The organism is Streptococcus infantis (assembly GCF_019929575.1).
Taxonomy (GTDB): Bacteria; Bacillota; Bacilli; order Lactobacillales; family Streptococcaceae; genus Streptococcus; species Streptococcus infantis_L.
In genome coordinates, this window is record NZ_JAHZPU010000001.1 from 170197 (window position 1) to 211841 (window position 41645).

At 41.7% G+C, this 41645-nt stretch carries 42 protein-coding genes (1 of these 42 running past the window's edge); 17 read left to right on the top strand and 25 right to left on the bottom strand.

All coding sequences use genetic code 11. The annotated features are described in order from the left end of the window. Positions 1-323, bottom strand: the beginning of a protein-coding gene (leuS, locus tag K1I67_RS00945; RefSeq protein WP_223338403.1) for a leucine--tRNA ligase. Its footprint begins 2179 nt before the window's first position; 323 of the gene's 2502 nt are visible here — the first part of the coding sequence; the start codon lies at positions 321-323; its stop codon lies off the left edge, out of view. A gap of 240 nt (positions 324-563) precedes the next feature. Here leuS and K1I67_RS00950 point away from each other — a divergent pair, with 240 nt between their 5' ends. From K1I67_RS00950 to K1I67_RS00985, 8 genes are all read left to right on the top strand, one after another. Continuing rightward, positions 564-1580 carry an NAD(P)H-dependent glycerol-3-phosphate dehydrogenase gene (locus K1I67_RS00950; protein ID WP_223338404.1) on the top strand — a complete coding sequence of 339 codons (1017 nt, stop codon included), beginning with the start codon at positions 564-566 and terminating at the stop codon, positions 1578-1580. A gap of 21 nt (positions 1581-1601) precedes the next feature. After that, complete coding sequence (gene galU, locus K1I67_RS00955) at positions 1602-2501, top strand: UTP--glucose-1-phosphate uridylyltransferase GalU (protein ID WP_075227072.1); 900 nt, start codon at positions 1602-1604, stop codon at positions 2499-2501. A 149-nt stretch (positions 2502-2650) separates the two neighbouring features. Continuing rightward, positions 2651-5206, top strand: coding sequence for a penicillin-binding protein PBP1B (pbp1b, locus tag K1I67_RS00960; protein WP_223338405.1), 2556 nt, complete (start codon positions 2651-2653; stop codon positions 5204-5206). 79 nt (positions 5207-5285) lie between these two features. Beyond that, positions 5286-6218 (top strand): DMT family transporter, encoded by a 933-nt coding sequence (locus tag K1I67_RS00965; protein WP_223338406.1) that lies wholly within the window; start codon positions 5286-5288, stop codon positions 6216-6218. Between the two features lie 63 nt (positions 6219-6281). After that, the gene (dapD, locus tag K1I67_RS00970) at positions 6282-6980 is read left to right on the top strand and encodes a 2,3,4,5-tetrahydropyridine-2,6-dicarboxylate N-acetyltransferase (protein ID WP_049496951.1); all 699 of its coding nucleotides are present in this window, start codon (positions 6282-6284) and stop codon (positions 6978-6980) included. 61 nt (positions 6981-7041) lie between these two features. Continuing rightward, positions 7042-8172, top strand: coding sequence for an N-acetyldiaminopimelate deacetylase (locus K1I67_RS00975; protein WP_223338407.1), 1131 nt, complete (start codon positions 7042-7044; stop codon positions 8170-8172). A 3-nt stretch (positions 8173-8175) separates the two neighbouring features. Continuing rightward, the gene (locus K1I67_RS00980; protein WP_223338408.1) at positions 8176-8715 is read left to right on the top strand and encodes a 5-formyltetrahydrofolate cyclo-ligase; all 540 of its coding nucleotides are present in this window, start codon (positions 8176-8178) and stop codon (positions 8713-8715) included. After that, the gene (locus K1I67_RS00985) at positions 8699-9373 is read left to right on the top strand and encodes a rhomboid family intramembrane serine protease (protein ID WP_223338409.1); all 675 of its coding nucleotides are present in this window, start codon (positions 8699-8701) and stop codon (positions 9371-9373) included. Before K1I67_RS00980 ends, K1I67_RS00985 begins: the two co-directional genes overlap by 17 nt. A 174-nt stretch (positions 9374-9547) precedes the next feature. Here the strand turns inward: K1I67_RS00985 and K1I67_RS00990 are convergent, their stop codons facing one another. From K1I67_RS00990 to K1I67_RS01015, 6 genes are all read right to left on the bottom strand, one after another. Continuing rightward, positions 9548-10600, bottom strand: a complete 1053-nt coding sequence (locus K1I67_RS00990) for an LLM class flavin-dependent oxidoreductase (RefSeq protein WP_223338410.1) — start codon at positions 10598-10600, stop codon at positions 9548-9550. A gap of 258 nt (positions 10601-10858) precedes the next feature. After that, a complete protein-coding gene (locus K1I67_RS00995; RefSeq protein ID WP_223338411.1) occupies positions 10859-12238 on the bottom strand; it encodes a glycoside hydrolase family 1 protein in 1380 nt (459 codons plus the stop codon). A gap of 260 nt (positions 12239-12498) precedes the next feature. Then, positions 12499-14352, bottom strand: a complete 1854-nt coding sequence (locus K1I67_RS01000; protein WP_223338412.1) for a proline--tRNA ligase — start codon at positions 14350-14352, stop codon at positions 12499-12501. 17 nt (positions 14353-14369) lie between these two features. After that, on the bottom strand, positions 14370-15626 hold the full coding sequence (rseP, locus tag K1I67_RS01005; RefSeq protein ID WP_223338413.1) for an RIP metalloprotease RseP: 1257 nt from the start codon (positions 15624-15626) through the stop codon (positions 14370-14372). Between the two features lie 21 nt (positions 15627-15647). Continuing rightward, positions 15648-16451 carry a phosphatidate cytidylyltransferase gene (locus K1I67_RS01010; protein ID WP_223338414.1) on the bottom strand — a complete coding sequence of 268 codons (804 nt, stop codon included), beginning with the start codon at positions 16449-16451 and terminating at the stop codon, positions 15648-15650. Positions 16452-16459: 8 nt separating this feature from the next. Continuing rightward, positions 16460-17212, bottom strand: coding sequence for an isoprenyl transferase (locus K1I67_RS01015; RefSeq protein ID WP_223338415.1), 753 nt, complete (start codon positions 17210-17212; stop codon positions 16460-16462). A 215-nt stretch (positions 17213-17427) separates the two neighbouring features. On the opposite strand from K1I67_RS01015, the gene K1I67_RS01020 reads away from it, so the two are divergent. From K1I67_RS01020 to K1I67_RS01050, 7 genes are all read left to right on the top strand, one after another. Beyond that, positions 17428-17823: a helix-hairpin-helix domain-containing protein gene (locus K1I67_RS01020; RefSeq protein WP_049509840.1), complete on the top strand. Its 396-nt coding sequence runs from the start codon at positions 17428-17430 to the stop codon at positions 17821-17823. A gap of 370 nt (positions 17824-18193) precedes the next feature. Continuing rightward, a complete protein-coding gene (locus tag K1I67_RS01025; RefSeq protein ID WP_223338416.1) occupies positions 18194-18772 on the top strand; it encodes a flavin reductase family protein in 579 nt (192 codons plus the stop codon). Continuing rightward, positions 18759-19316: a GNAT family N-acetyltransferase gene (locus K1I67_RS01030; protein ID WP_223338417.1), complete on the top strand. Its 558-nt coding sequence runs from the start codon at positions 18759-18761 to the stop codon at positions 19314-19316. Before K1I67_RS01025 ends, K1I67_RS01030 begins: the two co-directional genes overlap by 14 nt. A gap of 127 nt (positions 19317-19443) precedes the next feature. After that, complete coding sequence (locus tag K1I67_RS01035) at positions 19444-20499, top strand: hypothetical protein (RefSeq protein WP_223338418.1); 1056 nt, start codon at positions 19444-19446, stop codon at positions 20497-20499. Between the two features lie 68 nt (positions 20500-20567). Then, positions 20568-23216, top strand: a complete 2649-nt coding sequence (locus K1I67_RS01040; protein ID WP_223338419.1) for a valine--tRNA ligase — start codon at positions 20568-20570, stop codon at positions 23214-23216. A 78-nt stretch (positions 23217-23294) separates the two neighbouring features. Further along, the gene (locus tag K1I67_RS01045) at positions 23295-23879 is read left to right on the top strand and encodes a DarT ssDNA thymidine ADP-ribosyltransferase family protein (RefSeq protein WP_223338420.1); all 585 of its coding nucleotides are present in this window, start codon (positions 23295-23297) and stop codon (positions 23877-23879) included. Beyond that, positions 23869-24792, top strand: a complete 924-nt coding sequence (locus K1I67_RS01050; protein WP_223338421.1) for a macro domain-containing protein — start codon at positions 23869-23871, stop codon at positions 24790-24792. Before K1I67_RS01045 ends, K1I67_RS01050 begins: the two co-directional genes overlap by 11 nt. A gap of 252 nt (positions 24793-25044) precedes the next feature. On the opposite strand, the gene K1I67_RS01055 is transcribed toward K1I67_RS01050, so the two are convergent. The 16 genes from K1I67_RS01055 to K1I67_RS01130 form a co-directional block, all read right to left on the bottom strand. After that, positions 25045-25644, bottom strand: a complete 600-nt coding sequence (locus K1I67_RS01055) for a response regulator transcription factor (protein ID WP_223338422.1) — start codon at positions 25642-25644, stop codon at positions 25045-25047. After that, positions 25645-26742 carry a sensor histidine kinase gene (locus tag K1I67_RS01060; protein WP_223338423.1) on the bottom strand — a complete coding sequence of 366 codons (1098 nt, stop codon included), beginning with the start codon at positions 26740-26742 and terminating at the stop codon, positions 25645-25647. It abuts the gene before it with no gap. Beyond that, a complete protein-coding gene (locus K1I67_RS01065; protein ID WP_223338424.1) occupies positions 26742-27479 on the bottom strand; it encodes an ABC transporter permease in 738 nt (245 codons plus the stop codon). The genes K1I67_RS01060 and K1I67_RS01065 overlap by 1 nt, the downstream gene beginning before the upstream one ends. A gap of 1 nt (position 27480) precedes the next feature. Next, a complete protein-coding gene (locus K1I67_RS01070; RefSeq protein WP_223338425.1) occupies positions 27481-28365 on the bottom strand; it encodes an ABC transporter ATP-binding protein in 885 nt (294 codons plus the stop codon). Next, complete coding sequence (locus tag K1I67_RS01075; protein WP_223338426.1) at positions 28352-28546, bottom strand: hypothetical protein; 195 nt, start codon at positions 28544-28546, stop codon at positions 28352-28354. Before K1I67_RS01075 ends, K1I67_RS01070 begins: the two co-directional genes overlap by 14 nt. Next, entirely contained in the window at positions 28543-28749 is a 207-nt protein-coding gene (locus K1I67_RS01080; protein ID WP_025171227.1) for a hypothetical protein, read from the bottom strand. The genes K1I67_RS01075 and K1I67_RS01080 overlap by 4 nt, the downstream gene beginning before the upstream one ends. Before the next feature lie 164 nt (positions 28750-28913). After that, the gene (locus tag K1I67_RS01085) at positions 28914-30578 is read right to left on the bottom strand and encodes a DAK2 domain-containing protein (RefSeq protein ID WP_223338427.1); all 1665 of its coding nucleotides are present in this window, start codon (positions 30576-30578) and stop codon (positions 28914-28916) included. Positions 30579-30580: 2 nt separating this feature from the next. Further along, positions 30581-30946 (bottom strand): Asp23/Gls24 family envelope stress response protein, encoded by a 366-nt coding sequence (locus K1I67_RS01090; RefSeq protein ID WP_000216431.1) that lies wholly within the window; start codon positions 30944-30946, stop codon positions 30581-30583. 150 nt (positions 30947-31096) lie between these two features. Next, positions 31097-31285 carry a 50S ribosomal protein L28 gene (gene rpmB, locus K1I67_RS01095; RefSeq protein WP_001140948.1) on the bottom strand — a complete coding sequence of 63 codons (189 nt, stop codon included), beginning with the start codon at positions 31283-31285 and terminating at the stop codon, positions 31097-31099. Between the two features lie 106 nt (positions 31286-31391). Then, positions 31392-32066 (bottom strand): LiaF transmembrane domain-containing protein, encoded by a 675-nt coding sequence (locus K1I67_RS01100; RefSeq protein ID WP_223338428.1) that lies wholly within the window; start codon positions 32064-32066, stop codon positions 31392-31394. A gap of 4 nt (positions 32067-32070) precedes the next feature. Next, positions 32071-32517, bottom strand: coding sequence for a LytTR family DNA-binding domain-containing protein (locus K1I67_RS01105; RefSeq protein ID WP_223338429.1), 447 nt, complete (start codon positions 32515-32517; stop codon positions 32071-32073). Between the two features lie 118 nt (positions 32518-32635). Next, on the bottom strand, positions 32636-33139 hold the full coding sequence (locus K1I67_RS01110; protein WP_223338430.1) for a phosphatase PAP2 family protein: 504 nt from the start codon (positions 33137-33139) through the stop codon (positions 32636-32638). A 2-nt stretch (positions 33140-33141) separates the two neighbouring features. Beyond that, complete coding sequence (locus tag K1I67_RS01115) at positions 33142-33498, bottom strand: DUF2200 domain-containing protein (RefSeq protein WP_223338431.1); 357 nt, start codon at positions 33496-33498, stop codon at positions 33142-33144. Between the two features lie 64 nt (positions 33499-33562). Beyond that, positions 33563-35323: an ABC transporter ATP-binding protein gene (locus K1I67_RS01120; protein ID WP_223338432.1), complete on the bottom strand. Its 1761-nt coding sequence runs from the start codon at positions 35321-35323 to the stop codon at positions 33563-33565. After that, entirely contained in the window at positions 35313-37082 is a 1770-nt protein-coding gene (locus K1I67_RS01125) for an ABC transporter ATP-binding protein (RefSeq protein ID WP_223338433.1), read from the bottom strand. Before K1I67_RS01125 ends, K1I67_RS01120 begins: the two co-directional genes overlap by 11 nt. Then, a complete protein-coding gene (locus K1I67_RS01130; protein WP_000360549.1) occupies positions 37066-37527 on the bottom strand; it encodes a MarR family winged helix-turn-helix transcriptional regulator in 462 nt (153 codons plus the stop codon). The genes K1I67_RS01125 and K1I67_RS01130 overlap by 17 nt, the downstream gene beginning before the upstream one ends. Before the next feature lie 207 nt (positions 37528-37734). On the opposite strand from K1I67_RS01130, the gene K1I67_RS01135 reads away from it, so the two are divergent. Beyond that, positions 37735-38409, top strand: a complete 675-nt coding sequence (locus K1I67_RS01135) for a hypothetical protein (protein WP_223338434.1) — start codon at positions 37735-37737, stop codon at positions 38407-38409. A gap of 222 nt (positions 38410-38631) precedes the next feature. On the opposite strand, the gene K1I67_RS01140 is transcribed toward K1I67_RS01135, so the two are convergent. After that, a complete protein-coding gene (locus tag K1I67_RS01140) occupies positions 38632-39348 on the bottom strand; it encodes a YebC/PmpR family DNA-binding transcriptional regulator (protein WP_223338435.1) in 717 nt (238 codons plus the stop codon). A 96-nt stretch (positions 39349-39444) separates the two neighbouring features. Further along, the gene (locus K1I67_RS01145; protein ID WP_223338436.1) at positions 39445-40815 is read right to left on the bottom strand and encodes an MATE family efflux transporter; all 1371 of its coding nucleotides are present in this window, start codon (positions 40813-40815) and stop codon (positions 39445-39447) included. Positions 40816-40923: 108 nt separating this feature from the next. On the opposite strand from K1I67_RS01145, the gene K1I67_RS01150 reads away from it, so the two are divergent. Beyond that, positions 40924-41478: a GNAT family N-acetyltransferase gene (locus K1I67_RS01150; RefSeq protein ID WP_223338437.1), complete on the top strand. Its 555-nt coding sequence runs from the start codon at positions 40924-40926 to the stop codon at positions 41476-41478. The last annotated feature ends 167 nt before the right edge of the window (positions 41479-41645 follow it).

The following is a 41645-nucleotide window of genomic DNA, read 5'->3' on the forward strand; positions in this document are numbered from 1 at the left end:
AAGTTGGCAATGTTTTCCGCTGTAAAGTCAGCTGGATCATTACCAGTATCCATAGCGTATTGCTCTGCTGGCAAACCAAAAGCATCCCATCCCATTGGGTGAAGGACATTATAGCCTTGCGCACGTTTGAAACGGCTAAGGATATCTGTCGCAGTATAACCTTCTGGGTGTCCTACGTGAAGACCCGCTCCAGATGGGTAAGGAAACATGTCAAGCGCATAAAACTTCGGTTTTGAAGCATCTGTTCCTGTCTTAAATGTGTGATGGTCAGCCCAGTATTTTTGCCACTTAGGCTCAATTTCTTTATGATTGTAAAAACTCATAGTGTCTCTCCAATTTTCGTGATGCTCCTATTATACCATTTTTAGGGGAAATATTGTTCTCCTTTTCGTGTTTTTTATCGTTTCGCACTTTGAACACGAGGCTATTCTACAAAACAATTTCTAAAAATTCTCCAGTATCTATCATTTACCATTCAATTAATTCTTCATAAATAATATAGATGCATGATAGTGCTTTTTATGGTAAAATATAGGAAAGTGCTTTCTCAGAAGGAGGAAAACATGAACAAACAAACCATCGCTGTTTTAGGGCCTGGTTCTTGGGGTACTGCTCTGTCACAAGTTTTAAATGACAATGGACACGAAGTTCGTATCTGGGGAAATATTCCTGACCAAATTGACGAAATCAATACACAACATACTAACAAACGCTATTTTAAGGATACTGTATTAGACGAAAAGATTGTTGCCTACCATGATTTAGCAGAAGTCTTGAAGGGCGTTGACGCTGTTTTGTTCGTAGTTCCAACTAAGGTGACAAGATTGGTAGCTCAACAAGTAGCTGCTGTTTTGGACCATAAAGTCGTCATTATGCATGCTTCAAAAGGTCTCGAGCCAAATAGTCACAAACGTCTTTCGACCATTCTTGAAGAAGAAATCCCTCAAGAGTTCCGCAGTGAAATTGTGGTTGTATCTGGTCCTAGTCACGCAGAAGAAACAATTGTACGCGACATCACCTTGATTACTGCTGCTTCTAAAGATTTACAAACAGCTCAATATGTTCAAAAACTCTTTAGCAACCACTACTTCCGCCTTTATACCAATACAGATGTCATCGGAGTAGAAACGGCTGGTGCTCTTAAAAATATCATTGCTGTTGGTGCAGGTGCCCTGCATGGACTTGGCTTTGGAGACAATGCAAAAGCTGCCATTATCACGCGCGGGCTTGCAGAAATTACTCGATTGGGTGTTCAACTTGGAGCAAATCCACTGACTTATAGCGGACTTTCAGGGGTTGGGGATTTAATCGTTACCGGAACTTCTGTCCACTCACGCAACTGGCGAGCTGGAGATGCTCTTGGACGTGGAGAAGCCTTAGCTGATATCGAAGCCAATATGGGAATGGTCATCGAAGGAATTTCAACAACCAAAGCAGCCTACGAGTTGGCACAAGAGCTAGGAGTTTATATGCCTATCACCCAGGCTATCTACCAAGTTATTTATGAAAATGTTAATATCAAAGATGCTGTTTCTGAACTCATGAGTAACGAGTTCAAGGCAGAGAACGAGTGGTCTTAATCACCGTTAGAAAGGAAGCTCATGAAGCAAAAAGTTAGAAAAGCCGTTATCCCTGCTGCAGGTCTTGGAACTCGTTTCCTACCTGCTACTAAAGCTTTGGCCAAAGAAATGTTGCCAATCGTCGATAAACCAACTATTCAATTCATCGTTGAAGAAGCTCTCAAGTCTGGAATTGAGGATATTCTTGTTGTCACAGGGAAATCAAAACGTTCGATCGAAGACCACTTTGACTCAAACTTTGAGCTAGAATACAACCTCAAGGAAAAAGGAAAAACAGATCTCTTGAAACTAGTTGATGAAACGACTGGTATGCGCCTTCACTTCATCCGTCAAACACACCCACGTGGACTCGGAGATGCTGTCTTACAAGCCAAAGCTTTCGTCGGAAACGAACCTTTTGTGGTCATGCTTGGAGATGACCTCATGGATATCACTGATGACAAAGCTATTCCATTGACCAAGCAACTCATGAACGATTATGAGAAAACTCATGCTTCTACTATCGCCGTAATGCCTGTCCCACATGAAGAAGTTTCTTCATACGGTGTCATCGCTCCTCAAGGTGAAGGAAATGACGGTCTTTACAGTGTTGAAACCTTTGTTGAAAAACCAGCACCTGAAGACGCACCAAGTGATCTAGCCATTATTGGCCGTTATCTCCTCACACCAGAGATTTTCGGCATCCTCGAAAGTCAAAAACCTGGTGCAGGAAATGAAATCCAGCTAACAGATGCTATCGATACACTCAACAAAACTCAACGTGTATTCGCCCGTGAATTTAAAGGTTCACGTTATGACGTTGGAGATAAGTTTGGATTTATGAAGACTTCCATCGAATACGCTCTTAAACATCCACAAGTCAAAGACCACTTGAAGGACTACTTGATTGATCTTGGGAAAGAACTCTCAGGAGAAAAATAAACAATTTGTCAAACAGTCAGATTTAGCTTAAATCTGGCTGTTTTCAATGTCTGAATTTCAAGATCCAATCCCTATCTAAAGCCCTGTTCTAAGCCTAATTTCTTGCAAGAGACGCTTTTATGGTATAATAATAAAGAGTGAGGAATTCTATGAACAAACATGTAACAAGAATAAAACAAAAAGGACTGGCCTTACTTCGGTCTCTAAAATTAACAGCTTCTAAAATGAAGGCAAAGAAAAAGAGTGGAAAAAACTCTAAGAAGAAAAAGAAAACTCAAACACCCTTCGATATCTGGACTGTATTTGCCAAGATTTTACTTGGTATAAAAGCAACTTTTAACACACTTTTCATCCTAGCTTTTATTGGTGGTCTCCTTGGAACAGGGATTGCCTTTGGTTATGCTGTTTCTCTCTTTGATCAGGTTAGTGTCCCTCAAACAGAGGATTTGATCAAGCAGGTCAATAATATTTCATCCATCTCTGAAATCCGCTATGCAGATGGTTCCATGATTAGCGCTATCGAAAGCGACCTCCTTCGGACATCTGTATCATCAGATGCCATTTCAGATAACCTCAAGCAAGCTATCATTGCAACCGAGGATGAACACTTTGCAGAGCACAATGGTATCGTTCCTAAAGCGGTTATTCGTGCCAGCCTAGGAAAGTTCATCGGACTTGGTTCTTCCAGTGGGGGATCTACCCTAACACAACAGCTCATCAAACAACAAGTAGTTGGTGATGCTCCTACGCTTGCTCGTAAGGCCAGTGAAATCGTGGATGCCTTAGCCTTGGAAAGAGCCATGAGCAAGGACGAAATTTTAACCACTTATCTCAACGTTGCTCCTTTTGGGCGCAATAACAAGGGACAAAATATTGCAGGTGCTCAACAAGCTGCCAAAGGGATTTTTGGAGTGGATGCCAATCAGCTAACGATTCCCCAAGCAGCATTCTTAGCAGGCTTGCCACAAAGTCCTATTTCCTACTCACCTTATGAGTCTACGGGTGAGATGAAGAGTGAAGAAGATATTGAACTTGGTATCAAGCGCTCAAAAGATGTTCTCTACAATATGTATCGAACAGGGGTCCTCAGCCAGGAAGACTATGAAACCTACAAGGCTTATGACATTAAGCAAGATTTCTTGCCAGCAGAAAATGCCAGCGTTACCTCTAAAGGCTTCCTCTACTTCACTGCACTCGATGAAGCTACCAAGATTATGTATGATTATCTGGTGCAAAAGGACAATGTTTCTGACCAAGAACTACAGAACGAATCTATCCGAAAATCTTATCAAGAATTAGCTGAAAAAGCAATCCAAAACGGTGGTTACCGAATTACAACTACCATCGATAAAACGATTCATACTGCTATGCAAAATGCCGTAACAAACTACGGATACCTTCTAAATGATAGCTCGGGTCAACCTGAAGTTGGGAATGTCTTGATGGACAATCAAACTGGGGCAATTTTAGGTTTTGTAGGTGGACGAGATTATCAGACCAATCAAAACAATCACGCCTTCGATACCAAACGTTCCCCGGCCTCCACTACCAAGCCACTCTTGGCCTACGGTATTGCTATCGACCAAGGGCTTATGGGAAGTGCTAGCATCCTCTCAAACTATCCAACAAACTTCTCTAACGGAACTCCGATCATGCATGTCAACAGTCCTGGAACAGCCATGATAGACCTTAAAGAAGCTCTCAACTATTCTTGGAACATCCCAGCCTACTGGACCTACAGAATGCTCCGTGAAAAAGGGGTTGACGTCCGTTCTTATATGGAAAAAATGGGATATGAAATCCCAGAATATGGCATTGAAAGTCTTCCAATGGGAGGAGGAATTGAAGTTACTGTAGCCCAGCACACCAATGGCTACCAAACGCTAGCTAACAATGGTACCTATCATAAGAAATACATGATCTCAAAAATTGAGAAAACGAGTGGTGAGGTTCTCTATGAACATCAGGCTAAACCCATCCAAGTTTACTCTAAAGCTACTGCAACCATTATGCAGAGTTTGCTAAGAGATGTGCTTTCATCTCGAGTCACTACAAGTTTCCAAACGGATCTGACTTCTATCAATTCCAATCTAGCAGGTGCTGACTGGATCGGAAAAACTGGTACAACCAATGAAGAAGGGGATATGTGGCTAATGGTCTCTACTCCAAGATTAACCCTTGGAGGCTGGGTTGGACATGACGATAACAGTTCTCTAGCCCAGGGAGCATACTACCGCAATGCAAAATACATGGCTCATCTGGTAAATGCCATCCAGCAAGCATCTCCCTCTGCTTGGGGTTCAGAACGCTTTAGCCTTGATTCAAGTGTCACTTCTTCTCAAGTCCTTAAGTCGACTGGGCAGAAGCCTGGTAAGGTCACTATCAACGGTAAAGAGATTGAAGTAACTGGAGAAACTGTAACCAGTTATTGGGCGAAGCAAGCTAGCGCTCCAACTACTAGTTATAAATTTGCTATTGGCGGAAGTGATGCTGATTACCAAAGTGCTTGGAATACTATTTTGGGAAGTTTACCAAAATCATCTAATTCCAACAATAACAACTCAAACAACAATAATCGAAACAATAATAGCAACAACAATAATAGTAATAACGGTAATAGTAACAATAATAACGGTAATAGTAACAACAATAACAATAATAACAACAATAACGGTAATAATAATAGCACTAACCAACATCGATAAGTTTCTTACCGATAGGAGAGCGAGAAATGATGATTCTCGCTCTCTTTTTTCTTTTTCTCATTCATGGTACAATAGTTTCATGAATCACTATCAAAAGAATATATTTAAAGGAACCATTTATTCTCTCCTATCTGGATTAATTTGGGGTATTTGTGGTATTTTAGGAGAATTCTTCTTTACCCATTATCAAGTCTCCTCTGGTTGGATTACTTCCATGCGTCTACTCATCGCAGGTAGTTTCGTAATCGTCTTATCTAGCCTTAAACTCCGGTCCCAGCTCTTCGATATCTGGAAAAATCGAAGCAATTACCTTCCTTTCCTTGCCTATGCTATCTTAGGAATCTTCTCCGTCCAGTTTTTCTTTTATCTCTGTGTGGAGTATTCAAACGCTACAACTGCAACCATCCTCCAATTTATCAGCCCCATCTTTATACTTCTATATAATCGCATCATCTACAAGAAAAAAGCTTCTAAAAGTGCCATTTTATATGTCTTGATCGCTATGGTTGGTGTCTTTTTGATGGCTACCAAAGGCGATTTGTCTAAGTTATCCATCACTCCTCTGGCCTTGTTGACGGGACTTCTCAGTGCCCTAGGTGTTATGTTCAATGTCATCTTACCCCAACCCTTTGCTAAAAAATACGGTTTCGTTCCAACTGTTGGCTGGGGAATGATTATCGCTGGGATTTTTAGTAATTTTCTCTACCCCGTTTATAAGATTAGCTTCCAGGTTGATGCCATCAGTATCTGCATCTGTTTGGCCATTGCCTTTTTAGGAACTGCCTTTGCCTTCTTCCTATCCATGAAGGCTGTCTCGCTCGTCTCTCCCTTGGTGGTGTCAGTCGTCAGCGCTAGCGAACCTTTATCATCTGCCATTCTAAGCGTTCTCTTTCTAGGTTTAGTCTTGGATGGCTATCTACTACTAGCTATGATTTTGATAATCATCCCAATGATTTTTCTATCCATTGAAGAATCAAAAAACAAACTGAAAGAATCTTCTTTTAACACTTAAGGCTTCAATTTTGGAGCCTTTTTTGGTAGAATAGTAAGCATTATAAAGAATGAGGAGACACCTATGACTGCTACGAAAATGAATGCACAAGAAATTATCCAATTTATCGCAAATGCCGAGAAAAAGACAAGTGTAAAAGTGACCTTTGAAGGACAACTTGCTGGAGCTATCCCTGCTTCTGTTACCAAGCTTGGAAATGTTCTCTTTGGAGACTGGAAAGATATCGCTCCACTTCTTGAGGGCCTTACAGAAAACAAGGACTATGTTGTTGAACAAGACGCTCGCAACTCTGCTGTACCTCTCCTTGATAAACGTGACATCAATGCTCGTATCGAGCCAGGCGCTATCATCCGTGACCAGGTTGAGATTGGCGACAACGCTGTTATCATGATGGGGGCTGTTATCAATATCGGTGCTGAAATCGGTGCTGGCACTATGATTGATATGGGAGCTATTCTGGGTGGACGTGCTATTGTCGGTAAAAATAGTCACGTAGGTGCCGGCGCTGTTCTTGCAGGTGTGATTGAACCAGCCAGCGCTGAACCTGTTCGTGTCGGTGACAATGTACTCATCGGTGCTAACGCTGTGGTCATCGAAGGTGTTCAAATCGGTAGCGGTTCTGTTGTTGCGGCAGGTGCCATTGTCACTCAAGATGTTCCAGAAAACGTTGTGGTGGCTGGTGTTCCAGCTCGTGTTATCAAAGAAATCGACAGCCAAACCCAACAAAAAACAGCGCTAGAAGATGCGCTTCGCACCTTGTAATGAGTAACAGAGGCGGAAACCTTTCCAGCCTCTTTATCGTATCAATAGAAGGAAATTAGATATGTTAGATTTGATTCAAACTCGACGCGATCTTCACCAAATTCCTGAGATCGGTTTAGAAGAATTCAAGACTCACGCTTATTTGCTCAATGTCATTGAGAAATTAACAGCTGGTAAGGATTTTGTTCAGATTCGCACTTGGCGAACAGGTATTTTAGTGTATTTACAGGGAAGTCAACCGAAACGAACGATCGGTTGGCGGACAGATATCGATGGACTCCCAATCGTTGAACAAACAGGCCTACCCTTTGCCTCTCAGCACCCAGACCGTATGCATGCTTGTGGGCACGATTTTCATATGACTATTGCCCTCGGGAGTCTAGAACGTGCATTGGAAAAGCAGCCAAAAAACAACCTCCTCCTTCTCTTTCAACCTGCAGAAGAAAATGAAGCAGGGGGTATGCTCATGTATGAAGATGATGCTTTTGGAGACTGGTTGCCTGACCAATTCTATGGACTTCATGTTCGTCCGGACTTAAAAGTTGGACAGATTGCGACCAATACCCATACACTTTTTGCTGGAACATGTGAAGTTAAGATTCGCTTTAAGGGTAAAGGCGGTCATGCTGCCTTTCCACACCAAGCCAACGACGCTCTGGTTGCAGCTAGCTATTTTGTGACACAAGTTCAGTCGGTCGTCAGCCGCAATGTCGATCCTATCGAGGGGGCTGTCGTTACTTTCGGTGTCTTTCAAGCTGGAACAACCAACAATGTCATCGCTGATACAGCCTTCTTGCATGGAACCATCCGAGCTCTTACACACAGTATGAGTCTCTTGGTTCAGAAACGTGTCAAAGCCATCGCTGAGGGCGTAGCAGCTGCTTTTGATATGGATGTGGAGATTGAACTCAAGCAGGGAGGTTATTTGCCAGTCGAAAACAACCCTGAACTAGCCCGTGAATTGATGAATTTCTTTGATGAAAAAGAGGAAATTGAACTCATCGATATCGAACCTGCCATGACAGGGGAGGACTTTGGTTATCTTCTCTCTAAGGTTCCTGGCGTCATGTTCTGGCTAGGTATTGATAGTCCCTATGCCCTTCATCATCCAAAGATGAGTCCTAAGGAAGAAGCTCTAGCTGTCGGTGTCGATGCTGTATCAAGCTTCTTGGCCAAGAAAGCTGCGGAGTAAACTATGAAAAAAATCCTACGCAAGCAGGTCTTGCAAGAACTCAAATCTCTATCAGTCGAAGAAAAGCGGAGCATGGACGATTGGCTCACCAATCAGCTCCTTCAGCATCCCTTCTATAAGGAAGCAAAGACTATCGCCACTTATCTGTCTTTTCCTCATGAATTTCAGACGGCTAGACTCATCGAACAGGCTCAAAAAGATGGGAAGACCATTTTGATTCCCAAAACTTATCCACATGGGAAAATGGACTTTGTTCTATATGAACCAGAGAAGCTTGAACAAAATTCTTTTGGACTTCTTGAACCTCAAGGAGAGTTCACAATCCTTGAGCCTTCTCAGATTGACCTGATTCATGTTCCTGGTTTGGCCTTCAATCCTTCTAGTTATCGAATTGGCTATGGTGGTGGCTACTATGACAGATATTTGAGCCATTATTCTGGCAACTCCATTAGCACACTTTATCCATGTCAGATTCAGGACTTCCATCCTGAACCACACGATATTGCCGTTAAGGAGGTAATTATCTATGAAAGAGATTTTTGATCGTCGTTATCCCGTCACGAGCTTCTTTCTTCTCGTGACAACCCTGGTTTTTGTCATCATGTTTCTAACCAGTGGTTTCAACTACACAAGCGCAGCTACCTTGTATCGATTTGGAGCTGTTTATCCCCCAGCAATCAAGGCCATGCCTGAACAAATCTGGCGCTTGTTCTCCGCAACCTTTGTCCACATTGGCTTGGAGCACTTTTTAGTCAATATGCTATCCCTTTACTTTTTGGGGCGTCAGATGGAGGACATCTTTGGTTCCAAACAGTTTTTCTTTATCTACCTCTTATCAGGTATGATGGGAAATCTCTTTGTCCTAGTTTTTAGCCCCAATGCCATTACTGCAGGTGCTTCAACTGCCCTCTACGGAATGTTCGCATCTATTGTCGTTCTTCGGTATGCTACACGCAATCCCTATCTCCAGCAACTTGGTCAATCCTATCTCTCCCTCTTAGTCATCAACCTAGTAGGTAGCGTTTTAATGCCTGGCATCAGCCTTGCTGGACACGTTGGGGGAGCTGTCGGAGGTGCATTACTAGCTATCGTCTTCCCAGTTCGAGGAGAACGAAAGATATACAGCCCAGGCCAACGTGGTCTAGCAACCCTAGCCTTTATTGCTTTGTCAGCCTTGTTGCTTTTTGTGGGCTTGTCCTAAGATAGTCTCATATAGGGAGTATCTTTATTTTCAACAAAGATTAATTCACTAATCTCATATATAAAAGAAACTCTGAAAAGCTTGTTTTTATTAGCTTTCCAGAGTTTCTTTTATTTCTAGTTTTTTAAAGATCAGACGGGTATATAGATTTTTTATCAATTTGATTGAATTTTTTTATAACCCTTCTTTCATGGCAAAGTAAGCACGCACTTTTGGTGCCACTTGCGTTCCAAAGAGTTCAATGGCTTTGAGAACTTGATCATGCGGCATAGAACCAAGTGGTAGGTGCAACATAAAGCGATTCAAGTCTAAATCCTCAATCATACGAATCAACTTTTCTGCTATCTGATCTGGATTTCCCACAAACATAGCGCCATTTGGGCCCACCTGCTCAAGATATTGCTCATAACGCAATTCCTGCCAGTGTGGTCGGTCTTTGGAAATCGCATCTACCACTTGCTTGGTCGGATGGAAATAATCTTTCACTGCCTGCTCGCCATCTTCAGCAATCCATCCCCAAGAATGTGCTCCCACTTTCAAGTCTTTGTCAGCATGACCAGATTCACTTCCAATCTCACGATAAGCCTGAATCAACTTTTTAAAATAGTGAGGATTGCCACCGATAATCGCATAGACAATCGGCAAACCAGCATGAGCAATCTTGACTGTTGACTCTACATGACCACCTGTCGCCACCCACAATGGCAATTTGTCCTGAACAGGACGAGGATAAACTTCTTTTCCAGCAATACTTTGGGTCAATTCTCCACGCCAGTTCACCTTGGTGTTTTCATTTGCTAGCTGGAGCAGGTCCAATTTTTCATCAAAGAGGGCTTCATAGTCTTTCAAGTCATATCCAAACAGTGGAAAGGACTCGGTGAATGAACCACGCCCAGCCATAATCTCTGCACGACCGTTTGAAAGGGCGTCGATGGTCGCATATTGTTGGAACAAACGGATGGGATCCATACTAGAGAGAATACTGACAGCACTGGTCAAACGAATCTTCTTGGTATTCACCGCACCAGCTGCAAGGACAATCTCTGGCGCCGATACCGCAAAGTCCTCCCGATGATGCTCCCCAATGCCGTACACCTCCAATCCAACCTTGTCAGCCAACTCAATCTCTGCTACCAACTGACGGATTCGTTCGTCATGACTATATACTTGTCCAGTCCCCTCTAAGGCTGTTGTTTCACCAAAGGTTGAAATTCCTAGTTCTACCATACTGATTTCCTCGTTTTAGTATTAGTTATCTGGGTATTTTATCACTAGTCAGTTATAGTTGCAACGAATTTGCTCATTAGAAAAGTCCTTGATTAAGTAGACACTTTTAGTTCCTTGTGTGGCGGTGAGAGGTGAGGGTAAATCGTTGTAAGGACGATACCATCTATATCCCTTGCAACATTCTCTTCTGTGATGGTGAGAGCTTGGTGATGATTCTATAAGAAAAATGAGATGAAAATCATCTCACTCTTCATATTCTTAAAATCCATTGTTATTGCTGAGTTCTTTGAACCAGTGGCCTGATTTTTTCAGGCGACGCTCTTGTGTTTTTAAGTCTAGCTCGACTAAACCATAACGGTTTTTATAGCTATTGAGCCATGACCAGCAATCGATAAAGGTCCAGATCAAGTAGCCTTTACAGTTGGCACCGTCTTCGATAGCACGATGAAGTTCACGAAGGTGACCTTTGACAAAGTCAATACGGTAATCATCCTGAATCATACCATTCTCACGGAATTTATCCTCACCTTCAACACCCATCCCATTCTCAGTCAGCATCCACTCAATATTACCGTAGTTTTCCTTGATGTTTTGGGCAATGTCATAAATCCCTTGCTCGTAGATTTCCCAACCACGGTGCGGATTGATCTTACGACCAGGCATGACATAAGGCTCATAGAAATGCTCAGGCAAGAGTGGGCTATCAGGATGCTTAGCAAAACGCGGCGCCATAACACGCAAAGGTTGGTAGTAGTTGACTCCTAGGAAGTCAACCGTATGATCGCGAATGAGTTCTAACTCTTCGGCTGTGTATTCTGGTAACAAGTCATGCTCAGACAAAATTTCCACTAACTCTTCTGGATAAGCTCCTAAAACAGACGGATCTAGGAAAGATTGTGCCTGGAAGAGGTCAGCAATACGAGCAGCCTTGACATCGGCAGGATGCTGGCTACGTGGATAGGCTGGTGTCAAGTTGAGGACGATCCCAATCTTAGAACCAGGCAAGACCTCATGGCAGGCTTTGACCGCAAGAGTGCTAGCTAGCTGGGTATGATAGGCAACCTTAACCGCTGCTTTGGTATCTACCTTATGAGGGTAATGGGCATCATAGAAATAGCCGAACTCTACAGGAACGATAGGCTCATTGAAGGTAATCCACTGGTCAACCAAGTCTCCATAAGTTTCAAAACAGAAACGAGCATAGTCTTCATAGGCCTTGATGGTTGCCTTATTTTCCCAACCATCCCCATCTTCTTGAAGGGCAAAAGGCAGATCAAAGTGATAAAGATTGACTAAGAGGCGAATACCCTTGGCCTTGATGGCTTCAAATACCTGACGGTAGAAAGTCACCCCTTGAGGGTTGACTTCTCCACGGCCCTGTGGGAAAATACGAGACCACTGGATAGAAGTTCGAAAGGCTGTGTGGCCAGTTTCTAACAAAAGTTCGATATCTTTTTCCCAGTTTTCATAGAAGGTCGATGTTTTATCAGGTCCAATGCCATTGAAGTAACGGTTTGGCTCTACTTGGTACCAATAATCCCAGAGATTATCTCCCTTGCCGTCACCAGGCGCTCGCCCCTCTGTCTGTGGTCCAGAAGTTGAGGAACCCCAGACAAAATCCTTTGGAAATTTTAGCATAGTACTACCTCTTTTTACGCTTTTAATGTTTATACTCTTCGAAAATCAAATTCAAACCGTGTCAACGTCGCCTTGCCGTATATGTGTTACTGACTTCGTCAGTTCTATCCACAACCTCAAAACGGTGTTTTGAGCAACCTGCGGCTAGTTTCCTAGTTTGCTCTTTGATTTTCATTGAGTCTTACTTTCTCTCATTATACAGAAAAAACAAGGCAAAAACTAGTTACATTTTTGTCTTGTTTTTCTTCTGATTATAGATTTTATTTATTTGTTAGGATTTCAAGGGTTTCAAGCAAGTTATCTGCGTGAACTTCAATCGTATCTCCTGTCGCCTTAATCTTCACTTCTACGATACCATCCGCTGCTTTCTTCCCAACAGTGATACGAATTGGAAGACCGATCAAGTCACTATCGCTGAATTTAACTCCGACACGTTCATTACGGTCATCTGTCAAGACTTCATAGCCTTTGTTGACTAAGGCTTCTTCGATGCGATTAGTCAATTCAAGACTTGCTTCGTCCTTGACATTGACTGGAATCAAGTGAACATCAAATGGCGCCAATTCTTTAGGGAAGTTGATTCCCCAAGCATAACGGTATTCACCTTTTGGAGTCTTGTTAACAAAGAGGCGAGCGTGTTGCTCCATAACTGCTGAAAGGAGACGGCTGACACCGATACCGTAGCATCCCATGATGATTGGCACAGCACGACCATTTTCATCCAAGACATCTGCTCCCATACTTGCTGAGTAACGAGTCCCAAGTTTAAAAATGTGACCAATCTCAATACCACGTGCAAAGTTGAGCACACCTTGTCCATCTGGAGAGATTTCACCCTCACGAACTTCACGGATATCGACATACTCAGCAGTGAAATCACGACCTGGGTTGATACCAGTCAAGTGGTAGCCATCTTCGTTGGCACCAACAACAGCATTGCGGCTATCTTGTACCTTGCGGTCTGCGATAATCTTGACATTTTCTGGAAGATTTACTGGGCCAAGGGAACCAAAGTCAGCTCCCAACAATTCTTTCACTTCTGCCTCAGTTGCAGGTTCCAAGAAATCTGCTCCAAGGTAGTTTTTCAATTTGACTTCGTTGAGCTGGTCATTACCAACAAGTAAGGCCACAACTGGCTCCTCATCTGCGATATAAACCAAGGTCTTGATTGTTTGCTCTTCAGAGACATTCAAGAAGGCTGCGACTTCATCAATCGATTTGACACCTGGTGTTTCCACGCGAGCCACTTGATCTTCAGTCACAACACGATTGCTTGGTTTGTACTCATTGGTTGCCATTTCCAAGTTAGCTGCATAGCTTGATTCACTTGAGTAGGCAATGGTATCCTCACCCGAAACCATCCATTTGAGCAATTCTGCCTTGATTTCTTCTTGCACTTGATCAGGAATCTCGTCAAATGATGCGACAGACTTATCTAAAACTACCCAACGGTCAAGATCTGTACGAGCAGGTGTTATGGCCATAAATTCTTGGCTATCCTTACCACCCATAGCTCCACCGTCACCGATGATGGCTTTAAAGTCCAAACCACTACGAGTGAAGATACGCTCATAGGCTGCCTTGTACTCATCATAAGTTACATCCAAGCTATCGTAGTTAGCGTGGAAGCTATAACCATCTTTCATGATGAATTCACGCGTACGAAGAAGTCCATTACGTGGACGTTTTTCATCACGATACTTAGGCTGGATTTGATACAAGTTCAAAGGTAATTGCTTGTAAGACTTAACAGAATCACGGACAATAGCCGTAAAAGTTTCTTCGTGAGTTGGCCCCAAGATAAAGTCTGACTTCTCACGGTTTTTCAATTTGTACAAGTCCTCACCGTAAGTTTCATAACGACCAGATTCACGCCAAAGGTCAGCACTGAGAAGGGCTGGAGCCAACATCTCAACCGCACCAATCTTGTCAAACTCTTGACGCATGATGTTCTTGGCTTTTTCGATAACACGGTTAGCAAGTGGTAGGTATGAGTAAACACCTGCTGATACTTGACGAACATAACCAGCACGCAACATAAGGGCGTGACTGATAACTTGAGCATCGCTTGGCATTTCGCGAAGCGTTGGGATAAGCATTTTACTTTGTTTCATAATGACTCCTCTATTTCTTAAAAGAAGGTACGCATGATGTCGTTCCATGTCACGGCGAGCATCAAAACGACCATAATGACAACTCCGACCAGAGTGACATAGGTTTCAATTTCTTGTTTTAGTGGTTTGCGACGAATAGCTTCGATGATGTTGAGCACGATTTTACCACCGTCTAGTGCCGGGATAGGAATCAAGTTGAAAATCCCGATATTGATGGAAATTATAGCCAAGAAGAATAAAACATTCTCAAGACCATTTTTAGCAGCATCACTACTTGCCTTAAAGATAGCAACAGGACCACCAAGTTTATTTAAGTCTGGTTGGAAAATGAGACTTTTAAGAGCATTCAAGATTCGTAAAGCTGAATCAGCAGCACTGGTAAATCCACCCATAAACATAGACCAGATATCAGACTTGAGACCAGACTGAACACCTAGAATATAGCGTCCTTGATTCTCCTCCGGTGTCACAGTTATTTGCTTTTCAGTCCCATTTTCAGAAATGGTCACATCCAGTACAGGTGTTGTCTTATCCTTGGTCTCTGCATCAACAGCCTGGATCAGATCTGACCAGTTTGAAATCTCATAACTTCCGACCTTAGTAATTCGGGCCGTATTTTCAACTCCAACCTTAGCCAAAGCGCTATCTGGGATAATACTGAAATTGTTCGTTTGCGTATCACGAACGCCACCTTGCATGAAAATCAAAATCCAGAAGACGATAACTCCTAGGATAAAGTTATTCATAGGACCAGCAAAGTTGGTAATCAATTTCCCCCAGACAGTCGCATTTTGATATTGGACGTCTAAGGGAGCAATACGAACTTCCGTTCCATCAGCTTCCACAATGGTCGCATCATGGTCTACTGAGAAAGTCTTTTCCTCTTCCAAGACCAAGCCTCTAATAAAGAGTTTATCCTCAAAATCAAACTGAGTGACCTGCATGGGTAAAGCAGTCTGGTCAACCTTTTTCCCAGAGAGATTGATACGCTTAACCTTACCATCCGCTGCCAATGTTAGACTTGCAGGGGTTCCAGTCTTAATCTCTGTCGTATCTTCACCCCAACCTGCCATACGAACGTAACCACCCAGTGGCAGGAGACGAATAGTATAAGCAGTCCCATCTTTTCCGATATGGGCAAAGATTTTGGGACCCATCCCGATGGCAAATTCACGAACTAAAATCCCGGACTTCTTAGCAAAGTAAAAATGTCCGAACTCGTGAACTACCACGATAATCCCGAAAACTAGGATAAATGTTAGTAATCCTATCATTTAATTTCTATTTACCTTTCCTTAAAATAAGCCAAAGAGGTGCATAATCGGGAAAACAGCTAGCATGCAATCAAAACGATCCAGTACCCCACCATGACCCGGGATAAACTTGCCTGAGTCTTTGACACCAAAGTGACGTTTCATAGCACTTTCGATCAAATCCCCCAACTGACCAGCTATACTAAAGAAAATAGCAAAGACCATCATTTTGTAAATCCCATAAGGTAAAGCAACGGTACTATCAACTAGCATAAAGATTAAGGTTACGAGCATAGCAGCCAAGATACCTCCCATAGCACCCTCTATGGTCTTGTTAGGAGAAACTCTCGGAGCTAGCTTTCTCTTACCAAACTTCATCCCTACTAGATAGGCGCCACTATCGGTTGCCCAGACCATACAATGTCCCAAAAGCGCCTTATCCAAACCTGCAATACGAGCATCGACCAAAGCATTAAAACCAAAGCCAACATAAAAACTCACGGCAATCGGAAAAACAGCATCCTCAATGGTATAGTTCTTGCTAAAAACCGTTGCTCCTAGCAAAATGAGAATCACGACACTATAAGCAACAACGTTCCCATCCACGGGCAAAAACTTCAGGTAGTTTTCCAAAGGAATAGTCAGAAAAAAGGTTGCTAGTAAAGTCAAGAGCCCTTCAGGCGTCATGGTATTTAACCCCTTCATACGAAGCAACTCATGTACTCCCAACATAGCCACAATCCCCATGGCAATCTGGAGCCATAAGCCACCAATCGCCAAGATTGGGATAAAGATAGCCAAAGCCAAGATAGCAAAAAGGGTTCTTTTTTGTAAATCCTGTATCATAATATCTCCTACACTCCTCCAAAACGACGGTTGCGACGATTGTACTCGATGATAGCTTCTTTCAAGGCTTCCTCATCAAAGTCAGGCCACAAGACATCCGTGAAATAGAGCTCGCTATAAGCAGCCTGCCATGGCAAGAAATTACTCAAACGAAGTTCACCGCTGGTCCGAATAATCAAGTCAGGATCACGCAAAACTTTTGGCAAATGACCCGTAAAGAGGTATTCCCCAATCAACTCCTCTGTGATATCACCAGGATTGATCTTAGCATCTAAAACATCCTGTGCAATCAACTTGACCGCTTGTGTAATCTCAGCTCGTCCACCATAATTAAGGGCAAAATTGAGAATCAAACCTGTATTTAACTTAGTCAGCTCTTCTGCCTTTTTCAAGGCATCAAAAGTCTGCTTCGGCAAACGATCAGTCTCCCCAATCATTTGAATTTTCATGTTCTTCTGATGCAATTCAGGAACAAACTTATCATAGAATTCAACTGGCAGGTTCATGATAAATTTGACTTCCTGATCTGGACGGGTCCAGTTTTCAGTTGAAAAGGCATAGACTGTCAAGGCTTTGACGCCCATATCACTAGCAGCAATAGCTACCTTTCTCAAAGCATCCATCCCAGCCTTATGGCCAAAGACTCGTGGCTGCATCCGTTTTTTAGCCCAACGGCCATTCCCATCCATGATCACACCGATGTGGTCTGGCACCATTGTGGGGGTTTCTGTTGCTTTATCTTTTTTTAAAAATCCAAACATGATTGTATTCCTATTCAAAAATCTATCGTTTCATTATACCATATTTTTCACTTTTCTTCTATTATCGCCTATCATTCTACGGCGAAATTTCCCATATATCTCCTATATTTCCAGTATATCAAGCCTTGCAATTCCTAAAGAAAGTTGATACAATAAAACCATAGAGATTCGATCCTTGTTCAGCCACAGGGATTTTTTATTGAAAGGATTTTATCATGTCAAAGACACTCCAACGTAAAAAACAATTAAGAAACAGCCTCCGTCGCTCAGGTGCATTTTCAAACACTGTAAACAAGGTTGTCGAAGAAACAAAAAAAGTTGTAAAACATGCTGAAAAAGCAGCAAGCGATGCAGGTAAAGCTGTCTCTAAAAAGGTTGAAAAAACTGTAGAAGCAACTAAAGAACAAGCACAAAAAGTTGCTACTTCTGTAGAAGATTTCGCAGCAAACCTAGGTGGACTTTCAGTTGACCGCGCTAAGACTTTCTACGATGAAGGGATCAAGTCTGCTGCTGACTTCAAAAACTGGACAGAAAAAGAACTCCTTGCTTTGAAAGGAATTGGTCCAGCTACTATCAAGAAATTAAAAGAGAACGGCATCAAGTTCAAGTAATCTTTCTTGTTCCTTGCTTTTCCGTCAAAAACTTGTTAAAATATAGCCATTAGAGGTGTTTTGAGTCCCACATTTTACAGAAAGTGGCGGTGCTGAGAAGTCCACAAATGTGTCAAAACTGGTTGCTAATGGATGAAATAAAAATTGAAATATAAATCTTTTTGTTTCCCTTTAGGACTAGACAGCGAGTTGCAGGCTGTACTCAAGTACGGCAAGACGAGTTAACGACGTCATATAAGAGAAACAAGAAGACAAAAAGTTGCGGGCATCTGCCCGAAATTGGGTGGTACCGCGGATAAACATATTCGTCCCTGTCATATTGATGACAGGGGCGATTTTTCTTTTACACCCCTAGCCAAAGGAGGTTGTCATGAAACAATCTTTTAACACCAGTAAGCTCTACTATGGTTTTCCTATCTTCATTTTGGGCTATCAGGACCAGAACTTTGGGCACAATATCACGACCTGCAGTTCCTCTTATAGTCTGGGAGATTGGTTGGTCATAGGTGTTGGTGCTGAGGAAAATGCAGCTGACCAGATTAAGCATTACCAACAGTTCACTGTCAACATCCCTGACGAAAACCTCATGATCCAGATGGAGCAGGCTGGCTTTATCAGCCATCGGGAGAAATTGAAACACCTAGGGCTTGACTACGAGATTTCTGAACGAACTCAGGCTCCGATTTTGGAGTCCTGTCCAGTCGTTTTGGTTTGCCAGGTTGATCGGATTATCGAGGAAGATGGCATCTGTCATATCTTTGCCAAAATTCTCGAGCGATTGGCTGACCAAGAGCTTTTAGATGACAAGGGCCATTTTAAAAATGACCGCTTTGCGCCGACTTACTTTATGGGGGATGGCCATCAGCGCGTTTATCGTTATCTAGATGACCGAGTCGATCCTATGGGGAGCTTCATCAAGAAAGCGAGGAAGAAGAATGACAAGAACTGAACTGCCAGAACAAATCGAAACGGAGCGACTGGTCTTGCGAGTACGTACAGTGGTGGATGCTGAGGATATCTTTGGCTATGCCAGTCGTCCAGAAGTCTCTTACCCAGCAGGGTTTCCACCTGTCAAAACCTTGGAAGATGAGATTTATTACCTAGAACATATCCTTCCCGAGCGTAATCAAAAGGACAATCTCCCAGCAGGCTATGGAATTGTGATTAAAGGGACCGATACAATCATTGGTTCTGTCGATTTCCCCCATCGCCACGAAGATGATGTGCTGGAGATTGGCTATACCTTGCACCCAGACTATTGGGGCCGAGGCTATGTGCCCGAAGCAGCACGTGTCTTGATTGACCTAGGTTTTAAAGAATTGGGACTTCACAAGATTGAACTAACCTGCTTTGGCTACAATATCCAAAGTCAACGAGTCGCTGAGAAGCTTGGCTTTACCCTTGAAGCTCGCATAAGAGACCGCAAGGATGCCCAAGGGAGTCGTTGTGATGATTTGAGATATGGCTTGCTGAAGAGTGAGTGGGAGGCGTAGGAAAGGTTATCATGTCAAAAAAAATAGTAATAAATCAAAAAAATCCTACCTGTGTAACCTTAGAAGGAAACATAGAAAATTTATCAATGAGATTGATTTAGAAGAATTCTCTTTTAAAAAAGATTTTTTGGATCAGGTTGTTAATCCCGAAGAACTATCTTTATTGATCTCTAGAAAAATTTTTGGTGGTGCTACACTATACAACAGTTTACAATTTGATTCTGATACAAATAAGGTATGTTTTCCAAAATTTAAATCAAATAATGAAATCGCTAGATATGTTCAGAGTTGTTTGTTTTTAAAAGATTCTAATAAAATGAAACAGTTACAAAGTGAATTGGAATATCTTCTAAAGAAAGAAACGGATGCTAAATTAGAACAATTAACAGAAATAGTTAAAAAAATAATATATATAGATAAATACGGTTCTTTCTTAAGATCTAATCCAAGATTCATGGTAAAAAAAGACTCATATGTATATCGAGCGATAAAGTTATATGATGGTGATAATCTTAAAGAAGATTTTGATCCAATTGAGTGGAGATTCATTAATAAACGTCAAGCCTTAATGCGATTAAATAAAGGGGGAGGAGAACAACCTGTTCTTTATGTCTCTCCAGATTTTAATTCAGTTTTTTACGAAGTTGATGCGGAAGATACACATGAAAAAATGGCAGTTTTTGTATATAGAGTAAAGGAAGATATTCAACTTCTCCCTATAGATGGAAAAATGTTTACCAATCCAGAGTACGATGATAGTTTTAAAAGATACGGTGAATATATTGGACAAATCCTTGAGCCCCTATTTTCAAAAAAAATCTCTCCCGAACTGAATGAAAGTTTAGTGTATGAGTTGTCTAATTTTATAAAAGATGAATTCTATAATATTGAGAATGAAAACAATAAAACTGATAATCAAGTAGTAGGATGGACTTATATTTCAACAAAGACAATGAAACCTATTAGCCAAATCATTAATTCAGATTCATTAAAGATAGAACATAGATGTTTTGCATTCCCAGAAAACTATTATGAAAAAGCTCTGGATTTAGATAATGTAAGTTGTTGTATGGTAAATTGTAGTGATTATGAAAAGGAACATCTTAAATTTTGTAACGATTCCTATGTTCAAAACAAAATTGAGTTGAGTTGGGATGGTGAGATAATTCGAAATAGTTATTGAATCTTATGAAACGTAATATTTTAAAAATATCAAAATACTTATCTTGAAAACAGTAAAGGAGCACACACATGTCTAAAGAACTTTCACCTAAATACAATCCAGCCGAGGTTGAGGCTGGTCGTTACCAAAAATGGCTTGATGCGGATGTTTTCAAGCCTTCAGGCGATCAAAAGGCTAAGCCTTATTCAATCGTGATTCCACCACCAAACGTAACTGGGAAACTCCACCTTGGTCACGCTTGGGATACTACTTTGCAGGACATTATCATCCGTCAAAAACGTATGCAAGGTTTTGATACTCTTTGGCTTCCAGGGATGGACCACGCTGGGATCGCGACTCAGGCTAAGGTTGAGGAGCGCTTGCGTGGTGAGGGCATTACGCGTTACGACCTGGGTCGTGAAAAATTCCTAGATAAAGTCTGGGAATGGAAAGACGAATATGCCACTACTATCAAGGAACAATGGGGCAAGATGGGGCTTTCTGTAGACTACTCTCGCGAACGTTTCACTCTTGACGAAGGTTTGTCAAAAGCGGTTCGTAAGGTCTTTGTGGACCTTTACAAAAAAGGTTGGATCTACCGTGGTGAGTTCATCATCAACTGGGACCCAGCAGCTCGCACAGCCCTTTCTGATATCGAAGTTATCCACAAGGATGTCGAAGGCGCCTTCTACCACATGAACTACATGCTGGAAGACGGCTCACGCGCCCTTGAAGTGGCGACAACTCGTCCTGAGACTATGTTTGGAGACGTTGCGGTTGCGGTCAATCCAGAAGACCCACGCTACAAGGATTTGATCGGTAAAAACGTCGTCCTTCCAATCGCTAATAAACTCATCCCAATTGTTGGAGATGAGCACGCGGATCCTGAGTTTGGTACTGGTGTCGTGAAAATCACGCCTGCCCACGATCCAAACGACTTCTTGGTTGGTCAACGCCACAACTTGCCACAAGTCAACGTCATGAACGATGACGGAACTATGAATGACTTGGCCTTCGAATTTGCAGGTATGGACCGTTTTGAAGCTCGTAAGGCAGTCGTTGCTAAGTTGGAAGAAATCGGAGTCCTCGTCAAAATCGAAAAACGTGTCCACAGTGTTGGTCACTCAGAACGTACAGGTGTCGTGGTTGAACCACGCTTGTCTACGCAATGGTTCGTTAAGATGGACCAATTGGCCAAGAATGCCATTGCAAACCAAGATACAGAAGACAAGGTCGAATTCTACCCTCCTCGTTTCAACGATACCTTCCTTCAATGGATGGAAAATGTTCACGACTGGGTAATCTCTCGTCAGCTCTGGTGGGGTCACCAAATCCCTGCTTGGTACAATGCTGAGGGTGAAATGTACGTCGGTGAAGAAGCTCCAGAAGGTGACGGATGGACTCAGGACGAAGACGTTTTGGATACGTGGTTCAGTTCTGCTCTTTGGCCATTCTCAACCATGGGTTGGCCGGATGTCGACTCAGAAGACTTCAAACGTTACTTCCCAACTTCAACCTTGGTAACAGGTTACGACATCATCTTCTTCTGGGTGTCTCGTATGATCTTCCAATCATTGGAATTCACTAGCCGTCAGCCATTTAAGAATGTTCTTATCCACGGCCTTATCCGTGATGAACAAGGACGCAAGATGTCTAAGTCACTTGGTAACGGGATCGACCCAATGGATGTCATTGAGAAATATGGTGCCGATGCCCTTCGTTGGTTCCTTTCAAACGGTTCTGCACCAGGGCAAGACGTGCGCTTCTCTTACGAGAAAATGGATGCTTCATGGAACTTTATTAACAAGATCTGGAACATCTCTCGCTACATCCTCATGAACAATGAAGGTTTGACCCTTGAGCAAGCAACTGCCAATGTCGAAAAAGTTGTTAACAAGGAAGCCGGAAATGTCACAGACCGCTGGATTCTCCACAACCTCAATGAAACCATCGGAAAAGTCACTGAAAACTTTGACAAGTTTGAGTTTGGTGTAGCTGGCCACATCCTCTACAACTTCATCTGGGACGAGTTTGCGGACTGGTACGTCGAGTTGACCAAGGAAGTCCTTTATAGCGATAACGAAGAAGAGAAAGTCATCACACGTTCTGTTCTCCTTTACACTTTGGACAAGATCCTTCGTCTCCTTCACCCAATCATGCCATTTGTGACAGAAGAAATCTTTGGTCAAATCTCAGAAGGTTCTATCGTTACAGCGGAATACCCAACTGTCAACCCAGCCTTTGAAGACCTCGCAGCCCACACTGGTGTAGAAAGCCTCAAAGACTTGATCCGTGCCGTTCGTAATGCGCGTGCGGAAGTAAACGTTGCACCAAGCAAGCCAATCACGATTCTTGTTAAGACAAGCGATAGCGACTTGGAAGCCTTCTTTAACAGTAATGTCAACTACATCAAACGCTTCACAAATCCAGAGCACTTGGAAATCGCATCAACCATCCCTGCACCTGAACTCGCAATGTCAAGCGTCATCACAGGAGCAGAAATCTACTTGCCACTGGCAGACCTCCTCAATGTCGAAGAAGAACTCGCTCGTCTCGACAAGGAACTCGCTAAATGGCAAAAAGAACTGGATATGGTCGGTAAGAAACTCTCTAACGAGCGCTTCGTAGCCAATGCCAAACCAGAAGTCGTCCAAAAAGAACGCGACAAACAAGCCGACTACCAAGCTAAATACGACGCAACAGTGGTGCGTATTGATGAGATGAAGAAGTTGGTTTGATGTAAAAATAATATTTAAAGCACAGCAAAACTGCTGTGTTTTTGGTATAATAATAGAAAAATACTTGAGGTAAAACTTATGAAAATAAAAGACGGAAAATTATTATATCATCTAACTCATATTGACAATTTAGACAGTATTATTGAAAATGGATTACTATCTAGAAATCAAGTGATTCAGAGAGGGATGTTAAATCAGGATATAGCCAATCCAGATATCCTAGAAAGTCGTCAACTCAATCACTTGGATGATTACGTATTATTTCATTTTTATCCTAATACAGCATTCGATAATGCTGTTCGATATAAATATGGTGCAGAAAATTTTGTATATATAGCTGTCTATAGATCTTATGCTGAATACAGCAACTTTAAAATAATTCCTCGACATCCTTTGAATGGTGAGTTTGAGCTTTGTGATTATAACGAAGGAATGAACAGAATTGATTGGGAAACGATGGAGAGAAGAATGGACGATATTGCTCCTTCTGCTCAGGATTATGCTAAGGAAGTTAAAATGGCAGAATGCATAAGTAGTGATTCTATTTTCCCCCAAGATTTTGCTTATATTTACTGTAATGAAAGACATGTTGAATATTTAAAAAGTAGTTATCCAACAATAGCTGATAAAATTCAAAGTAAGGTTTGGTTAAATGGTGATTAAGTATACAAAAGGAGATATTTTTGAATCTCAATGTCAAGCAATCATAAATACAGTTAATTGTGAAGGGAAAATGGGAAAAGGTCTTGCTTATCAGTTTAAGAAGAAATTTCCTGAAATGGAACAAGACTACATTAAAGTTTGTAAAAAGGGAGAACTATACCCTGGGAAATTACATATTTATCAAGAAAATAAATTTTTAATAATCAATTTCCCAACAAAGAATAAATGGCGTGAAAAATCTAAAATAGAATATATCATTAATGGACTGAGAAAATTAAAAGAAGAGGTCGTTAAAAGAGATATTAAGTCAGTTGCTATTCCTCCATTAGGAGCTGGGAATGGTGGGTTAAATTGGAATGAAGTAAAATCAGAAATAAATAACGAATTGCTTGATATGAAAAATATTGTTTTTGAAGTGTATGAGCCATCAACCCATATTAATAAAACAGGAAAAGAACCTAAGATTGATTTTGATGTACTTCTCTTAGCATACATTTGTAATAATTTAAAAAAAGTTAATTCAAGCAATTTAAAATCAATGGTGAAGTTATTATCAATATTTTCCCACGAAAATATGAAAATTACTGATTTAAAAAGTAGTACTAAAGCAATGAGAGATTTTAAAGAATTCTATTCTTTAAAAAATTATTCAGAAATATATAAACTAATAAACTCGAAATTGATTAGTAATTCAATTGAATTGAAAAAAAGAAAATGGGGAAATGTAGATGTCTTAATAGAACTAGTTAATGATTATCCTGAATATATAAACGATATCATTAATTTTCTTTACAAGATACAAAACAAATCAATTATTGATAATAAAAATACAAATGAAATTAAAGAGATATTGATAAAGAATCAGTTGCTCTCTATCAACTTACTAGAAGAATTAGAAATTAATTATTTTTAATGATTTGTATGAAGAAAGTTTAAAATAACTAATATTTTAGAAAGCAGGTTACTACATGACAAATTCTGTAAGTTCGAACCGCTCTGAGAAGTTCGACATTGTAGCTTAGTTTTCATATATAACCGCATCGAATTCATCTGGATTGATACCGAAAACCCACCTAGCGATGCCATCGGCTGGGTAGCAAAATAGACCTGAACAACACAAAAAATCTCTTAGATTCATTTCTAAGAGATTTTTTCTTTCTCTCCCTCACAACCAGCCTTCTTCTTCGGCAGTTTTGGCTGCTTCGGTTCGGTTACTGGCGCCTAGTTTGGAGAGGATATTGGTCATGTAATTACGGACGGTACCGTTTGAGAGGTAGAGCTTGTCAGCAATTTCTTGGTTGGAGAGACCTTGGGCTACTCCATGTAGAACAGCGACTTCCTGCTCGGTCAAGGGATTGGGATGAGTCATCATGACTTCCATCAGCTCTGGAGAATATTCCTTGCGTCCCTCTAACACCGTATGCAGGGTTTGCATGAGTTCGGAGATGCTTCGCTCTTTCAAGACATAGGCGTCTACTCCTGCTTTGACCGCTCGTTCAAAATAACCTGGACGTTTAAAGGTTGTAACGATAACCACCTTGGTTTCAGGCACTTCTTGTTTGATCCACTCGAGTGCTTCTAATCCCGTCTTGACTGGCATTTCGACGTCAAGGATGGCAATATCTACTGCTTCTTTCTCCAAAACCTCGATAGCCTCGGCTCCATTTTTCGCCTGCAAGACAGTCTCCACATCTGGTTGAAAGCTTAAGAGCTGGCACATGGCATCTCTCAGCATACTTTGATCTTCTACGACTAATACTTTCATCTACTTTCTCTCCTTATAAGGCAGATGCACGCGCACCTCTGTGGGATCTTTCAAACTGACCAGCTCTACTTGACCTGAGAAGGCTGCTGCACGGTCACGGACTGTATGAAGTTCATTTCCTTTTACAGTTGCAAAACCTTTCCCATCATCTCTGACTGTCAGGACCAATTCCTGATCTGTACGTTCCAGTTTTAGATAGGCTTTTTCAGCCCTGGCATGTTTGATGATATTGGTCGCCAGTTCTAACAAAATCATGGCAGCCGTCGACTCTAAATCCTGGGTCAGGCTAGCCTTGTCCAATTGATTGTCAACCTCAACCTCAATCCCAGCAATCTCCAGCATTTTCTTGACAGTCTCAAGCTCTGAAGCCAGGGTCCGTGATTTCAGATTTTCCACAATGGTTCGCACTTCATTCATGGAATCTTTGCTGATCTGGTGAATTTCTTTTAATTCCTTCTCCACCTGTGGATAAGCCTCCATCTGAAATAACTGCAGGGCTAGATCTGTCTTGACACTGAGCATGGCAAAGGTATGTCCCAGACTATCATGCAAATCCTGACCGATACGACTGCGTTCATTTTCAGCAAGCAATAGATTTATCTGGGCATTTTGCTTGGCCTGAGCTTCTTTCAAATCCTCAACAATGCGAATCCGAACCAAGCCCAATGTCATCAAATCGACAAAAGTAAGAATCCCAAGCTCAAAGGCTACAGCCTCAGTTTCGACTGACTGAAACATCATGAGTTGTCCAACAACAAGAACTTGAGCAAGGAGAAAAGTCCAGACATGCAGAGAACGAAGACTCCGCACCCTGAAATGATAAATTAAGAGATTAGAAAGGTAAAAGAAAAACCAGATATAATTAACAGCAACAAAGGCAGTATTCCCAACTACATAAGTCAGCATGATCCCCCAGAAAAGCCAAGATAGGCGCTGGCTCTTAGTTGTTAATATACCCAAATACACCACTACAAATAGAATATCAATCAATAAATGCCAGGCAGAAAGCCACCCAGTCACTACAGGTAGGATGGGGAAAATCATAAAAATCAAACTGACCCAAAACATATAGTGTATGCTTTTTAGTCTTTCAAGCATTAAGCATTCTCCTTATGACCTTGAAGGTAAATGGTCAAACCAAACAAAACTGCTGAAAAAACAAGTAGATAAACTGTGGCTGATAGATTGATGCCACCCTCATTTAAGAAGGTCTTGATCAATTCCATCAACTGATAGCTTGGTAGCCGCTTCCCGATTGCTTGCATCCAGTCTGGAAATAAAGAGACGGGCATCCAGAGTCCGCCTAAAACAGCCAAGCCAAAGTAAAGAAGATTGCCTACGACAGACATCAGCTGACTGGACGGCAAGAGAGTCAGGGTTAAACCAAGTGCTACAAAGGCAACACTTCCTACTATCAGCAAGAACGCAGCCCCAATCCAGTTTCCAAGAGACATATCCACACCTCTTACAAAATGCCCAACTGAGAAAACAACCAGAATTGAGACCAAATAATCAACCATCATACTTGTTATCTTTGATAGATAATATTCTACCATATTTACAGGGCTATGACGTAATATTTTCTGCCAGTTGTTAATCTTGTCGGTATGTAAAACAACTGGAAATGAAAAGATAGCTGTCGACATCATGGAAAAAGCCGTCATGGAGATGAGGTAGTCGCGCATAAAATTAGCCGGTCCACCTGGTGTGTCCTGGTACATACCTGAAAAGAATAAATAGAAGGCTGTCGGCATCCCTACGGATAACAGATAATAGACTAATTGTCGTTTGGTCAATAGAAATTCTATCTTGTTTAGTGCGATCCATCGTTTCATCTTAGTCATCTCCCTTTTGTGTTTCTTCAAAGATTGTATCCAGCAAGCTACGGTTATTGACTTCAATTTCTTGTATCCTACAGCCTGCCTGGACTAACAGTTGCCAGAAAGCATCTGCTTCACGTGTGACTACTTGCAGAGCATCTTGTTTTTGTGACCAATTTTCAACCAAGTTAGACTGTTCGACGACTTCCTTGTAAGCTAGAGGTAGGATGAAGTGCTTTTCAATCTCCTCACCGCGCATGGCTAGAGGGGTCGTATCACGAATCAACTCTCCCTTATTCAAGACCAAAATCCGGTCAGCTGTATGCTCTACCTCTTCGATGTAATGGGACGAATAAAGAATGGTGACTCCCTGCGCTTTTAGGTCCTGAACAATTTCCCAAAAACGTTGACGAGTTGAGGTATCCATGGCAGCAGTTGGCTCATCTAAGAAGACAAGCTTTGGTCGCCCAATCAAGGTCAAGACAAATGAAAAGAGACGCTTTTGCCCACCTGACAATTTTTCTGCCAATTGTTCTTTTTGTTGCTTGCCAAACTGCAATAGTTGATCGATCTCCTGGTTGTTCAAGGGATTTGGGTAAATACTTTGAAAGAAAGCAATCAACTCTTTGACCTTTAATTTCTGAACGATGACATTTTCTTGAGGGAGGTAGCCTCTAATATAGTCTAACTGAGAACTCGTCACTGGCAAGCCTTGGATGGATACTTGACCGCTGGTAACCAGTTTATCTCCAAGTAAACAGTCCAAGAGTGTTGTCTTACCGGCACCATTTGGACCAATCAAGGCGACGCATTCGCCCTCTGCTACCTCAAAGGAAATATCCTTCAAAATAGCCTTGCCCTTGATGTTTTTATTTAGGCTTTCTACCTTAATCATGTTCATGATATTCTCCTTTCAACCACTCCTTCCCCATCGGAAAGGCGATAAAAATCATAAATCCTAGACCCCAAGCACCACGAATGACTTGGTGAAGGAAGGCTTGGTCAAACCAACCTGTAAACATTTCGATCAACCATACCACTAGTGACAATCCAATAAAGAGATAGAGAATCGCTTTTTTCATTTTTCAAACTCCTTTTTCACATCTGAGACCAATTTCAAGCCTTCTCGGATCAACCAAGACATCATGCCAAATCCTGCAAATAACTCCCAAGGAAAATGATAGAAGCCTTCGTCCAATCCTGAAAACATGAGATAAGTCATGACTCCTGCTGCTACTAAACTCATTGCGATAATTACTTTATGTTTCATTTTTTCTTCCTCCATTTGATACATCTATTATAATTCTTTGAAGGTTGTGTCACTAGAAGCTTCTGTCATGAGGAAATATGACAAATGTCACAAAAAGTTCACTCAGCTAGGAAAATAAAGTTCTTTCCAAATCAAAAAAGGTCGGGAAATCCCGACCTCTTTCGTTTTCTATTTAATTCTTATTCCACACTGAAAAGATATGGGTAAACTGGTTGTTGACCTTGGTGAATTTCTACTTCAACATCTTCGAATTCTTCTGTGATTTCTTGGGCGATTTGGTTAGCCAATTCTTCACTTCCGTCTTCTCCGACATAGAAAGTTACGATTTCACTGTCTTCGTCCAACATATGTTTCAAAGTTTTAGTCAGAGTTTGGTGCATATCAGGGTTTGATACGAGGATCTTACCATCAACCATACCAAGATTATCATTTTCATGAATTTCCAAACCATCGATAGTCGTGTCACGAACGGCTGTTGTTACACTACCACTGACCACATCACCAAGAGCTGCAGTCATGCGTTCTTTGTTTTCTTCGATAGACTTACTTGGATCGAAGGCAAGAAGACTAGTCAATCCTTGAGGAAGGGTACGAGCTTCTACCACTACTGCTGGTTGTTCCAACACTTCAGCTGCAGATTGAGCTGCCATGAAAATGTTTTTATTGTTCGGCAAGAAGATAATGTTGCGAGCATTGACCTGCTCAACAGCCTTGATAAAGTCTTCTGTCGAAGGGTTCATGGTTTGTCCACCTTCGATAACATAATCTACACCTTGAGCACGGAAGATGTCTGCCAAGCCTTGTCCAGCTACTACTGCGATAAGAGCATATTCTTTTTCTTCAGCTGGTTTACTGACTTTAGCTTCTTTTTCCACTTGTGCTTCATGTTGGTTACGCATGTTATCGACTTTAACCTTAACCAAGCTACCATACTTGAGACCTTCTTGCAAGACAAGACCTGGATCTTCTGTATGGACGTGAACTTTAACGATTTCATCGTCATTGACAACAAGAAGTGAATCCCCAAGTTCGTTCAAGTAGTTACGGAATTCTTCGTAGTCAAACTCTTTAGCATAAGTTGGGCCTTGTTTAAGGGCAACCATGATTTCTGTACAGTAACCAAAGGTGATGTCTTCTGTTGCCACATGTCCGGCTACAGATTTGTGGTGTTCTGCATTGATCATTTCACTCATGTTGGCTGGAGTCGCTACAAAGTCTTCAGAAGCGCTGTATTCACCAGTAAGAGCTGAAAGGAAACCTTCATAGATAAAAACCAAACCTTGACCACCTGAGTCTACAACTCCAACTTCCTTCAAGACTGGAAGCATATCTGGAGTCTTAGCAAGGGCTGTTTTAGCTCCTTCCAAGGCTGCACGCATCACCTCAATAGCATCGTCTGTCTGCTCGGCTTTTTTCTTAGCACCGATGGCAGCACCACGTGATACGGTCAAGATTGTTCCTTCAACTGGCTTCATAACAGCCTTGTAGGCTACTTCAACACCTGATTGGAAGGCAAGAGCTAGGTCTTTCCCTGTTAACTCTTCTTTTTCCTTGATAGCTTGCGCAAATCCGCGGAAAAGCTGAGAAGTGATAACTCCTGAATTCCCACGCGCACCCATCAACAGACCTTTAGCCAAGATACTTGCGGCCTCACCAACTGTTGAAGCTGGTTTGTCTGCTACTTCTTTAGCACCATTTTCGATAGTCATTCCCATGTTTGTTCCTGTATCTCCATCTGGAACTGGGAAGACGTTCAATGAGTTGACATATTCGGCTTGCTTGTTCAAACGAGTAGATGCAGCCTGTACCATTTCTTGAAATAAGCTTGTAGTAATATTTGACACGATTATTCTCCTACAACTTTGATATTTTGAATGTAGACATTCACAGTTTGAGCAGTGATGCCAAGTTGGTTTTCCAAACTAAAGCGAACACGCTCTTGGATATTTTTTGAGACTTCACTGATTTTTGTTCCGTAACTCAACACGGTATATACATCAACTGCAATGCTACCATCTTCGGCCGCTTTTACAACGACACCTTTAGAATAATTTTCCTTCCCAAGGAGGGCTTGGAAATTATCTTTGAGGGCTTTCTTACTTGCCATACCGACCACACCAAAAATCTCAGTTGCTGCACCGCCTACAACGGTAGCAATCACTTCATCTGTTAGTTCGATTTGACCATCTTTTGTATTAATTTTTACAGTCATTTTTTCTACCTCAACTAGTTGATACTCTATTTTATCATATTTCAAGCCAAGTGTAAAAGCAGAATACTGTATCGGCGGATATTTGCGCCTTTTACAAGTGATTTTGAGCTTAGAGCAAAAGAAAAAGACCTGATGGCCTTTTACTCTTTATTAAACGCGTTCTACTTTACCTGATTTCAAAGCACGAGCTGAAGCCCAAACTTTTTTAGGTTTACCATCGATAAGTACAGTAACTTTTTGAAGGTTTGGTTTTACGGCACGTTTTGTTTGGTTCATCGCGTGTGAACGGTTGTTTCCTGATACAGTCTTACGACCTGTAAAGTAACATACTTTAGCCATTTGTGTTTTCCTCCTATTAGATCTAATATAGCGGATGTGCTAGCACCACATACTGTACTATGTTATCACACTTTCTCTTTTTTGGCAAGGGGATTGGAATATTTTTTTATTTAACGTAAACAACTCCCAATTTCCCAAAAGCTACGTCTCCACGGATAATCAAAGTTTTGCTGGTTGGGGCTACAGGGGCATCTGCCTTGGCTGCACCACAAAAAGTTTCCACCTTCAAGTCCACTCTCCAGTGTTGGGGCACATAGATAACTGCATTCCCAAAACCGACTTCTATCTTCAAGGTTGCGCTATCTCCTAACATCTCTGCATTGTCATAATAGATTTTGGCATTCCCAAATCCGACTTCAAACTCGTCTTCTACCAATTCTTGGTCTTGCTTGTAAAATGTACCCGCCCCAAAAGCGACTTCCTTGTCTGTCAGAATGGTCTTTTCACCGTCATACCACCATTTTTTCCCATTCCAGGTTCTGTTAGAATGAGTCAGCATACTTACTCCGAGAACGATTAGAACTCCCGCCCAGAACAATGATTGATTGGGAATCGGTAAAATATCATAAAAATGATTGGCTATCATCAAAGCTACTAGAGCTGTAAAAGTGGCTGAAGTTAAGTGGCGACGCAACAAAGCTTCAACTGATTGAAAGGCAAAAAATCCAATACCGATCAGGGGCCAAATCTGCCCTCCAAATGAAGGGATTCCAAAATTTCCCTGTAACAATACTAAGGCTGCCAATACTAGCAACACAATACCAAATGCTTTCTTTTTCATCTTCTTACCTCATGTTTCTTAGATTTTCTTTTAGGAGGGATTGGTAGTGTCGTGACACGTGCACCTCCTTGTGGGTCTGATAAAAGGAAATAGTGCCTGTCCCGGAGAAGGACTTGTCCACCGAGTAGACCTGCCGGATATTGGCAATGGTCGACTTGGATACCCGACTGAAATAGCGGGGGAGAATGGACTCCAACTCATAAAGCTTGAGTCGAACCTCGTAGGCTTCTTTCTGGGTATGAGCGTAAATCTTGCTACCTTCTGTCTCAAAAAAGAGAATTTCTGACAAGTCTAAGTAGTACTCACTCGTCCCCTTATAAAAGATCAACCTAGGAGCCTTGGTTTCTTGCAAGAGTCGTTGCAAATCAGCTATTTCATCTGTCAGTGCTGCAGCCTTGATGACAATTTCTGTCTCAGTTAATTCACTATCAATCTCGATTCGTAACTTCATCCTATCTCCTTTCTGCATCTACTATACCAAAGCCCATAAGACTTTACAAGGGCAAAAAATCAAGTGGTCACTTTTGACTCGTAAGTGGTTACGAGGCCAGGCCCACTTGCTTTGCATTTCACAAAATAAAGAAGAGAATTCCCCAGATGAGCCCACAGGCATAGCCAACCAGAACATCCTTGGGATAATGAACCCCACCTAAGACCCGCACAAGACCGAGAAGAGCTGACAAGACCAATAAAATCAACCCTGCAGGCAGATTTGCATGCACACAAGCCATGGAAATGATAGTCGCTGAAAAGACGTGGCGGCTGGGCATTGAATTACCAGAACTATCCTTGTCTAGTAGAGGGACAATTCCCCAAGTTTCATAGGGACGCGGTTGATTAATCCACTTACGCACCAGCGTCAATAGAACAAAACCCAATGCTGGCACTAAGATATAGGTGGCAAATTCTTTCCCCAATCCCTTGCTCATAAAGCTTGTCCCCAACAAGGTCAAGTAGGCTAAGGGCATCAGAACTGTCATCATGCGATTAAAGACTCGCATCAATTGTAATAGCTGTGGATGTTGAAGGAGACTTGATTTCCTTTTATCGTACCACTCTTGATAGTTTTTCATGTCTATTTCTCATACTTTTCTAGGACCTGCTGGGCTGTTTTCTCCTTGGCAAGCCAGTCCACTAATTTGTCCAGACGGCGGATTTCCTGCATCAGAGGGTCCTCAATTTCCTCAATACGAACACCACAAATCTTACCTGTAATCGCAATCCGTTCAGGTACATAAGACGGTGCCTGTCGAAAAAAATCTCCGTAGGTAAGGTCCCTATCCAGACAAGCAAGGATGTCACTCACCTCATAACCTGTCAGCCAACTGGTCACTTGGTGAACGGATTCTACCCTTCCACCCTTTCGCTCAACCTTTGCAATCAAGGCTGGATAGACCGCAGAAAATTTCATATTGTATAATTTCTGACTCATACATTCCTCTTTCTATTATACCAGTATAAAGAAGAAAAAGAAGGCCGTCAAGCCTTCTTTGGGTTTATTCTTCTACTTCATCTTCTGTAAATTGACTGTTGTAGAGGTCAGCGTAGAATCCACCTTGAGCCATGAGCTCATCGTGATTTCCTTGCTCGATGATATTTCCATCTTTCATGACCAAGATTAAGTCCGCATTACGGATAGTTGACAAGCGATGGGCGATGACAAAGGATGTGCGTCCTTCCATCAAACGGTCCATGGCTTTCTGAATCAACTCCTCTGTACGTGTATCGACTGAAGATGTCGCTTCGTCCAGAATCAAAAGTGGAGAATCTTTGAGAAGGGCACGAGCGATAGTCAAGAGCTGCTTCTGCCCGACTGACAAGGTCACCGTATCATCCAAGACTGTATCGTATCCATCTGGTAAGGTTGTGATAAAGTGGTGGATTCCTACTGCTTTGGCTGCTTCAATCACGCGCTCTTCACTAATCCCAGTTTGATTATAAATGAGATTGTCTCGAATAGTTCCTTCAAAGAGCCAGGTATCCTGCAAGACCATTGAAAAGGCATCATGCACTTCCGAGCGTTTCATATTCTTGGTATCCACACCATCAATGCTAATGCTTCCCTTATCAATCTCATAAAATTTCATCAAGAGATTAACAATAGTCGTCTTCCCAGCTCCAGTCGGCCCGACAATGGCAACCTTTTGCCCTGCATGAGCTGTCGCAGAAAAATCATGAATGATCGTTTTTTCAGGAGTATAGCCAAAGGCAACTCTGTCAAAGACCACATCACCCTTCATGTTGGTTAATTGTCTTTCCTTATGAGATTCGTCTTCCATCTCAGCTTCACCCAAGAATTCAAAGACACGTGTCATGGCTGCACTAGCTTGTTGCAAGCTGGTAATCCCTTGAGCAATTTGTGATAAGGGTTGTGAGAAGGTACGAACATAAACCATAAAAGCTACGATAATCCCAATACTGATATGGCCTTCAAGAGCTAGAACTGCACCGACGATGATCACCAAAACATAGCTAAAGTTCCCAACAAAGATCATTGCTGGCATCATGATTCCAGAAATAAATTGAGATTTCCAAATACTATCATGTAGGTCTTGATTCAATCCTGCGAATGTTTCTTTAGTAGTATCCACAGCGTTATAGCTGGTCACCACATTGTGACCTGAGTACATTTCTTCCACATAACCATTGACAGCTGCTAGATTGTTTTGTTGGGCTTTAAAGTAGCCTTGTGACTTAGCCATAATGACTGAGACAGCAGCAAAACCTACAAGGGTTGAAACAACTGTTACCAATGCCAAAATCCAGTTCATGCCAAACATGGTAATCAAAACAGCAATCAGTAGAAAGCTAGCTGAGATAACGGTCCCTAGACTTTGGTTGAGGGACTGTGCTGCTGTATCAACGTCATTGGTCACACGAGAAAGGGTGTCCCCTTGAGAATGACGGTCAAAATAAGCAAGTGGCAGACGGTTAATTTTTTCAGCAATGGCTGTCCGCAAGCGTTTTGAAAAATGTTGGATACTCGTTGAAAAGATATAGGCTTGCGTATAGTTGAGAATGGCACCAAGTACATACAAAATTGCTAAAAAGCTGGCGATACTTGTTACAGCCCCTAAGTCGATTTCTGTAGCTAAACCATCTGAAATCAAGTTGGTGATTTCCTTAATCTTAGTTGGTCCATAAACAGTGATGATACTTGAACATACAGCAGCCACGATAGCTACTAGTAGAGGAAGTTGGAGACCTGCTAGAAAAGGTTTACACTGTTTCCATATGGACATCTTCTTATTTTCCATGTTCCAATTCCTCCTTCGATAGTTGTGAATAGGCAATTTCTTGGTAAACTTCGTTGGTTGCAAGAAGTTCCTTGTGGGTGCCTTGTCCCACGACTTTACCCTGATCTAAGACTAAGATCAAGTCTGCGTCCATAATGGTTGAAATACGTTGGGCAACGATCAACTTGGTCATAGATTGTGTTTTTTCAGCTAGTTCTTGGCGCAAGATACGGTCTGTCTTGTAGTCCAAGGCTGAGAATGAATCATCAAAAATGAGAATCTCTGGCTTACGAGCCAAGGCACGCGCAATAGCCAACCGCTGTCTTTGTCCTCCTGAGAAGTTGGTCCCACCTTGGGCCACTTCTGAGTTTAGACCTGCTTCCTTATCCTCGATGAAGCTTTTAGACTGAGCCAACTCAAGAGCTTGCCACATAGCAGTCTTACTTAGTGGGCTTTCTTGACTTTTACCGAAGTCTAGATTGCCTTTGACATTTCCTGAGAAAAGGACGGCTTTTTGTGGGATATAGCCGACTTTATTACGCAAATCTTCCAAGTCATAATCTTTCACATTGACACCATCGACTAGGATTTCTCCATCTGAAACGTCATAAAAACGAGGCAAAAGGTTAACCAAAGTAGATTTACCAGAACCGGTCGAACCTATAAAAGCAATGGTTTGCCCTGCTTCTGCCTTGAAGCTGACATGTTCTACAACTGCTTCTGAGTTTTTAGAGTAACGGAAGGTTACGTCACGATATTCCACTTGACCTTTTACAGATGATTCTGCCGTCTGTGGTTGACTAGGATTTTCAATAGAAGAATACAAGTCTAGCACTTGATTGATACGTCCTGCAGAAACCAAGGTACGAGGAAGGACGATAAAGAGAGCACCCATGAGCAAGAAGCCCATCACGACCTGCATGGCATAAGACATGAAGACCACCATATCACTAAAGAGTGGTAGACGGTCTGTCAGGCTAGCATCATTGATGATATAGGCACCAATCCAGTAAATGGCTAGACTCAAACCGCTCGAAATCGCCATCATAATGGGATTCATAATAGCCATCAATCGATTGACAAAGAGATTGAGACGAGTAACTTCCTCATTGGCTTCTTCAAATTTCTCATCCTGATAATCCTCAGCATTGTAAGCACGAACCACTCGAATCCCTGTCAAGCTTTCACGAGTGATACTATTGAGTTTATCTGTCAATTTCTGGATGACAGATTGTTTTGGAAAGGCTAGAGTCATGAGAACTGTTGTCATCAGAACATTGACGATAACAGCAACCACTACTGCCCAGAGCCAGTATTCAGATTTGCCAAGGATTTTTCCAATGGCCCAGATAGCCATAATAGGCCCTCGAGTGACCACTTGGAGTCCCATAGTAAAGAGCATTTGAATCTGCGTAATATCATTGGTCGTCCGAGTCAAAAGACTAGGAATAGAGAAACGTTTGATCTCTGTCTGAGAGTAATCCAAGACACGATTAAAAATATCACTACGCAGATGAGCCGTGTAAGATGCTGCAACGCGAGCTGCAAAAAATCCAACTGTGACAGATGATAGGAAGGCCAAGAGTGACAAGCCCATCATGTTCATAGCTGGTGACCAAAGTGCATCCAACTGCGTCCCTGGTGTCCCAAGTAATGCTGTAATTTCTGAAATGTAAGTCGGTACTTCTAACTCTAGATAGACCGAGAAACAGGTAAAGAGTACAGTCAAGAGAATCATTCCCCACTCTTTTCCTGTGATACGCTTAGCGAGTTTCTTCATCTTCCCCTCCTATTTTTTCTACATTGGCTTGTAATTGCCCCATGACTTCCTCAAAAATAGCTAGTTTTTCCTCAGATACTCCATCGAGTAAACTGCGGTCAATTCGATCAAAGAAAGACTTGACCTGCTTCATTTGAGAGCGAGATTTTTCAGTCAAATGAACAAATTTTGCTCGTTTATCACTTGGGCTTGCCTCCAACTCTACCAAACCATTTTGCACCATACGCTTCACTAAATTGCTGGCAACTGACTTGGTGACATTGAGTTCTTGTTCAATATCCTTGATAAGTGTCAATTCTTGATCCTGCTCACGACGATCTAAAAAACGGAGAACCTGTCCTTGCGGCCCACCCATAAATTCGATACCACAACGCTTGGCTTCCTTTTGTACCATGAGGTGAACCTGATGCCCAAAACGTTTAAAGACCAACATCGGTTTATCCATGTTTTCTCCCTTCTAAATAAAAATAGTTCTCTAGAGAACAATTAAGTTTCAACGAGAACTATTTTATCATTTTCAACTAAGATGTCAAGAAAAAAGTTTCCTAGAGAACTATCTAAGTAGAAATTGACATTAGGTAGTATTTTATCTATAATAAACACTATCTCACATAGATACGAATCCAGTTTACTAGAAATGAGAAATTCACACATGAAACAAAAAGAACAGAAAATCTTAGGAATCCTTGCCATCATCTTTGGAACCCTGGCACTTCTTGGTTCTTGGATACCTATCGTCAACATCCTATCATTTTTCCTTGCCATTGCCACTTTGATTTTAGGAGTTTCTGGCATTGCCATCAATCTCAGAAACCGTAAAACATTGGCTATCATCGGAACAACCTTAGGTCTTATTTCCATTGTCCTTGTTTTAATCACTCAAGTTCTATCTACTAATATCTTTACTGATTTCGCCAGAACCTTTAGTCACCCCTATAGAAACATCACTTCTTCAACTGATGCTGAAGATTATGGTGAACTTCCTGATAGTAGTATAGGCGAGGAAGATGACGAGGAGGATACTGAATACTTCACTTGGAGCCAGGAACAGTTCGATGCCTTGGTAGAAGGGGACACTTCTGATAGTGGGAAAGGTGGCAGCAACTACAAAGATATTATCAGGAAACACGGAATCCCAGATTCAGAAACAGATTCAGTTATGGGAGACTACGAAATAAAAAGAATCACCTATCTCTCCATCGGTTCAGATCCTAAGACAGTTGTGCTCACGTTCGTCAAACAAGAAAATGGCCAGTTTCTTCTAATCCGTAAATTTGCTGTCGGACTGGACCGAAAAGAACAATCTGATTCTGGAGTGAAGGTTTAACATAACTAAAAAAGGTGCTGAAACAACAATCGGTAGACCTAGTCTCCATTTCCAAATCCCAGCATCACGATATTTCCACAATCCATTGGATTATAGACGATTGTAGATTACTAATAACGTTTTGAGCAAAAGAGATTTTTGCCTCTTTCCTGCCCCTCTTGTCATCACAAGATAAACAAACCCCTTGAAAATATTGAATTTTCAAAGGGGTTATTTTTATTCTTAGAATCCGTCTACGTTTGTGTAGATTTTTTGTACGTCTTCGTCGTCTTCAAGGACTCCGTAAAGTTTTTCAAATGTTGCAAGGTCATCACCTGACAACTCAACTTCTGATTGAGGAATCATTTCTAATTCAGTTACTTGGAATTCTTCAATACCAGATTCACGCAAGGCAACGATAGCCTTGTGAAGGTCAGTTGGAGCTGTGTAAACAGTGATTGTTCCTTCTTCTGCTTCTACATCGTCTACATCGACATCTGCTTCAAGCAAGAGTTCAAAGATAGCATCCGCATCTTCACCTGCAAAGACGATAACACCTTTGTTGTCAAAGAGGTAAGAGACAGAACCTGAAGCTCCCATATTTCCGCCGTTTTTACCAAAAGCAGCACGAACATTCGCAGCTGTACGGTTGACGTTTGAAGTCAAAGTATCAACGATCAACATAGAACCATTTGGTCCAAATCCTTCGTAACGTCCTTCTGTAAAGGTTTCGTCTGTGTTTCCTTTTGCTTTATCGATTGCTTTATCAATAACGTGTTTTGGCACTTGCGCTTGTTTGGCACGATCGATAACGAATTTCAAAGCAGTGTTTAGTTCTGGATCTGGTTCACCTTTTTTAGCTGCCACATAGATTTCTACACCAAATTTTGCATATACTTTAGAGTTAGCTCCATCTTTAGCCGTTTTCTTAGCTACGATATTGGCCCATTTACGTCCCATTAGGAATCTCCTTTTTTCACATTTTAATCTTTCTTATTATAACACAAGTCTATCCGATTTTCACTAGAGGAAATGGATTTTCTTTAGTAAATTAAGCTAGGATTTCCCGCCAGTAGCCAAGAGTTTTTTGCCTTCTTTGATCCATGGATGTTTGGAAAGTGAGAAGTAAAGTTGGGCAGTCATAACTAGCCAGAGAAGGGGCTCACATAGAATCACACCTGTATAACCTGTCCAATGAATAATCCAAACCACAAAAATAATTTTCCCAAACAACTCGATAAAGCTAGATACGAGGGGCAAGAGTTTTTGCCCTAGCCCCTGTAAGCTATTTCTATAGATCAATAAAAGACTCAAAAACGGATAGAATACAGAACTGATGCGTAGGTACAAAGTCCCGTTTTCAATCAGATAACCATCTGTCGAACTTGCTAGGAAAGAAACCAGACTAGGACTTGCAAAAAATAGAAATACACATGCAAAGCTTGCCCAAGCCATACTGATATAACTCCCTAGTCGAAGACCGTGGACAATGCGATCTGGACGTTTTGCACCAAAGTTTTGAGAGATAAAAGTCGTCATCGATGCTGAGATAGCCGTCATTGGCAATAAGGCAAAGGCCATGATTCGGCGTGCTGCTGTCTGAGCGCTGATAATGACTGCTCCAAAACTATTGACAGAGGATTGCAAAATAACACTTCCGACAGAGACGATTGAACCCATCAAGCCCATGGCTAGTCCCTGCTCTAAGAGATCGATATATAGGACCTTATTCCATTTAAAATCCTTCAACCTAGGAAGGAGCTCTGGAACACTCTTTCGGATATAGAGATAACAAAGGATAGCTGACAAACCTTGCGAGATAATGGTTGCAAGACCAGCAGATTGAACACCTAACTGCAATTGTGTAATAAAATACAAATCCAGAATGACATTAACGATGGCTGAGAAAATAAGAAAACCAAGCGCAGCAAGGCTATCACCAACAGAGCGTAGCAAACCTGCAAAAAGATTATAAGCAAAGCTCACTCCCACACAAGTAACAATCATGGAGATATATTCATAGGATTGGGGGAGAATTTCTGCAGGTGTTTCTAGGTACTGTAAGAGTGGATAAAGACCAAAAAAGCCCATCAACATGACAAGCACACTCAAGATAATCCCTAAAATCCAAGTTGCTGCGACAGCTTCCTTAATCTTTTCAAAATTACGAGCGCCGTAGAGACGTGCAATAACAACCCCCATCCCATTTCCAACACCGAGGGCAAAGCCGATAATCAAATCAAAAATGGCTGTCGTTGCTCCGACTGCCGCCAATGAATCTTGCCCTAAAAAACGCCCAACAATCAAGATATCAGCTGTATTGTATAGTTGCTGAAAGATATTGGACAGTAGAATCGGTAATGCAAAACTAATTAGCGCGGGAAGGATGGGACCATGAATCAGGTCCACCGTTGATTTTTTATTCATAAGGCTATTATATCAGCTTTCTAGTAGGGGAACAAGGGAGTTTGGATAAGAAAGCGTTGCCTAGATACAAACAATCTGGTATAATCGTGACAGAAAAGGAGGCTATGTATGAGCTTAACAAGCCAGTTAATTACAGATGTATTCCCAGACCTTGAAAAAGTCGACCAATTAAACAAGGAAGCCTTTCCTGAAGAAGAACGGGTCTCTTTGAAAGAATTTTTAAGTTACCAGGATAGAGATGATGCTCACTTTTTCGCTTTCTATAACGAGGAAGAATTTGTCGGCTTCGCTTTTGCCATTTCCAACCAAAAAGCTTTCTACATTAGCTTCTTTGCCATTATGCCCCATCTCCGTAGTCATGGCTACGGGAGAGAAATCATTGAAAAACTCATTGATTTTTACCAACGTACCATGATTCTTGAAGTAGAGCGATTGGACGAAGACTGTGATAATCTCGAACAACGAAAGGCCCGCATGGACTTTTACCTACAAAATGGTTTTAAAACTGCCAACGCTCTTTTAGAATACGAGGGAATGAGTTTTGAAATTCTCTATCGCGGTGACCATTTTGATGAAGAAGCCTATCGCAATATCTTTCAAAAATTGCAAGAAGAGAATTACTTTGACTTCCACATTGAGTACCGTCGCTTTAGTGAACACTAATCTAGATTGCAACTTTGAATCTCCATTAAAGATTTGTAATTTTCTCTATAACCGATATACAATCACCTATCGCAGGTGATTTTTTATTTTCCCCAATTGTCAAGTCAAGTGCAACAAAGTTGTTCCTCTGATTAAGCGAGTATCTTTCAAGCTGTTTGAGCTGACTC

Excerpts from the sequence above, each read along its gene's own strand:
- K1I67_RS00950 (WP_223338404.1), top strand. The coding sequence starts at position 564 with ATGAACAAACAAACCATCGCTGTTTTAGGGCCTGGTTCTTGGGGTACT.
- galU (WP_075227072.1), top strand. The coding sequence starts at position 1,602 with ATGAAGCAAAAAGTTAGAAAAGCCGTTATCCCTGCTGCAGGTCTTGGA.
- pbp1b (WP_223338405.1), top strand. The coding sequence starts at position 2,651 with ATGAACAAACATGTAACAAGAATAAAACAAAAAGGACTGGCCTTACTT.
- K1I67_RS00965 (WP_223338406.1), top strand. The coding sequence starts at position 5,286 with ATGAATCACTATCAAAAGAATATATTTAAAGGAACCATTTATTCTCTC.
- dapD (WP_049496951.1), top strand. The coding sequence starts at position 6,282 with ATGACTGCTACGAAAATGAATGCACAAGAAATTATCCAATTTATCGCA.
- K1I67_RS00975 (WP_223338407.1), top strand. The coding sequence starts at position 7,042 with ATGTTAGATTTGATTCAAACTCGACGCGATCTTCACCAAATTCCTGAG.
- K1I67_RS00980 (WP_223338408.1), top strand. The coding sequence starts at position 8,176 with ATGAAAAAAATCCTACGCAAGCAGGTCTTGCAAGAACTCAAATCTCTA.
- K1I67_RS00985 (WP_223338409.1), top strand. The coding sequence starts at position 8,699 with ATGAAAGAGATTTTTGATCGTCGTTATCCCGTCACGAGCTTCTTTCTT.
- K1I67_RS00990 (WP_223338410.1), bottom strand. The coding sequence starts at position 10,600 with ATGGTAGAACTAGGAATTTCAACCTTTGGTGAAACAACAGCCTTAGAG.
- K1I67_RS00995 (WP_223338411.1), bottom strand. The coding sequence starts at position 12,238 with ATGCTAAAATTTCCAAAGGATTTTGTCTGGGGTTCCTCAACTTCTGGA.
- K1I67_RS01000 (WP_223338412.1), bottom strand. The coding sequence starts at position 14,352 with ATGAAACAAAGTAAAATGCTTATCCCAACGCTTCGCGAAATGCCAAGC.
- rseP (WP_223338413.1), bottom strand. The coding sequence starts at position 15,626 with ATGATAGGATTACTAACATTTATCCTAGTTTTCGGGATTATCGTGGTA.
- K1I67_RS01010 (WP_223338414.1), bottom strand. The coding sequence starts at position 16,451 with ATGATACAGGATTTACAAAAAAGAACCCTTTTTGCTATCTTGGCTTTG.
- K1I67_RS01015 (WP_223338415.1), bottom strand. The coding sequence starts at position 17,212 with ATGTTTGGATTTTTAAAAAAAGATAAAGCAACAGAAACCCCCACAATG.
- K1I67_RS01020 (WP_049509840.1), top strand. The coding sequence starts at position 17,428 with ATGTCAAAGACACTCCAACGTAAAAAACAATTAAGAAACAGCCTCCGT.
- K1I67_RS01025 (WP_223338416.1), top strand. The coding sequence starts at position 18,194 with ATGAAACAATCTTTTAACACCAGTAAGCTCTACTATGGTTTTCCTATC.
- K1I67_RS01030 (WP_223338417.1), top strand. The coding sequence starts at position 18,759 with ATGACAAGAACTGAACTGCCAGAACAAATCGAAACGGAGCGACTGGTC.
- K1I67_RS01040 (WP_223338419.1), top strand. The coding sequence starts at position 20,568 with ATGTCTAAAGAACTTTCACCTAAATACAATCCAGCCGAGGTTGAGGCT.
- K1I67_RS01045 (WP_223338420.1), top strand. The coding sequence starts at position 23,295 with ATGAAAATAAAAGACGGAAAATTATTATATCATCTAACTCATATTGAC.
- K1I67_RS01050 (WP_223338421.1), top strand. The coding sequence starts at position 23,869 with ATGGTGATTAAGTATACAAAAGGAGATATTTTTGAATCTCAATGTCAA.
- K1I67_RS01055 (WP_223338422.1), bottom strand. The coding sequence starts at position 25,644 with ATGAAAGTATTAGTCGTAGAAGATCAAAGTATGCTGAGAGATGCCATG.
- K1I67_RS01060 (WP_223338423.1), bottom strand. The coding sequence starts at position 26,742 with ATGCTTGAAAGACTAAAAAGCATACACTATATGTTTTGGGTCAGTTTG.
- K1I67_RS01065 (WP_223338424.1), bottom strand. The coding sequence starts at position 27,479 with ATGAAACGATGGATCGCACTAAACAAGATAGAATTTCTATTGACCAAA.
- K1I67_RS01070 (WP_223338425.1), bottom strand. The coding sequence starts at position 28,365 with ATGAACATGATTAAGGTAGAAAGCCTAAATAAAAACATCAAGGGCAAG.
- K1I67_RS01075 (WP_223338426.1), bottom strand. The coding sequence starts at position 28,546 with ATGAAAAAAGCGATTCTCTATCTCTTTATTGGATTGTCACTAGTGGTA.
- K1I67_RS01080 (WP_025171227.1), bottom strand. The coding sequence starts at position 28,749 with ATGGAGGAAGAAAAAATGAAACATAAAGTAATTATCGCAATGAGTTTA.
- K1I67_RS01090 (WP_000216431.1), bottom strand. The coding sequence starts at position 30,946 with ATGACTGTAAAAATTAATACAAAAGATGGTCAAATCGAACTAACAGAT.
- rpmB (WP_001140948.1), bottom strand. The coding sequence starts at position 31,285 with ATGGCTAAAGTATGTTACTTTACAGGTCGTAAGACTGTATCAGGAAAC.
- K1I67_RS01100 (WP_223338428.1), bottom strand. The coding sequence starts at position 32,066 with ATGAAAAAGAAAGCATTTGGTATTGTGTTGCTAGTATTGGCAGCCTTA.
- K1I67_RS01105 (WP_223338429.1), bottom strand. The coding sequence starts at position 32,517 with ATGAAGTTACGAATCGAGATTGATAGTGAATTAACTGAGACAGAAATT.
- K1I67_RS01110 (WP_223338430.1), bottom strand. The coding sequence starts at position 33,139 with ATGAAAAACTATCAAGAGTGGTACGATAAAAGGAAATCAAGTCTCCTT.
- K1I67_RS01115 (WP_223338431.1), bottom strand. The coding sequence starts at position 33,498 with ATGAGTCAGAAATTATACAATATGAAATTTTCTGCGGTCTATCCAGCC.
- K1I67_RS01120 (WP_223338432.1), bottom strand. The coding sequence starts at position 35,323 with ATGGAAAATAAGAAGATGTCCATATGGAAACAGTGTAAACCTTTTCTA.
- K1I67_RS01125 (WP_223338433.1), bottom strand. The coding sequence starts at position 37,082 with ATGAAGAAACTCGCTAAGCGTATCACAGGAAAAGAGTGGGGAATGATT.
- K1I67_RS01130 (WP_000360549.1), bottom strand. The coding sequence starts at position 37,527 with ATGGATAAACCGATGTTGGTCTTTAAACGTTTTGGGCATCAGGTTCAC.
- K1I67_RS01135 (WP_223338434.1), top strand. The coding sequence starts at position 37,735 with ATGAAACAAAAAGAACAGAAAATCTTAGGAATCCTTGCCATCATCTTT.
- K1I67_RS01140 (WP_223338435.1), bottom strand. The coding sequence starts at position 39,348 with ATGGGACGTAAATGGGCCAATATCGTAGCTAAGAAAACGGCTAAAGAT.
- K1I67_RS01145 (WP_223338436.1), bottom strand. The coding sequence starts at position 40,815 with ATGAATAAAAAATCAACGGTGGACCTGATTCATGGTCCCATCCTTCCC.
- K1I67_RS01150 (WP_223338437.1), top strand. The coding sequence starts at position 40,924 with ATGAGCTTAACAAGCCAGTTAATTACAGATGTATTCCCAGACCTTGAA.